The organism is Amycolatopsis sp. ATCC 39116 (assembly GCF_000231075.2).
Classification (GTDB): domain Bacteria; phylum Actinomycetota; class Actinomycetes; order Mycobacteriales; family Pseudonocardiaceae; genus Amycolatopsis_E; species Amycolatopsis_E tucumanensis.
The window spans coordinates 1-57,029 of sequence record NZ_AFWY03000030.1; the positions used below are offsets into that span (position 1 = coordinate 1).

Here is a 57,029-nt window from a genome sequence, read left to right on the forward strand (position 1 = left end):
GCAGCCTCACCAGACCACCCTCGCCCCGCCAGCACCCCACCGACGCCAACCGGCGCCATGACAGCAGGTCACCGAACCACCCCACCGGCTCGCCCAGCACCACCCGGCACCAAGACAGCCCTCACCGAACCACCTCGACCGGCTCCTCGGCCGCGGGCTCCTCGGCGCGCAGCTCCTCGCGCGTGGGCAGCCCCTCCCAGTCCCCCGGCACCCGGCACACCGCGGCCCCCGCCGCATTGCCCAGCCGCAGGCACCCGGGCACCGGCTCGCCGGCCACCAGTCCGCTCAGGTAACCCGCCACGAACGCGTCACCCGCGCCGACCGGGTCGACGACGGTCACCGGCACCGCCTCCGCCCGGTGCGCCGCGTCCCCGTCCACCGCGACCGCGCCCAGCGCGCCGAGCTTCACCACCGCCGTCGCCGGGCCGCGTCCCGCCAGCTCGCGCGCCAGTTCCTCGCCCAGTTCGAACGACACCTCGCCCGCCGGCAGGCCGAGCAGCAGCGCCGCCTCCTCCGGGCCGGCGAACACGAGGTCCGCGGCCGCCGCCAGCCGCGCCAGCACCGGCCCGGCCTCCTCGGGCGGCCACAGCGTCGCGCGGTAGTTGACGTCGAACGACACGAGCGTCCCGGCCTCCCGCGCCACCCCGATGACGTGGTCCAGCGTCTCCCGCGGACCGGGGCCGAGCGCCGCGGTGATCCCGGACACGTGCAACACGTCGGCGGCCGCCACGGCAGCGGCGTCGATGTCCGAAGGGGACAGTCGGGACGCGGCGCTGCCCCGCCGGTAGTACCGCACCCGCCACGGTTTCCCGCCGCGCATCTCCTTCAGCATCAGCCCGGTCGGCGCCTCCGGATCGCGCCCGGCGAGCACCCGCACGCCCTCGGCGCGGATCTCGCGGGTCACCAGCGCGCCGAACGCGTCGTCGCCGACCCGGCTGATCCACGCCGACGGCACACCCAGCCGAGCCAGCCCGATGGCCACATTGGACTCCGCTCCCCCGATGCCCACCGGCAACGCGGACCCGCCGGTCACCCGGCCCCAGTCCGGTGTGGACAGCAGCGCCATCGTCTCGCCCAGGGTCACCACGCTCATCGCCGCTCCCCCAGCCGCAGCAGCACCTTGCTGCTGCCGCTCGACCGGTCCGCGGCGACGGCCAGCGCCTCGCCCGCCCGCTCCAGGTCGAAGGTGTGCGTTATCAGCGGCGACACGTCGAGCCCGTCGCCGAGGGCGCGCACCGCGTCGGTGATCTCGTCGACGAACCGGTACGAGCCGATCCAGGTGATCTCTCGCGTGACCAGGTCGCCGAGCACCGCGGTGGCCGGCTCCCCCGGCAGGTTCCCGACCTGCACGAGCGTCCCGCCACGCGCGGTCGCCCGCAGCGCGCCACCGAGCGCACCGGGTGCGCCGGAGGCTTCGAAGACCAGCTCCACGTCCTCGGGCAGGGCGTCCCCGGCGGCGAGGTCGACCACCTCGTCCGCCCCGACCCGGCGCGCGATCACCAGCGCCGAGGGCGACAGGTCCGCCGCGATCACCGTCGCGGCGCCGCGGTGCTTCGCGGCCGCCGCGACCAGGCACCCGATCGGCCCAGCGCCGTTGACCAGCACCGTGCGCCCGGTGACGTCCCCGGCGCGGCCGACCGCGTGCAGCGCCACCGCCAGCGGTTCGGCCAGCGCGCCCTGCCGCGTGCTCACGCCCGCCGGCAGCGGCCGCAGCTGGTCCGCGCGCACCACCCGCAGCTCGCTGAAGCCGCCGTCGGTGTGCGGGTGGAACGCCGCCGAGCCGAAGTACCGCACGCGGGGCAGCAGGTTGGTGCGCCCGGCGATCCGGGCGGGCAGCGTGGTGTCCCCGACCGGCTCGGCCGGGTGGACGGTCACCGGCTGCCCCGGTTCGACACCGGTGACGCCGGGACCGAGCCCGGCGACGCGCCCGGCGACCTCGTGCCCGAGCACCAGCGGGTGCTTCAGCACGGCGGTGCCGGACGCGCCGTGGCGCCAGTAGGCGACGTCGGAGCCGCAGATGCCGCCCCACTCCATCGCGATCAGCACCTCGCCGGGGCCGGGCGCCGGGTCCGGCCGGGTGTCGATCCGGACGTCCCCCGGGCCGTGCACGACGGCTGCTCTCATGCGGCGTCCTCCAGACGGACCAGGTCACGCCCGCGGGTCTCCGGCGCGAGGTACGCCGAGACGAACGTGATGAGCGAGTAGGCGACGAGCATCGCCGCGATGGGCCACCAGTGACCGGTCAGCGCGGTCAGCGACGCGGCCAGCACCGGGCCGATCGCGGTGGCGAGGATGCCGCCGATCTCCTTGGCGACGGCCAGCTGGGTGAACCGGGTGCGCGAGCCGAACAGCTCGGCCATGGTCACGCTCTCCAGCGAGAACAGGCCCAGCACACCGACGTTGAGGCCGACGATCATCGCGACGGTCAGCGCCGCGGTGCCCCCGTTGGCGATCGTCAGCATCATCGGCGCGGCGATAACCACGGTCAGCAGTGACAGCCCCAGGTAGACCGGGCGGCGGCCGAACCGGTCGCCGAGCAGGCCGACGACGGGGATGGTGACGAACCCGAGCAGCGAGCCGTAGACGATCGCCGCGGTCGGCACCGACTTGTTCACGGCCAGCTCGGTGGCGATGTAGCCGACGAGGAACGTCTGCACCAGGCCGGAGTTGCCGGCCTGCCCGAACCGCAGGCCCAGCGCCAGCAGGAACGACTTGCCCTTGCGCTGCTTGAGGCCCGCCTCGATCGCGCTCTCGCCGGCTTCCTCGATCTCCTTGCGGCTCAGGGCGACGCCGTCGACGACGTCCGGCCGCTCCTCGAACACCGGGCTCTCCTTGAGGTTGGCCCGCATCCACACGCCGAGGACGAGCAGCACGAAGCTCAGCAGGAACGGCAGCCGCCAGCCCCAGCTCAGCAGCTGCTCGTCGGAGAGCACCGCGAGCAGCACGGCCCACAGCCCGGACGCGGCGAGCGTGCCGGAGTTGGTGCCCAGCGACACCAGCGACGCGATCAGGCCACGGCGCCTGGCCGGCGCGTACTCGGCGAGCATCACGGTCGCCCCGGCGATCTCCGCGCCCGCGCCGAAGCCCTGGACCAGCCGCAGCGCCACGAGCAGGATCGGCGCGGCGATGCCGATCATCGAGTACGGGGGCAGCACGCCGATCAGCGTCGTGGAAACGCCCATCAGCGCTATCGTGACGAACAGGACCTTCTTGCGTCCGATCCGGTCGCCCATCCGTCCGAAGTAGACCGCGCCGGCCAGGCGCGCGACGTAGCCGACGCCGTAGGTCGCCATCGCCGCGATCAGCCCGATCGCCGGGCTGACGTTCGGGAAGAAGATCTTGTTGAACACGATCGCGGCGGCCAGCGAGTACAGCTGGAAGTCCATGAACTCCATGGCGGTGCCGAGCCAGCCGGACATCGCGGCCCGGCTGAGGTCCCGGGTCGTGCGGGTCACCGCTCCCGGCGCCGTCTGGGTGCTGTCGGTCATCGTGCGCTCCTTTGCTTCACGGGTCTCGCGGTGGTCTACGGGTCGATCCGCCCGGCCTCGACCGCGGGGAGGCGCCGCGCGATCGCGGCCACCAGCGCCGGGTCGCCCGCCAGGTCGGCGCCGCCGATCGCGGTGAGCAGCCGGGCGACCACGGTCGCGGTGTCCGGCGCCCCGTCCCAGCACGCGGCGAGGGACTCCGCCAACGGATCGGTGATGCCGAACGGCTGCCGGGTGGCGTGCACCCACGCCGCCAGGGCCAGCGCCAGCACCGGGCCCGCGCCGCCCCGCTCCCGCAGCACGGGCAGCCAGCGTTCGGCGATCTTCAGCGAGCCGTCCGAACCGATCTGCCGCAGCCGGTGGCCGATCGCGGGATCGGCGAACCGCTCGACGAGTGCGTCGACGTAGGCGGGCACGTCCAGGTCCGAGGCAGGCAGGGTGGGCGCGACCTCCGCCGTGAAGCCGCGGACCATCCTCTCACCCCACCCGGTGGCGAGGACGTCGGCGACCGTCCGGCAGCCCGCCGCCAGACCGAGGTAGGCCAGCGCCGAGTGGGAGCCGTTGAGCAGCCGCAGCTTCATCAGCTGGTGGGGCGCGACATCGGCGACGAACAGGGCGCCGTCGGCCTCCCACGGCGGGCGCGGCGCGGCGAAGGAGTCCTCCAGCACCCACTGGCGGTAGGGCTCGGCCGCGACCGCCATCTCGTCGCGCACGCCGAGGGCGGCCGCCGCCGCGTCCGTGGTGGCGCCGGTCACGGCCGGGACGATGCGGTCGACCACCGTGGCCGGGAAGGCGACCACGGTGCGCAGCCAGTCCTGGACGGCCTCGCGGTCGGGCCAGCCGCTTGCCGAGACGAAACTCGTGATCACGTCGGCCAGCGCGCGGCCGTTGCCTGCGGCGTTGTCGCAGGACACGACGCTGATCGGGGCACCGCTGGCGCGGAAGCGGGCGGCCAGCAAAGTGGCCAGGCGGCCGATCACGGTGCGCGGCGGACGGCCCGCGAGATCGGCGGCGATCTCCGGGTTCGCGGTGTCCAGGCGCCCGGTGGCCGGGTCGCGGAAGTAGCCCTTCTCGGTGACGGTCAGGGTCACGACGGTCACCTCCGGCGAGGTGAGCAGCTCGTCGACCCGGCCGGCGTCGGGCACCATCCCGAGCGCCTCGACGACCGAGCCGACCACGCGCGTGCGCCGGTCGGTGACCGAGAACAGGCAGTCCTGGGTGCGCAGGCGCTCGACCGGCTCCGGCGACCGCGGGTTGACCGCGGCGATCCCCCACGGCTGCCCGGACGCGGCCGCGGCGGCCTCGGTGTAGACGGCCTGGTGGGCCCGGTGGAACGCGCCCAGTCCGAAGTGGACGACCCTGGGGGCGAGGTCGCGCGGGTCGGTTTCCGGCCGGTGCTCCGGCTTCAGGGAGTCCAGTGTGGACAGGCTGAGTGTCACCAGTCGTGCACCGAGCCGTCGAGGCGGCGCGCCACCGGCAGGTAACGCGGCTGGTAGGGGAACTTCGCGGCGGCCTTCTCGTCGTACTCGACGCCGAGGCCGGGCTGCTCGGACGGGTGCAGCATGCCGTCGGCGAAGGTGACCCCGCTGTGGAACACCTCGCCGGTCTCCGGCACGTGCGGCATGTACTCCTGGATGCCGAAGTTCGGCACCGCGATGTCGACGTGCACCGCGGCCGCGAGCGTGACCGGCGACAGGTCGGTGGCGCCGTGCGAGCCGGTGCGGACCTGGTAGAGCGCGGCGAGGTCGAAGATGCGGCGCAGGTGCGTGATCCCGCCGGCGTGCACGACCGTGGTGCGCACGTAGTCGATGAGCTGCTCGGTGATCAGGTGCTGGACGTCCCAGATGGACGTCAGGTTCTCCCCGACCGCGACCGGGGTGGTGGTGTGCTGCCGGATCAGGCGGAAGGCCTCCTGGTTCTCCGCCGGGGTCGGGTCCTCCATCCAGAACAGGCGGCAGTCCTCGACGCGCTTGCCGAACCGGGCCGCCTCGATCGGGGTGAGACGGTGGTGGACGTCGTGCAGCAGGTGGAAGCCGAAGCCGAACTCCGCGCGGACGGCCTCCAGGTACGTGGGCGCGAAGTCGAGGTAGGCCTCGGTGGACCAGGGCTGCTCGTCCGGCAGCGCGGTCGCGGCGGGCTCGTAGACCACGCCCTTGCGGACGCCGTAGCTGCCGCCGATGCCGGGCACCGCCGCCTGGGCGCGGATCGCCTGGTAGCCCTGGTCGCGGAAGCGGGCGACGTCGTCGAGCAGCTCGGCGACGTCCGAGCCGCTGGCGTGGGAGTAGACGAGCACGCCGTCGCGGGAGCGGCCGCCGAGGAGCTGGTACACCGGCAGGCCGGCGACCTTGCCCTTGATGTCCCACAGCGCGGTGTCCACGGCGGCGATCGCGGTCATCGTCACCGGGCCGCGGCGCCAGTACGCGCCGCGGTAGAGGTACTGCCACACGTCCTCGATGCGCGCCGGGTCGCGGCCGATGAGCAGCGGCGCGACGTGGTCGCGCAGGTAGCTCGCGACGGCCAGCTCGCGGCCGTTGAGGGTCGCGTCGCCCAGGCCGGTCACGCCGTCGGAGGTGGTCAGGCGCAGGGTGACGAAGTTGCGGCCCGGCGAGGCCACGAACACCTCGGCCCGCTCGATCGTGCTCACGTTCGCTCCTTCAGTGTGGCAGTACTTGTATACAAGCAGCTGTCGCGCAGAGCGTCAACTAGTTGGGCAGGGTTGTCGGCTAGTGTCGGCGTGGTGACCGAACGAGGGCGCACGAACCGCCGGCTCGTGTACGAGACGCTGCGGCGCAAGGTGCTGACGCTGGAGCTGGCGCCGGGCGCGGCGCTGTCGGAGAACGAGCTGGCGGCGGTGCTGGGGGTGAGCCGGACGCCGGTGCGGGAGAGCCTGATCCTGCTCGCGGAGGAGGGCCTGGTCCAGGTGTTCCCGCAGGTCGGGTCGTTCGTGTCGCGGGTGGACATGCGGCGGGTGGCGGACGCGCAGTTCCTGCGGGAGGCGGTCGAGCTGGCGGCCCTGGAGGACCTGCCGGAGACGCCCGACGCCGGGGTGGTGGCCGCGCTGGAGGCGAACCTGGCCCGGCAGCGGGAGGCGGACATCGACCTCGAGGAGTTCTTCGCGCTGGACGAGGAGTTCCACCGTGGCCTGCTGGAGCTGAGCGGGCACGAACGGGCGTGGCCGACGGTGGTGTCGGCGAAGGGACACCTCGACCGGGCCCGCCGGCTGGGTCTCTACGAAGCGAACACGCCCGAGGTGTTCGCCGGGCAGCACGAGGAGATCCTGCGGGCCGTCATCGCGAGGGACGTGCCCCTGGCCCGCGCCACGATGCGCACACACCTGCGGGAGGTCTTCGCGGACATCGAACGCATCCGGGCGCGCAAACCGGAACTGTTCGCGTCGAACACGAACTCGACGCCGGTGCGCCGGAACGTGGTGGTCTGGGAGTAGCCCGGGCGCCGGGCCGCTCCCGGCCGCGTGCCAACCGCCCCGCGGTGGGCGGTAAGCGACTCAGCTGAGCGAGTTCACCACCCATCGCCCGGCACGGAGCGCGACTGCCCGCTGCGCCGCGGACCGTGCGTCTGCCACCCAGGGCGCGGCCTGCGCTCGCCACCGCATCGCCATCCCGCCGCTTCCAGCCCACGCCCACGGCGCGACCGGGACCGTCAGCCCTCGATCCAGCTCAGCGGGTCCGCCACCACCCGGGCGATCACACTCCCCGCCGCGCCGCGCAGTGCCGCGTCCGCGCCCAGCTTCGCCGGGCGCAGGGTCAGCCCCGGCGCCAGCCGCTCCACCACGCGCTGCCGGAAGGGCTCCCCGAAGGCCGCGAGGCGGCCGCCCAGCACGATCGTCTCCGGGGCGAGCAGCGCGCGCACCCCGACGAGCGCGTCGGCCATCGCCTCGGCTGCCCGGTCCACCGCACGCAGCGCCGCGGCGTCTCCCGAACGGACCCGCGAAACCAGCGGCTCCTCCACCCCCAGCAGCCGGGCCACCCCCGCATCCGCCACGCCCGCGGACACCGCCATCCCGGCTCGGCCGGCATACAGCTCCAGGCACCCCCGCCCGCCACAGGCACACACCTCACCGCGGCGTCGCACCGGGACGTGCCCCAGGTCGCCGGCCAGCTCGGCCGCCGGGTTCAGCGGCGCGAGCCCGATCACCTCCTCGCCGCCGAGGTACCACCAGTCCCGCGCCGCCCCGGCCTGGTACTCCGCCAGCGCCGCGCACGCCACCTCGCCGGCCACCAGCACGTCCAACCCGTGCAGGTCCAGCGCCCGCAACTCCCCCGCCACCAGCGCCCGCACGTCGACCCCGCGCCAGCCCAGCGGCAACGCCGTCACCAGCCCGCGCGACACCAGCCCGCCGACCGCGACCCCGACCCCGGCGACCAGCCGCCCGGCCGTGGTCGCCTCGTCGAACAGCCGCCGCAGCACCGGCCGCGCCGCGCGCGCACCCTCCGCGGCACCGGCGCCGGCCACATCGAACCGCCGCAGCTCCCGCGCGAGCGGCCGCCCCGACAGGTCCAGGATCACCCCGGCGATGTGCCCGGACCCGAACTGCAGCCCCATCGCCACCGGCCCGTACGGGTCGAGGACCAGCCGCCCCGCCGGACGCCCCGGCGCGCGGCCCGGCTCCGGCCCCAGGTCCCGTACCAGCTCGGCCCCGGTCAGCTCCGTCACCAGGCTGGACACCGTGGCCTTCGTCAGCCCGGTCCGCTGCGCCAGCTCGACCCGCGACACCGGCGCGTCCCGCGCGATCAGCTCCATGACCAGCGCGACGTTGTGCCGCCGCATCGCCTGCGCGCCCATCGCCTCCACATTCGTCAGTTTAGTGAATTGACGAACTCTGGCCAGCACCGCGACCGTCCGGATAGACAGTCCGGGTACGACGACGTGACGCGAAGGGCGGTCCCCATGGCTGAGGTCAGCTACCGGCAGGCGTCGCGGCTCTACCCCGGCAACCCGCCGGTCCGGGCCGTGGACAGCCTCGATCTCGACATCGCCGACGGCGAGTTCCTGGTTCTGGTCGGCCCGTCGGGCTCGGGCAAGTCGACGGCCCTGCGGATGCTCGCCGGCCTGGAGGACGTCGACGAGGGCGCCATCCACATCGACGGCAAGGACGTCACCGCCGTCCCGCCGAAGGACCGCGACATCGCGATGGTGTTCCAGTCCTACGCGCTCTACCCGCACATGACGGTCGCCGAGAACATGGGCTTCGCGCTCAAGCTCAAGCGGGTCTCCAAGGCCAAGATCGCCGAGCGGGTGCGCGAGGCCGCCGCCCTGCTCGACCTGACCCCGTACCTGGACCGGAAGCCGAAAGCGCTTTCCGGTGGTCAGCGCCAGCGGGTCGCCATGGGCCGCGCGATCGTCCGCGAGCCCGCCGTGTTCCTGATGGACGAGCCGCTGTCCAACCTGGACGCGAAACTGCGCGTGGAGACCCGCGCGAACATCGCCGCGTTGCAGAAGCGCCTGGGCACCACCACCATCTACGTCACGCACGACCAGGTCGAGGCCATGACGATGGGCCACCGGGTCGCGGTGCTCAAGGACGGCAAGCTCCAGCAGTGCGACACCCCGCGCAACCTGTACGAGCGCCCGCGCAACGCCTTCGTCGCCGGCTTCATCGGCTCGCCCGCGATGAACCTCAAGACGGTCGCCCTGACCCCGGACGGCGCGCAGCTGGACGGGCTGACCGTGCCGCTCCCCCGCGCGACGCTCGCCGCGGCGCGCTCAGCCGGGGTGGAGTCGGTGACGCTGGGCCTGCGGCCGGAGTCGCTGCGCCTGGCCGGCGCCGGCGAGCAGGCGGCGAAGCTGACCGTCGAACTGGTCGAGGAGCTGGGCGCGGACGCCTACATCCACGGCGGCGTGAAGATCGGCGACCGCGTGGAGCGGTTCGTGGTCCGCGCCGACGGCCGCCGCCCGCCGCAGCTGGGCGAGACCGTCCAGATCGCGGTCGGCGATGCCGAGGAGGTGCACGCCTTCCACCCGGAGACGGGCGAGCGGCTGCCCTCCGCCGACTGAGGCGACGACATCACGAGGGGCCGGTGGCGGATCCGCCACCGGCCCCTTGACTGCCCGCGCTGGCGGCGAATAAGTTACTCCGGAAAACAAAACCCGGAGGAGCTGCGATGGTGCGCCAACCGACCCCTGAGGACAAGTTCTCGTTCGGCCTGTGGACCGTGGGCTGGACCGGCACGGACCCCTTCGGCGGCCCGAGCCGCCCGGCGCTGGACCCGTGGGAGTACTCCGACAAGCTCGCCGAGCTGGGCGCCTGGGGCATCACCTTCCACGACAACGACGTCTTCCCCTTCGACGCCGACCTCGCCACGAAGCAGCGCCTCACCGGGCGGCTCAAGGACGCCGCCGACAAGGCCGGCCTGGTGATCGAGATGGTCACCACCAACACCTTCAGCCACCCGGTGTTCAAGGACGGCGGCCTGACCTCCAACGACCGCGGCGTGCGCCGGTTCGGGCTGCGCAAGGTGCTGCAGGCCGTCGACATCGCCGCCGAGATGGGCGCGAGCACGTTCGTCATGTGGGGCGGCCGCGAAGGCTCCGAGTACGACGGCTCGAAGGACCTCTACGCGGCGTTCGAGCGCTACAAGGAGGGCCTGGACACCGTCGCCGGCTACATCAAGTCGCAGGGTTACGGCCTGCGGATCGGCCTGGAGCCCAAGCCGAACGAGCCGCGCGGCGACATCTTCCTGCCGACCGTGGGCCACGCGCTGGCGCTGATCGCGCAGCTGGAGCACGGCGACATCGTCGGCCTCAACCCGGAGACCGGCCACGAGCAGATGGCCAACCTCAACTACACGCACGCGCTGGGCCAGGCCCTGTGGAGCGGCAAGCTGTTCCACATCGACCTCAACGGCCAGCGCGGCCTCAAGTACGACCAGGACCTGGTGTTCGGCCACGGCGACCTGATCTCCGCGTTCTTCACCGTGGACCTGCTGGAGAACGGCTTCCCCGGCTCCCCGGACGCGCCCCGCTACACCGGCCCGCGGCACTTCGACTACAAGCCCTCGCGCACCGAGTACCTGGACGGCATCTGGGACTCGGCGCGGGCGTGCATGTCGACCTACCTGATGCTGGCCGAGAAGGCGAAGGCCTTCCGCGAGGACCCGCGCGTCCGCGAGGCGTGGGACCGGGCGGGGATCCTCGAACTGGCCGAGCCGACGCTGGGCGCGGGCGAGTCGGTGGCGGACTTCCTGGCCGCCGACGACGGCTTCGACCCGGAGAAGGCCGCCCAGCGCGACTACGGGTTCGTCCAGCTGCAGCAGCTCGCGCTCGAGCACCTGATCGGCTGATTTCGTCCATCCGCTGGACGAAATCAGTGCGTCGTTAGGATCGCCGCCGTGACCGCCCTCGATCAGCAGACGAGCGCCCGCCAGTCCAGCCTCCGAGCAAGCAACCTGGCGCTGGTGGCGCGCACCGTGTGCGCGTCCGCCCGGCCGTTGTCGCGGGCGGACGTGGCGGCGGCGACCTCGATGACCCGCACCACCGCCACGCGGCTGGCCGACGAGCTGGTCGCGGGCGGGGTGCTCGGCGAGATCGAGCCGGACGGCGGCGGCAGGCGCGGCCGTCCGGCCACTCCCCTGGTGCCCGGGTCCCGGCTGGCCGCGGTCGGGCTGCAGGTCAACGCCGGGTTCCTCGCCGTGCGGGTGGCCGACCTGCGCGGCCGCGTGGTCGCCGAGTCGCTGGAGTACGCCGACCTGGTGGAAAGCGATCCGGCGGCGACGCTGGACCGGCTGGGCGCGTTGTCCGCGCGGGTGCTGGCGGGTCTGCCCGAAGGCCTGCGGCTGGTCGGGGCGGGCCTGGCGCTGCCCGGCATCGTCGCGGCCGCCACCGGCACGCTGCTGCGCGCGCCGAACCTCGGCTGGTCCGGGGTGCGGCCCGCGGAGCTGCTCGACCCGGCCGCGGTGGCCGGGTTGCCGTTGCGGGTGGGCAACGAGGCCAGTCTCGCGGCCCGCACGGTCGCCGAGGTCGCCCCAGGACGGCCGGGGCCGTTCCCGGACTTCGTGTACCTGTCGGGCGAGATCGGCATCGGCGGTGCGGCCGTCGTCGGCGGCGAGGTGATGGCCGGGCGGCACGGGTGGGCGGGCGAGATCGGGCACGTGTGCGTCGACCCGGCAGGCCCGGCCTGCCGGTGCGGGTCGACGGGCTGCCTGGAGACCTACGCCGGCCGGGACGCACTGCTCGCCGCCGCCGGCCTGACGCCCGCGTCGACCCCGGCGCACCTGGCGGAGCTCGCCGCGTCGGGCGACGCGCGGGCACGGGAGGCGGTGACCGCGGCCGCACGGGCGCTCGGCGTGGCGCTGGCCGGGGTGATCAACGTGCTGGACATCCCGACGGTGGTGCTCGGCGGGCACCTGGCGCAGGTGGCGGACCTGCTGCGGCCGGAGCTGGAGAGCCGTCTGCGGGAACGCGTGCTGTCCGCGCGGTGGACGCCGCCCGCGATCCACGCGGCGAAGAACATCCCCGCCCCAGGCGCGACCGGCGCCGCGTACCGGGAACTGGCCGGGGTCCTCGCCGACCCGGCACGCTGGCTCCCCTGACCGGCGCTGGTCCCGGATCGACCGTCCGGCCGGACCCGGTTTACCCGCGACCGGTGCCGCCTGCCAGCAGCTGGCCGCGGTCCTCACCAACCCCGCCCGCTCGCTCCCCTGACCGGTGCTGGTCCAGCACCAACCCTCCACACCAGCACCGGCCGATCACCAAGCCCGGTCTTCCCGCGACCAGCACCGCACACCAGCAACTCCCCGCGGTCCTCACCAACCCTGCCCGCTCCCCTGACCGGCGCTGGTCCGGGATCGACCATCCGGCGCAGGTTGATCACCGGGCCCGGTTTGCCCCCGTCCGGCGCGCTGGGGGAAGCTGATGCCGAGGCATCTCACCCACGTTCGAAGGGAGCGGGCACGCCGGCGCCCACGTCTTGACTGAATCCGACCGTCTCGTCTCCGCCTCCCCCGCCGGGATCGACGCGGGCTGGGACGGTGCGCCGTACCCCGCCCTGCTGGCCGCCCCGGACGGCACCGTCCACGCGGCCAACGAAGCCGCCCGTCTGCTGTTCCCCGCGCTGCGTCCCGGGCGCGCGCTCGCCGACTGCGTCTCGGCCTGGCTGTGCGCCGCCCACACCGCCGGATCCGCTCTCGCGGCCGGCCGGGTCGACGACCGAACCTTCGACGCGCACCCGGTCCGGCAGCCGGAGGGACCGGTCATGTGGTGGCTCGTGGAGACCACCGAGCTCCACGCGGCCCGCGAGGCGCTGCGCCGGGAACAGGAACGCACCGCCTTCCTCAGCGCGGCCTCGAACGCGCTGCTCGGGTCGCTCAACGTGCCCCGCAGCATGGAGGTGGCCGCCGAACTGTCCGCGGGCCACCTCGCCGACGCGGCGTGGATCGTCGCGCCGGGCACGCGCGGCCGCTACTCCGCGGTCGTGTGCGTGCGCGGCGAGCGGCCCCGCCCGCTGACCCTGGAGATCGACCCGGACGCGCTGCCCGGGCTGGCCGAGGCGCTGCAGGGGTTCCCGCCGGTGCCGTCCCGCTGGATCGACCCGGCCCAGGCCCCGTCGTGGATCGTGCCGGAGGGGTTCGGCCAGGTCGGCTCGATCGTGGTGACCCCGCTGCCCGGCCACGGCGTGCCGGCGGGCGTGCTGATCCTGTTGCGGCGCACCGAACACCACGCCTTCACCGAGGACGAGGAGGTGTTCGCGCGCCTGTTCGCCGCCCGCTCCGGCGCGGCGATGTCCGCGGCGCGCCTGTTCGAACAGCAGAGCTCGATCACCGAGGTCCTCACCGAGGAGCTGCTGCCGCCCGTGCTGGAGCAGATCGGCGGGGTGGAGTTCGCCGGCGGCTACCGTCCGGCCCAGGACGCCGACCGGCTCGGCGGCGACTTCTACGACGTGCACCCGCTCGGGGAGGGCGAGTCGCTGGCCCTGCTCGGGGACGTGTGCGGCAAAGGGCTCGAAGCCGCCGTGCTCACCGGCAAGATCCGCAACACGCTGCAGGCCCTGCTGCCGATGGCGGACGACCACGGCCGCATGCTCCGGCTGCTGAACTCGTCGCTGCTCAGCTCGCACCACACGCGGTTCGCCACGCTGGCGCTGGCCTCGGCGTGCCGGCACGGTCAGGAGGTCCGGTTGCGGGTCACCAGCGCCGGGCACCTGCCGCCGCTGGTCGTCCGAGCCGACGGGGCGGTCGAGGAGGTCGCCTGCCGCGGCAGCCTGATCGGCGTGCTGCCGGAGATCGAGGTCTCCAGCGAGGACGTCGTGCTGGCCCCCGGCGAGACCTGCCTGCTCTACACCGACGGCATCACCGAGGCGCGGGGCGGACCGCTCGGCGGCGAGATGTTCGGCGAGGCCCGGCTGCGCCGCGCGCTCGGCGAATGCGCCGGGATGCCCGCCGAGGCGGTCGTCGAGCGCGTGCAGATGCTCGCGACCGAATGGGTCGGCGCCGGTCAGCACGACGACATGGCCCTGCTCGCCATCACCGCCCCGCGCGGGCGGCACCTGACCGCCGTGCGCGGTCCCGGATCCCCGTAGGTGGCAGCATGAACAAGATCGTGACACAGCCCGCGGACACCACGGACCACGCCGAGCGGCTGTGGGACGCCGTCCTCGACGGCGACGAGTACACCGCCACCGACACGGTGCTGGCCGCGCTGCACGACGGCATCGGGCCGGAGGCCGTGCTGCTGGACGTCATCGGCGCGGTGCAGCGCCGGGTCGGGCACGAGTGGGCGGCCAACCGGATCAGCGTCGCGCAGGAGCACGCGGCGACGGCGATCAACGAGCGGGCGATCGTCCACCTCGTCCGGGAGGCGCCACGACCCCGGGTGACCCGCGGGCGCCTCACGGTGTCCTGTGTGGACGGTGAGTGGCACGCGCTGCCGGCGCGGCTGCTGGCCGAAGTGCTGACGCTGCACGGGTTCCGGGTCGACTACCTGGGCGCTCAGGTGCCCACCCCGCACCTGATCACGCATCTGCACCGGACCGGGCCGGACGCGGTCGCGCTGTCCGGTTCGCTGCCCACCCGGCTGCCCGCCGCACACGCCACGATCAGCGCGTGCCAGGCCGCCGGGGTGCCGGTGATCGCCGGTGGCGCCGCGTTCGGCCCGGACGGCCGCTGGGCGCGGCTGCTGGGCGCGGAGGCGTGGGCGCCCGACGCGCGTGCCGCCGCGGACCGGCTCGCGGACGACCCGCTGCCCCGGCCGCACGCCCCGCACCAGCTGATCGACGACCTGCCGCACCTGGCCGACCAGGAGTACACGCTGGTCCGCCGCAGCTCGCCGCAGCTGGTGCGCGCGGTGTACGCGGGGCTCGAGCAGCACCTGCCCGCGATGCGCGGGTACACCGAGCTGCAGCGCCAGTACACCACTGAGGACCTGGCGCACATCGTCGATTTCCTGTCGACCGCGCTCTACACGGGCGACGCCTCGCTGTTCACCTCGTTCCTGACCTGGACCGCCGACATCCTGGCCGCGCGCGGGGTGCTGCCGGGGTCGCTGATCCCGGCGCTGGACCTGCTGACCGGGGAGCTGCGGGACTTCCCGCGGGCGACGGCGCTGCTGGCGCAGGCGCGGGAGGAGCTGGCCGGCCACCTCGGGACGGGCGGGCCGGGATGACCGAACCGCGGCCGCTGACGATGCGCTGGACGACCCCCGACGCCCGGACGCTGCACGGCGCCCTCGCCGGGAACCTGGACTACCACAGCGGCGACGGCCTGTTGAGCGAGGTGACCGCCCGGCTGGCCCCCGGCCTGCGCGACGTCCGGCTGGACTTCGGGTCGCTGGACTTCTGCGACTCCTACGGGCTGTCCACGCTGCTGATGATCGCGCGGCGGGTGCAGAGCGCCGGGGCGAACCTGCACCTGGACGACCGGCCGCCCGTGCTGGAGCGGCTGCTCGACATGACGCGCACGCTGGACTACCTGACGGCCCCGGCGCGAAAAACCAGCCAGGGCGAGGCCGATTAGCGTCGGGGCGCACCGCTTGGACCCGAAGTGCTTGCGCGAGCGAGCCGGCTGCCTCCCACCCGCACCGCCCGGCAAGCCAGCCGAACAGGCTCGCGCGGCGTGAGCAGCGCACCAGCCCCCACGGACCGCCGCCCCGCGCGCTACTCGGACCAGCCTCGCTGCGCGAGCACCGCACCGGCCGCCACGGTGCCACCCGCGAGCTACTCGGACCAGCCTCGCTGCGCGAGCCCCGGCCATAGGGGCCCGCTACTTACGATTTACTCGGACACGTCTCGCTGCGCGAACAGCGCACCAGCCACAACGGGCCGCCACCCGCGAGTTGCTCGGGCACGTCCTGCTTCGCGAGCAGCCGGGTGCGTGGCGGGCGGCCCGTCACTTCCGCGGCGACTTGCCGGGATTCACCTTCGGCTCGGGATGTTCCGGCTTGGGCGGCTTCGGCTCGGCTGCCTTCGTCGCGGCGGGCATGGCCTGGCCGGTCGCGCTCATCGCCGCACCATTGCCCTTGACCTCGCCATTGCCCTTGCCGCCAGCGCCGCCCTTGGCCGCGCCACTGCTCTTGGCTCCGGCGCTGCTCTTGGCCCCGGCATTGCCCTTCGCTCCGGCGTTGCCGTTGGCCTCAGCGTTGCCCTTGGCCCCGGCACTGCCGTTGGCCCCGCCATTGCCGTTGGATCCGGCATTGTCCTTGGCCTCAGCGTTGCCCTTCGCCCCGGCGCTCCCCTTGGCCCCGGCACTGCCCTTCGCTCCGGCGTTGCTCCTGGCTACCGCGCCGCCCTTGGGCTCGGCGTTGCCTTGGGCCCCGGCGTTGCCGTGCGCGGCTCCGTTGGCGTTCGGGGCGCCGTCCTTCGCCCGGCCGTTCTCGTTGGCCCCCGGCGCCGGCCTGGGGAGCCACAGCAGCAACACCCGGCACGGCAGGCCGCACCGGCGCCGCCGCGAAGGCCTCCGGCGCGGCCGCCCGGTCGGGTGCCACCACCGGCCCGGCGACCGCCGCGACCGCGGCCAGCGTCACGGCCGCGGCCATCTTCGAGATCGCCGCCACTCCGCCCCCGGCGGCCACCGACGCCGCGGGCGCCCCGCCGCCACCCAGCAGCCTCCCGAGCAGCGGCAACAGCGCCAGCGCGGGCAGCCCGCCGTTGACCGTCTCCAGCACCGCCGCCACCCGGTGGCACTTGGGGCAGCCGGCCAGGTGCGCCGACACCGCCCGCCCCTGCCGCGCGGTCACCTTCCCGCGCGTCCACGCGCCCAGCCGCCGCCGCACGCTGCGGCAGTCCTCGGCGCGCGCCGCGGGCACGTGGGCCTGCAGGAACGCCTGCCGCAGCCCCTCACGGGCGCGCACCGCGAGCGCAGCGACCCCGTTGGCCGTCATGCCCAGCTCGGCGGCCAGCGCCGCGGGCCGGGTGCCCAGCATCTCGGTGTGCCACAGCACGTACCGCCACCGCGGCGGCAGGGTTTCGAACGCCGAGAGCGCCACCTCGCCGGTGAGCCGGTCGATCACGATCTCCTCGACACCCGGCGTGCGCTCGTCGCGGCCGGCGGCCCACGGGTCGCACCGCTCGCGGCGGCGACCCCAGTCCATCGCCAGGTTACGCAGTGTCACGAGCAGGTAGGGCCGGAAGCGCTCGGCCGGGCCGGCGCCGTCCCGGATCGCGGCGAGCACCCGCAGGAACGATTCGGCCACCAGGTCGTCCACCTCGGACCGGTCCCGCCACATCATCGACGCCACCCGGCGCGCCGCGGGCAGGTGCCGCCGGAAGAGACGGTCGTAGGCGAGCAGGTCGCCCGCGCGGACCGCCTCGATCAGGTCGGCATCGACGTCCGTGTCCCCCGCCATGGTCCTCCTCGTCGCCCGGGCGCCCTTGCCCGAGGAGACTCCGCACTCGCGAGTTTCGTTACGGGGCAGCCTGCCACGCCGCGTGGATCACCGCACGGCATTGGTCAGAAATCGGCGGCTTTGCCGATGTAGATCTCGCTGAACGCGGCCGCGGCGGCGGGTGATCCGAGCAGGCGGCGCAGGCGGGCCTGTGCCAGCCGGGCGCGGAACGGGTCGGCGGGCGGGTCGACGGTGGAGCTGTGGAAGATGTCCGACAGCCACTGCGAGAACTCCTGGTACTGCCACACGCGGGCCAGGCAGGTGTCCGAGTAGCGGGCCAGCGGGCCGTCGTCGCCGCCGTAGTGGGCCTCGATCGCCTCAGCCAGGTGGAACGCGTCGTGCAGGGCGAGGTTGAGGCCCTTCGCCGCGATCGGCGCGACCAGGTGCGCCGACTCGCCCGCCAGGAACAGCCTGCCGCGGGACATCGGCTCGTGGACGTAGTTGTGCATGTCGAGGACGCGTTTCTCGATCAGCTCGCCCTCGACGAGCGGGCCGTCCGGCACCCCCAGCCGCTGGTGCAGCTCGGACCAGACGCGCTCGTGCGGCCAGTTGTCCTCCGAGTCGCCGGGCGGGCACTGCAGGTAGAAGCGCGTGACGGTGGGGGTGCGCGCCATGTGCGCGGCGAACCCGCGGGGGTGGATGCCGAACAGGACGCCGTCCGCGCTGGGCGGCGCCTCGGCGAGCAGCGCCAGCCAGCCGATGCCGTAGTCGTGGGTCAGCAGGTTGCCGGCGAGGTGACGCCGCGTGACGCCCTGGGCGCCGTCGCAGCCGGCGATGAAGTCGCAGCCGAGCCGGCGGGCGGTGCCGTCGGCGGCGGTGAAGGTGACCGACGGCGTGGCCGATTCGATGTCGTGCAGGGCCACGTCCCGGACCTCGAACTCGATGTCGCCGCCCTTGTCGGCGTAGTGCGCGACCAGGTCGGTGACGAGCAGCTGCTGCGGGTAGACGAAGTGGCGCTGGCCGGCCCACTGCTCGTAGGAGAACGGGTGGCGGCCGTTTTCGAACCGGAACTCGAAGCGGCCCTGGCTCGGCGCGGTGGACAGCAGCTTGTCGGCCAGTCCGCGCTCGTCGAGCGCGCGCACGGCCCACTCCTCGATGAACCCGGCGCGCGGGCGGGCCTCGATGAAGGCGCGGGTCTGCTCCTCGAGCACCACGCAGTCGATTCCCCTGTCCCGCAACACGTTGGCGAGGCCCAGCCCGGCGGGCCCGGCCCCCACGACGACGACCCCGGTACGCGCGACCACGATTCCTCCCCAGGTGGTGGCGATTGCGGCAGTGTGCCGGAAAGTGCCCGGCACTGCAACGGTTTCCGGCGCGCTCAGGCGCCGGTGACGGCCGCGGGGTGCCGTGCCGGGGGTGTCGCCTGGGTCAGGGGCCGGGGTGCGCATCGGAAAATGCCTCCCCGTGGCAGCGAGCCACGGTGCCGCGCCAGAAGATGCCCCCTTGGGTCAGCGGGCCGGGGGCCCTACCGGTAGATGCCACCCGGGCCAGCGAGCCGGGCTGCCGTACTGGGAGGTGCTGCCTAGGTCAGCGGGCCTGCGTGCCGAACCATATGGCGCCACCCCGCTCAGCGGGCCGCAGTGCCGAAGCAGAAAAGTGCCGCCAGGTCGGCGCGGCCGGGGTGTCGAACCGAACAGTGCCGCCCGCGTCAGCGGGCCGGGCCGCGGCGCGACTGCTCGACGGGCTGGCCGGGCCGCTGCGCAGGCCGGTCCTGGTACGGGATCGCGTAGGTGGCCAGGTGCTGGCGGACCGCGGCGCTGTCGGTGGTGCCCGCGGGCGCCGCGTCGGGGGCGCGGCCCTCGAAGACCTCGGCCACGAACCGGGCGACCTCGGCCGGTGGCGGCAGCAGCTCGGCGCCGTAGTAGCGGACCACGCTCAGCTCGTGCCCGGCCGTGGTCTCGATCGCCACCGCCCAGCCGTCGTGCTCGTTCCACACCAGGGCCGTGTCCTGGGCGGGGTGGTCGCGCAGCCGGTCGTCGAGCGCGAGGTAGGCGTACGCCGGCGGCGGGTCCAGGTGGGCGTAGTAGGCCTCGCCGCTGCAGCCCAGCTCCTCGGCGACGGTGTTGACGTATCGACGCAGCCCGGAGGCCGCCGCGTGCTCGTATTCCAGATGCATCTCACGCCCCGTTGAGTGAGTAGTCGGCCGTGTGGGCGGACTACCACCTGACCGGGTGACCAAAACCCCTCAACCGACCACGCCGAGTCCCGTCGCCGCGTGGACCTCCAGCCGGACGAACCGCTCCTGCGGAACCGCCTCGACGGCGAAGTAGTCCGGCCGATCGCTCTCCAGTGCTTCCGGCTCGAGCCAGGTGAACGCCCGCAGCGCGCGGGACGCCGCCACCACGGCGTCGTGGGAACTCATCGACGTCCCGCCCACCGACGCGGCGACTTCGACCGTCCCGCTCGGCCTCCGTCTGGGTTCACCCACCTCGACGTCGTCCTCGGCGGGGAAGACCTGCTGCCGCAGGGTGCGCGCGACCCGCCGGACCCGCTCCCGGGCCGCGATGGCATCCGGTTCCGAGAGCTCGGCGACCACCAGGACCTGCACGGTGGTCGCGGCCTTCAAGGCGTCCAGGAATTCACGGCTCTCCTCCTCGGTCAGCCCGAGGGGCTCGACGCCGTCGAGGTCCGCGCCCTCCATCCCGAACGGGTCCCGCCCCCGCCCCACGTACACCGACAGGTCAGCCCCGGCCGGTGCTTCGATCCGCGCGTCGGGCACACACGCGAGCGGCCTGCCACGGGACTCGGTGATTTCGAGCAGTTCCGGGGGCACCCCGATGACGGGGAGCTGCGACCTGGCAACGCGCTGGATCGCGTCGAGCGTGCTTTCATCGGCACTCGTCCGCGTGCGGACCGCCACCCGCGCGTAGTAGCTGCCCGGCTGATCCCCGTCGACCGGGCCGACCTCGATCCCCCAGGCCCCGAGGTCGGCGACCAGCCGCCGGCACCCGTCCATCGCGGCGGCCAGATCTCGCGCGCGGAACCACAGCTGCAGGTCGGTGACCACATCCGTGTCGCGGAGCTCCTCGGAGATCATCACTCCGCGGGATCGTAGTCCAGGTTGGGCCGCAACCACTTCTCGATTTCCGGCTGTGGCAGTCCGCGTCGCCGGGCGTAGTCGGTCACCTGGTCGCGTCCGAGGCGCCCCACGGTGAAGTAGCGGGACTCCGGGTGGGCGAAGATCAGCCCGCTCACGCTGGCCGCCGGGGTCATCGCGAACGACTCGGTGAGCCCGAGGCCCAGGTCCGAAGCCCGCAGCAGGTCGAACAGCTCCCGCTTCTGGCTGTGGTCCGGGCTCGCCGGGTAGCCGAGCGCGGGGCGTATCCCGCGGAACCGCTCGGCGTGCAGGTCCGCCAGCGACGGCTGCGCGTCCGGCTCGAACCACTCCCGCCGGGCCTCCAGGTGGATGTACTCCGCGAACGCCTCGGCCAAGCGGTCGGCCAGCGCCTTCACCATGATCGCGCGGTAGTCGTCGTTCTGGGACTCGTAGTGGCGCGCCAGCTCCTCGGCCCCGTGCACGGTCACCGCGAACCCGCCGAGGTGGTCCCCCGCCGGCGCCACGTAGTCGGACAGGCAGCGGTTCGCGCGTCCGTCCGGTTTGGACGTCTGCTGGCGCAGCATCGGGAACCGCACACCGTTTTCCAGCACGATGTCGTCGCCCTCGCTGTGCGCGGGCCAGAAGCCGTAGGCGCCGCGGGCCTCCAGTAGCTCCTGCGCGACGATCTCGTCGAGCAGCGTGTTCGCGTCGTCGAACAGCTCGCGCGCCACCGGCTGGTCCAGGATCGCCGGGTACTTGCCCTTGAGCTCCCACGCCAGGAACAGGAACTGCCAGTCGATCATCTCGCGCAGCGCGGGCAGCCCGGGCGAGACCGTGCGCACCCCGGTGAACGACGGCACCGGCAGGTCGTCGAAGGACACCCGCTCCGGATTGGCGCGCGCCTGCTCCAGCGTGAGCATCGGGCGGCGCTGCTTGCCTGCGTGCTGCTCGCGCAACCGTTCCTGCTCCGCGCGGTTCGCCGTGTCCAGCGCCGCCGCGCGGTCGGTGTCGAGCAGGTCCGACACGACCCCGACGACCCGCGACGCGTCCAGCACGTGCACCGTCGTGTGGTCGTAGGCCGGCGCGATCCGCACCGCGGTGTGCTGCCGGGACGTGGTCGCGCCCCCGATCAGCAGCGGGATCTTCAGCCCGCGCCGCTGCATCTCCGTCGCGACCGACACCATCTCGTCCAGCGACGGGGTGATCAGCCCGGACAGGCCGATCGCGTCGGCGTTCTCGGCGACCGCGGTGTCCAGGATCTTCGCCGCGGGCACCATCACGCCGAGGTCGATCACCTCGTAGTTGTTGCAGCCGAGCACGACGCCGACGATGTTCTTGCCGATGTCGTGCACGTCGCCCTTCACGGTGGCCAGCACGATCTTGCCCTGGCCGCGCTCGGTGCTCACCTGCCCGGACCGGCGCAGCTCCTCCTTCTCCGCCTCCATGAACGGCTCGAGGTAGGCCACCGACCGCTTCATCACGCGCGCGCTCTTGACCACCTGCGGCAGGAACATCTTGCCCGAGCCGAACAGGTCGCCGACGGTCTTCATGCCGTCCATCAGCGGGCCCTCGATGACCTCCAGCGGCCGCGCGAAGTTCTGCCGCGCCTCCTCGGTGTCGTCCTCGATGTAGTCGACGATGCCGTGCACCAGCGCGTGCCGCAGCCGCTCGGCCACCGGCGCCTCGCGCCACGACAGGTCCACCACCCGCTTGCGGCCCTGGCCGCGGACCGTCTCGGCGAACTCGACCAGCCGGTCGGTGGCGTCCTCGCGGCGGTCGAACAGCACGTCCTCGACCAGTTCCAGCAGGTCGGCGGGGATGTCCTCGTAGACGGTGAGCTGGCCGGCGTTGACGATGCCCATGTCCAGCCCGGCGCGCACCGCGTGGAACAGGAACGCCGAGTGCATCGCCTCGCGCACGACGTCGTTGCCGCGGAAGGAGAACGACAGGTTCGAGATGCCGCCGCTGGTGCGCGCGCCCGGGCAGCGCTGCTTGATCAGCGGCAGCGCCTCGATGAACGCCTTGGCGTAGCCGTTGTGCTCGGCGATGCCGGTCGCGACGGCCAGCACGTTGGGGTCGAACACGATGTCCTCGGGCGGGAACCCGGCCTCGCGCGTGAGCAGGTCGTAGGCGCGGGCGCAGATCTCCACCTTGCGCTCGGTGGTGTCGGCCTGGCCCTTCTCGTCGAAGGCCATCACGACGACACCGGCGCCGTAGTCGCGGATGCGGCGGGCCTGGCGCAGGAACTGCTCCTCGCCCTCCTTGAGGCTGATCGAGTTGACCACGCCCTTGCCCTGCACGCACTTGAGCCCGGCCTCCAGCACGCTCCACCGCGAGCTGTCGACCATGATCGGGATGCGGGCCACCTCCGGTTCGGTGGCGATCAGGTTGAGGAACGTCGTCATCGCGTGCTCGGAGTCGAGCAGGTCGGCGTCCATGTTGACGTCGAGCAGGTTGGCGCCGCCGCGGACCTGGTCCAGCGCGACGTCGACGGCGGCCTGGTAGTCGCCGGACTCGATCAGCCGCCGGAACTTGGCCGAGCCGGTGACGTTGGTGCGCTCGCCGATCATCACGAACCCGGTGTCGGCGCCGATCTCGAACGGCTCCAGCCCGCTGAACCGGGTGCTGGTGCGCGGCGGCGGCACCTCGCGCGGGGCCGCGCCGGACACCGCCTGGGCGATCTTGGCGATGTGCTCGGGGCCGGTGCCGCAGCAGCCGCCGACGATGTTGACCATGCCGCTGCCGGCGAACTCGCCCAGCATGCGGGCGGTCTCGTCCGGAGTCTGGTCGTAGCCGCCGAAGGCGTTGGGCAGGCCGGCGTTGGGGTGGCAGGCGACGTAGGTGCCCGCCAGGCGGGACAGCTGCTCGACGTGCGGGCGCATTTCCTCGGCGCCCAGCGAGCAGTTCACGCCCACGACCAGCGGGTGGGCGTGCTCGATCGCGCTCCAGAACGCCTCGACGGTCTGGCCGGACAGGGTGCGGCCGGACAGGTCGACGATCGTCACCGAGATCCACAGCGGCAGGTGCGGGGCGACGTCGCGGGCCGCGGCGATGGCGGCCTTCGCGTTGAGGGTGTCGAAGATCGTCTCGATGAGCAGCAGGTCGACGCCGCCCTCGGCCAGTGCGGCGATCTGCTCGGCGTAGGCGCCGCGGACCTCGTCGAAGGTGACCGCGCGGTAGGCGGGCTCGTCGACCTTCGGGGAGAGGGACAGGGTGACGTTCAGCGGCCCGATGGAGCCGGCCACGAACCTGCCGCCTGCTTCGTCGGCGGCCTGGCGGGCCAGCTGGGCGCCGCGCACGTTCATCTCGCGGACGAGGTGCTGCAGGCCGTAGTCGGCCTGGCCGATGCTCGTCGCGGTGAACGTGTTGGTCGTGGTGATGTCCGCGCCCGCGGCGAGGTACTGCCGGTGCACGTCGAGGATCAGGTCGGGGCGCGTGAGGTTGAGCAGGTCCGGGTCGCCGGTGACGTCCTGAGGGTGGTCGCCGATCACGTCGCCGCGGTAGTCGGCCGGGGTGAGGCCCGCGCCCTGCAGCATCGTGCCCCAGGCGCCGTCGAGGACGGCCACCCGGTCGCTCAGGATCTCCCGCAGAGCCTTCGTCGTGTCCACCGGCGCCCTCCCAACTGTCGGGAGGCGCCCTTGTTGCGGTTCACGGGGGCCGAGCGTGGCGGACCTGGGTCCGTTGCAGCGCCTCTCGGCCTGGCGAACACAGTACTGGACGCCCCTCCGCGGCACCAAAACCGTTCCCGCGATGTGGACCGTCAGCCGAGAGCGAAGCGCGTCAGGTTCGCCGCCACCGGTTCGGCTTCGCCGGTGTTCCGGCGCGCCGCCGCGGTGAGGACGTCCAGGTGCTGGTACCCGGGCGCCAGCACGGTCTCCCCCGTCGCAGGCTCGCCGCGGGGCGCGATCAGGCCGTCGCCGGCGAGGAGGTTGATCGTGGGGTGCGCCGTGATGCCCTCGGGGTGCCGCACGTGGGCGCGGATCTCCGCCGCGCCGGCCTGGCTGATGTCGGTCACCAGCTTCGACGGGAAGTACTGCTCGGTGAAGTCCAGCGGGTGCTCGGCGAGGCTGCGGGCCAGGTCGGCGATCGCGGTGACCTCCTTCGCCGGGGTGGTGAACGGCGCGCCATGGCGGTCGCGCGCCACGGTGGCGTCGATGTCGTCGTAGTCGCGCCACGTGTAATCCGCGGACGGGTCCACCGGCACGGCCAGCGGGTCGACGCCGAGCGCGCCGGTCGTCCCGGCCGGCTCGTGCGGCAGCGGGAAGTCCTTGTCCGCCACCGGACCGCCGCCAAAGAAGCCTGTGCTGGCCTGCAGGAACGCCAGCGGCTGCGAGTTGTCGTCGAGCAGCGCGCCCAGCGCGGTCGCGTTCGTGATGGCGAAGTCCCAGATCGACGGGATCCCGGTCGCGAACGCCACCGCGTCCCGCGAGAACAGCAGCCGGTCGGTGGTCTCCAGGTTCGCGTTCGACGGGAGGTAGGACGCCAGGTCCGACGGCCCGTCCGGGTCGACGTCGGCGGCCAGCCCGGCCACCCCGAGCAGGTTCATCGTCTCCGCGTTGATCAGCACCGGCAGGTTCAGCGCCCGCGGCAGCAGCCCGGACGCCAGCCCGGCGTGCGTCGCGGCGTAGCCGAGGTCGTCGGCGCCGATCGCGTCCGGCAACCCGCTGAGCGAGCCCAGCGACGTGGAGATCGCCGAGTCGAGCGCGAAGTAGCCGGCGCACTGCGTGTGACCGGGTGTGCCGTCGAAGTCCCACGACGCGAAGAACCCGGTGAGCGTCCCGCCCAGCGAGTGCCCGCCGCACAGCACCTTCGACGCCCGCACGGCCGGGTCGGGCAGCTCGCGGACCATCAGGTCGTACTGGTCGCGCAGCGTCTGCTCCAGCCCGAGGTGCGCGAGCCAGTCCAGGCGGTCGTTGCCGAGGTAGCCGGCGAACCGCCTGCCGTCGACCTCGGCGCCGCGGTAGTAGTAGTCGACGGCGACGTGCGGGTCGCGGGCGGCGAGCCCGGCCGCGAGCCCGGTGTGGTCCTCCAGGCAGTTCGACCGCCGGTCCAGGGCCCAGAACTCGATGTGCCGCCCTTGCCGCGCGGCGTTTCGCACGGTGTGGCGGGCCAGGTTGTCGAACGCCCCGGCGCCTTCGAGCACCCCGGGCTGGGCGATCAGGATCCGGTCCGCCCGCGCGGCGTCGGCGGGACCGGCGGCATCGCGGTACCGCAGGTAGGACAGCCAGTCGCACGCCTCCGGGTGCGGCCCGGCCGAATCCGGCAGCGGCACCCGCACCCGCACCACCGACTCGGCGACCGTGGTGACCGGCGAGCTCGTCACGACCGGTGCCTCGGTCCGGTCGACCGCCGCCGCGGCGGTGATTCCCGGCACGGACGAGATGAGCAGCGTCGCGGCCACAACCAGGGGAAATCGCACGAAACGCGAGGCTAGGAGCCCGGCGGCGGGCGCGGCAACGGCCGGCGCGGAACTTGTCACCGCGATGCGGAATCGACGCGTCGTGGTTGGCACCAGGCGGGAATCCCGGGCGAACGGGCGAGAAGACCGGATGCGGGTGACGGCGCGGCGGCCCCGGGGGTCACCGGGGCGCTCGCCGGGCAGATCACCAAGCACCGCGGCCGCCGGTCACAGCGCGGAACAAAGAACGGCGGGCCGGCTTCCCCAAGCCGGCCCGCCGTCGGAGACCGCCTGCCCTGTGGCCCCGACCGGCCGGGCATCGACCTCCCGCGGGCGCCATCCCCCGACGGAACCCGCTTTCCCCGCCGTGCGGTGCCCCGAGCACCCGCACGTGCTCCTCCAGTATGCGCCCGGGAAGACCGCTCCTGGCAAGGCGGAAGTCCTCAAAGTGAGGACTTTGTGCCCATTGCCGTCCACAGTGGATCTTCCCGGCTAGGCTCGGGGCCATGCGCGCGTTCGTGGTCACCGCTCCCGGCGAGGGCGGCGTGGTCGAGGTCGAGCCGCCGTCCGCCGCGCCGGGCGAGGTGGTCGTCGCCGTGGCGCGGGCCGGGATCTGCGGCACCGACGCGGAGTTCTTCGACGGCAGCATGCCCTACCTGCACGACGGGCACGCCCGGTATCCCATGCGGCTGGGGCACGAGTGGTGCGGCACGGTCGTGGAATCCGGCGACGGCGTCGACCCGGCCTGGATCGGCAGGCGGGTCACCGGGGACACGATGCTCGGCTGCCGCGCCTGCCGCCGGTGCCGCGGCGGCCGCCAGCACCTGTGCGAGACCCGCACCGAGATCGGGATCCGCGGCGGGCGGCCGGGCGCGCTGGCCGAACGCCTCGCCGTGCCGGTGACCGCGCTGCACCCGCTGCCGGACGCGGTCGGGGCGGCCGCGGGGGCGATGGTCGAGCCGGGCGGCAACGCCCTGCGTGCGGTGTGCGGCGGGGATCCGCGCCCCGGCGACCGGGTGCTCGTCCTCGGCCCGGGCACGATCGGCCTGCTGTGCGCGATGTTCGCCCGCGCGGCCGGCGCGGAGGTGCACCTGCTGGGCGCCACCGCCGCGTCACTGGAGTTCGCCCGCTCGCTCGGTTTCCGCGACGCCTGGTCCCCGGACCGCTTGCCGGAGCTGCCGTTCGACGCGGTGATCGACGCGTCCGGGGCGCCGGAGCTGCCTGCCAGGGCGGTGGAACTGGTCGAGCCGGGCGGCCGGGTCGTCTACATCGGCCTGGCCGGGCGGCCGAGCCTGCTCGACACGCGCCTGCTGGCGTTGAAGGACGTCACCGCGGTCGGCGTGCTCTCGGCCTCCCCCGGCCTGGCCGGGACGATCGAGCAGTACGCCAGCGGCGCGGTCGACCCGGTGCCGCTGGTCGCCGCGACCGTCGGGCTCGGCGAGGTGGCCGCGGTGCTCGCCGGTGAGCGGCCCGCGGGCGGCGCGCCGAAGATCCACGTCGATCCGCGCCGCTGACCTCAGGCGTGCGCGCCGACGGTGACCGGCCCGATGGTCAGCCGCGGCTCGCGGCCGAGGACCTCCCCCAGCCGGGTCACCTGTTCGTCCAGCTCGCGCCGGTGCGCGGCGCTCAGCGGCGCGAACGGTTCGACGGTGAGGTGGACCGCGCGGCCGGAGCGGCGCTGGTGCCACACCCCGCCTGCCACGCCGTCGACGAGCAGCACCGGGAAGTTGCCCGCCTGCCCGCGGGCGAGGCACCGGTGCGCGGCCGCGCCGGGGAAGAGCAGTTCCCGCGGGAAGCTGCCGACGACGTGGGCGTCGAAGAGTGGCAGCAGCCGCAGCGCGGGCGCCGTCCGCCTACCCGGCAGGGTGTCGTCGGCGTTCAGCCACATGCGCTCGCCGTCGAGGTCGACCGGGCGCAGGCCGGCGCGGGCGAACAACGCCGACGCCCACTCCACCGGAGCGGACAGCCATCGCGCGAAGTGCTGGGGCGTGGCCGGTCCGTAGGCGTGCAGGTAACGCGCGAGCACGCCGGTCAGCGCGGGTTCGGTCTCTTCCGGCCGGAACCCGGGCAGCCACCGGCGCGGGCTGGTGTAGGTGACCTGCCGCCCGCGGTCGCGGCCGAAGCACAGCGCGCCCCGGTGCGCGGCCGTCGCCAGTGCCTGGCGCCAGCGCGGCCAGAACCCCTGGAACGCCGGCATGACGAGGTCACCCGCCCACGGGCCGACACGGTCGACGACCGCGCCGGTGAGTTCGTCGGCGGTCAGTTCGGCGTCGGCGAGCGCGTCCGCGACGGCCTCGACGATGCGATCGGTCTGCTCGTCGGTGAGCCGCACCGCGGGCGGCATGGTCGAACGCTGCGGGACCGCGGGCAGCGCACCGGTCCACAGCGCCAGATCCCGCGCCGGCAGCAGGTGCACAGTGCCGCGCGGGCCGAACGTGCGGATCAGCGTGTGGTCGGCGACCGCATCGCGAACGTCGTCCGCGGTGCCGCTGGTGCGCAGGGCGACCGACACCTCCGCGGCGGTGCGGACCTGGGCGTGCGCGCCGCACATCGCGGCGACGGCGTTCGCCGGGCTCGCCGCGGGGCGGGACAGGAAGTGCCGGTCGAGGCGGCGGGCTTGGACGGCGGTCCACGAAACGCGGTCGGTCATGACGGGAACGCTAGGCGGCAAAGCGGTCAGATACCGTCCTCGATGGCGTCGACCAGGCCCCAGTCCAATGCCGTCACCGCGCTCAGCGGCCGCCCGGACAGCGCCGGCCACAGCGTGCGCCACCGGCCGATCCGGCGCGGCACGCTCACCGTGCCGCCCGCGCCGGGGATCAGGCCCATCGCGACCTCCGGCAGCCGGAACACGGTGTTCGCGTGCGCCACCACGCGGCCGGCGAACGCCGCCAGCTCGATGCCCGCGCCGACGCACGCCCCGTGCACGCGCACCTCCGCGCGCCCGGCGATCGCGTGCAGTGCCCGCGCGGCTCCGGCCCTCGTGCGGACGAAGTGCGCGGTGACCAGGTCCGGGGTGGTGCCGAACTCGTCGAGATCGCCGCCCGAGCAGAACGCGGGACCGGCTCCGTCCAGCACGACCCGGCAGTCCTCCACCGCAGCGGCCCGCAAGGCGTCGACGAGCGCGTCCCGCAGCTCGCGGCCGTAGGCGTTGCGGCGGTCGGGCCGGTTGAGCGTCACGCGCAGCAGGTTGCCGTCGCGAGCCAGGAGCACCGGCGGTTCGGTGGCGGGCGGCGGCAGTGGCCGGTTCCCGCGCCCGCTCAGCCAGCGCGCGAACTCCGGCCCGCCGAGCAGCGTCGAGTAGGCGAACGACTCGACGTCCAGCGCGGCGGCGACGTCCAGGCGGCCGCTTGCCCGCAGCACCTGACTCAGCACCAGCGCCGCCTGCGGGTTCGCCTCGGCCGCCTGCCGCAGCACCTCCGCGTCGCCCGCCGGGTCGTCGCTCGCCGCGAACTGGGGGCCGCTGCCGCAGCTGTCGGCCGCGAACGTCAGGTCGAGGGCGTCGGCCAGCGCCCAGCGCTCGTCGTCGACCGGGCGGCAGGCGACACCGACCAGGATCCGTTCGCACGTCCGCGCCGCCCGCGCGGCGGCTTCGACGACGTCGGCGGGCACGGGCTCGTCGAGGTCGACCACGACCAGCGGCAGCCGCACCTGACCCGCGTCGTCCAGGAACGGGTCGTGCGCGGCGCCGTCGGCGAGAGCGGCGATCCCCACGGTCATGCCGAGCGGGCCCTCCGCCGCGCCCGTGCCGCGGGCCGCTTGTGCACGCCGACCGTCATCAGCGCGATGTCGACGTAGCGCTCGGCCAGCTCGTCCGGCGACAGCGGGCCGCCGTCCGGGTGGTACCACCGGCCGATCGACTGGAGCATGCCCAGCAGCGCCCGCGCGGTCTCCGCGGGCCGCTGCGCGACGAACAGCCCCTCGGCCACCCCGTCGGAGACGATCCGCGTGACCAGGACCTCGATCTCCTTGCGCCGCGCGGCGTACCGCTTGCGGTTGGCCGGGGACAGGTGCCGCAGCTCGAAGTCCAGCGCGGCGAGCCGGGTGCGGTGCGCCATGTGCAGCACGATCGCCTCGACGGCGTTGACCAGCCGCAGGTCCGGCCGCTCGCCTGCCTCCTCGACGGCCTGCCGCACCCGCCAGTCGAGGTCGCTCGTGGCCTCCTCGACGAGCGCGGTGAACACGCCCTCCTTGTTCTCGTGGTGGTAGTACAGCGCGGGCACCGTCTGGCCGACCCGCCGCGCGATGTCCCGCACGGGGGTGCCGTGGAAGCCCTGCTCGTAGAAGGCTTCCAGCGCGGCCGCCAGGATCGGGGTCAGTTCGAGCGGTCCGTACTCCCGCCACGCGCCCGCGGGTCGCGTCATGTCCAGCCCATCGAAGAGGTCACCGGAAAACGATAACGGGACGCGGCGGCGGGCCGGGGCGCCGCCGCCGCGTGCCGGGTCAGCGCGGGGCCATGCGGATGGCGCCGTCGAGGCGGATCGTCTCGCCGTTGAGCATCGGGTTCTCCACGATGTGCCGGGCCAGCGCCGCGAACTCGGCAGGGTCGCCCAGCCGCGAGGGGTGCGGCACCTGAGCGCCCAGCGACGCGATCGCCTCCTCCGGCAGGGTCGCGAACAGCGGCGTGTGGAACAACCCCGGCGCGATCGTCACCACGCGGATCTTCAGGCTCGCCAGGTCCCGCGCGATCGGCAGGGTCATCCCGACGATGCCGCCCTTGGACGCCGAGTAGGCGGCCTGCCCGATTTGCCCGTCGAACGCCGCCACGGAGGCGGTGTTGACGATGACGCCGCGCTCCTCGCCCACCGGCTCGGTCTTGGCGATCCGCTCCGCGGCCAGCCGGATCACGTTGAACGTGCCGACCAGGTTGACGTTGATCACCTTGGTGAACCCGTCCAGCGGAAAGGGCCCCTGCTTGCCCACGGTCTTGTGCGCGTTGCCGATGCCCGCGCAGTTGACCGCGATCCGCAGCGTACCCAGCGCCTCCGCCGCGTCCAGCGCGGCGGAAACCTGGGCCTCGTCGGTCACGTCGGCCGCGGCGAACACCACCCCGTCGCCCAGTTCCTTGGCCACCGCCTCGCCCTGCGACGAGGGCAGGTCCACGATGACGACCTTCGCGCCCTTGCCGTGCAGCTCCTTGACCGTCGCCAGCCCGAGCCCCGACGCGCCACCGGTCACCAGCGCGACCGCGTTGCCGACCTCCATGTCGCAACACCCCTTCCGTTCGCCCGTCCCGGCCGCCGCCGGAACCTTGCTTAGCGCACGTTAAGGGAGATCGACCGCGCGGGGAAGGCCCGCGGGGCGGATGTCTTCAGCCGCGGGACTCCACGGCGAGCGCGATCAGGTCCGGCATCCAGTCCGCGCTCGCGCCGAGCAGCGCCTGCGCCTCGGCGACCGCGGCGAGGCGGACCTCCACCACCTGCTCGCCGTCGTCGGGATTGCCCGGCTCGCCGACGATCTCCACCTCGGCCGCGCACCACAGCCATGCCTTCTCCGGGTGCGGTTGGTGCGGGCGGTAGGGCTCGGGCCGGTCGCTGACGCAGTGGTGGGCGCCGATCCACCGCAGCTCGCCGGTCAGGCGGGCGCCGGCCTCCTCGGCCAGTTCGCGGGCGACGCACTCGCCGATGCTCTCCCCCGCCTCCCGCGTGCCGCCGGGCAGGAACCAGCCGTACCGCTCGTCGCGGCACACGACGATCCGGTCGCCGACGAAACCGGCGACGTGGATGTTGGTGACCAGCTCGTCGGCGGGCGCCGCGGTGGAGAACACCGCGTCCAGACCGCCCCACTCCCAGCGTTGCGGCGCGAACAGCAGCGGGCGGTCGATCTTCATGGACCGGATCGTACTGGCCCGCCGCAGCCGGTCAGGCCAGGTTCTGCCGCTCGCCGCCGGCGAGGGGTGTCCAGTGCGATCCGCGCGACCGGGGTGGCCGGGCCGGTGAGCTTCGCCGCCGAGCAGCGATCGACCGACTTCTGCCCGGGCTCGGAGGAGATCGTGGGCCGCCGCGACGACCTCGTGCTCGCCATCAAGGCGGGCCCGCTGGAGCAGGTGGTAGCCCTCGCGCCGGGCGGCAGGCGCGACAACCCCCGCGCGGATGGTGAGGCCGTTGTTGATGACCGCGCGGATCGTCCTGGCCCGCCGCGCCCGGTCAGGCCAGGTTCTGCCCGGCCCACTGGCTGCGGATGCGCCGCCAGGCCAGCGCGTAGGGCTCGGCCGGATCACCCGGCCGGACGATGCCGTTCGCGACGTCGGAGCGGGAGCGCGCGAGCTCCCGCTCGGCGAGCGAACGCGGTACGTGGAGCACTTCGACGATCTGCCAGAAGAGCTCGCCCGGCCCGGCTTCGGTCCCGTCCGCCATGCTCGCAGAATGGCGGCTCGCGCCTGCCTCCGCCACCGCAACGCCGGATTCCACGCGATCGGAACCCGGCCGGGTCACGAGACGGCCTCCTCCACGACCCCCTCGGATGCCGACGTCACCTCGTCGGCCTGCAGTTCGGACCAGTCGAGCCCGATCGCGGCGACCACGTCGTCGAAAATGGGTGTCCGGTCGCTCATCGGGCGCCCGGAACAGGCTTGGCACACATACGTTCCCCTCCAGCGTCGTGCACAGCCACGGCGAGGTCGGAAATTAACACGCGGCCAGCAGTGGCCGCCACGCGGAATCCCATGAACGGGGGACACCTTTCCGGGGGTGGGGACGGAGTTTGCCGTTGGCCCGCAGAGGGAATCCCCGCCGCGTGGATCATGCGCAGGCGCCGGTGATCGAAGCCATCCAGCGGTACCGCGAGCGCGGTCACCTGGGGTTCATCCCGCCCGGGCACAAACAGGGGCGCGGCATCGACCCGCGGCTGGCCGAGGTCGTGGGCCGGGACGTGTTCGCCTCGGACATCATCCTCATGAACGGCCTCGACGACCGCCGCATGTCCCAGGGCGTGCTGGCCAAAGCCGAGGAGCTGATGGCCGACGCGGTGGACGCCGAGGAAGCCTACTTCTCCACCTGCGGCAGCTCGCTGTCGGTGAAGAGCGCGATGCTCGCCGTCGCCGGGCCGGGCGACGAGCTGCTGGTGTCCCGCAACGCGCACAAGTCCGTGGTGGCCGGGCTGATCATCAGCGGCGTGCGCCCGGTGTGGGTGCACCCGCGGTGGGACGGGCGGTTCCACCTCGCGCACCCGCCGGCGCCGGAGGACGTGCGGGACGCCTTCGCCGCGCACCCCGGCGCGAAGGGGATGTTGCTGATCACGCCTACCGACTACGGCGGGTGCGCCGCGATCCGGGAAACCGCGCGGGTGTGCCACGACCACGACGTGCCGCTCATCGTGGACGAGGCGTGGGGCGCGCACTTCCCGTTCCACCCGGACCTGCCGTCGTGGGCGATGGACGCCGACGCCGACATGTGCGTCACCAGCGTGCACAAGATGGGCTGCGGCCTGGAGCAGGGCTCGGTGTTCCACCTGCGGGGCGACCGGATCGACCCGCAGGCGCTGGCGTCACGGGCGGACCTGCTCGGCACGACGAGCCCGAGCGCGCTGATCTTCGCCGGGCTCGACGGCTGGCGGCGGCAGATGGTGCAGCACGGTGAGGAGCTGCTGGGGCGCGCGCTCGAACTGGCCGCATCGGTGCGGGCGGAACTGGCCGCGATCCCCGGGATCCGCGTGATGGAGCGGGACGACCTGGTCGGGCCGCGGCTGGCCGACGACCACGACCCGCTCAAGATCGTGCTGGACCTCGTGGAGCTGGACCGGTCCGGCTACGACGCGAGCGAATGGCTGCGTGAGCACCACCGGCTCGACATGGGACTGTCCGACCACCGGCGGATGGCCGCGCAGATCACGATCGCCGACGACGAGGAGACCACCGGACGGCTGCTCACCGCGATCCGCGACCTGGCGGAGCGCGCCGGCGAAATCCGACCCGCCAAACCGGTCGACCTGCCCGAGCCGGGCGAACTGGAGCTGGAGCAGGCGATGCTGCCGCGCGACGCGTTCTTCGGCCCCACCGAGGACGTGCCGCCGGAGGAGGCGATCGGGCGGGTGTGCGCGGAGGTGATCAGCCCGTACCCGCCGGGGGTGCCCGCGGTGGCGCCGGGCGAGGTCATCACCCGGCCCGTGGTGGACTACCTGCTGAGCGGCCTCGACGCCGGCATGTACCTGCCCGATCCGGCTGACCCGCAGCTGAAGACGTTCCGGGTCGTCCAACGCTGAGGCGCCTCAACAGAAACCGGCGTCGTGCGCCATGAGCGCGATCTGGGTCCGGTTGCCCGCGTCCAATTTGGACAGAACCCGGGTGATGTGCGCTTTGACGGTCGCCACGCTGAGGAACAGCTCGGCGGCGATCTCGGCGTTCGTCAGTCCACGACCGACGCCGAGGGCGACCTCGTGCTCGCGTGGGCTGAGCGCGGCGAAGGCGGCGCGGGCGCGTTCGTAGGACCCGGCCTCGACCGCGGCCCGGTCCATGAGCCGTCGCGTGATGCGCGGGGACAGGATCGGATCTCCCGCAGCAACGCGGCGCACGGCGTCGGCGATCTCCCCGGGCGGCGCGTCCTTGAGCAGGAACCCGCTCGCCCCGGCGCGGAGGGCGCGCAGCACGTTCTCGTCGGTGTCGAACGTGGTCAGCACGACGACTTCGGGCGGGTTCGGCCGCGCGCGCGTCCGGTGCGTGGCGAGGATCCCGTTCAGGCGCGGCATCCGGATGTCCATCAGCACGACGTCGGCGGGGTGCGCGTCAAGCGCGGCCGGCACTTCGTCGCCGTCGCCGGCCTGCCCGACCACGGCGATGCCCGGCGCGCCGTCGAGCATCATCGTCAGGCCGGACCGCACCAGGGCGTCATCGTCGACGATCAGCACGCGGGTCACGCCGGCCACGGCAACTCCGCCGCCACAGCGCCGTGAGCCAGCCGCCCACCGGCCCGCTCGATCCGGCCGCCCGGGACGGGCGCCGCCTGCAGAAATCTCACGCCGCCCACAGCAACTCCCCCGCCACCGTCCCGTAGCTCCACCGGGCATCCGCCCCCAGGGTCACGCCGGCCACGGCAACTCCGCCGCCAGCCGGAACTCCCCCGCCACCGCACCGTGGTCCAGCCGCCCGCCGGCCAGCCGCACCCGCTCGGTCAGCCCCACCAGCCCGATCCCGCCGCCCGGCCCGGGCGCGGCGCCGGACACCGGGTTGGACACCACGATCCGCAGCCGCGCGCCGGGCGCGCCGCCGAGCTCGACGCGGACCGGGCTGCCGGGGGCGTGCTTGCGCGCGTTGGTCAGCGCCTCCTGCAGCACGCGGTAGGCCGTGCGGCCGGTCGTGCCAGGCACCGCGGCCGTGTCGAGCGTGTCCCGCACCTCGACCGGCGTGCCGACCGCGCGTGACTCCTCGACCAGCTCGGACAGCCCGGCCAGCGTCGGCAGCGGGCCGTCCGGGTCCTCGTCGGTGTCCCGCAGCAGCGCGATCACGTCCCGCAGCTCGTTCAGCGCCTGGTGCACCGTGGCCCGGATGACGCCGGCCGCCTGCGCGATCCGTTCCGGCGAGCTGTCCGGCCGGTACTCCAGCGCCCCGGCGTAGGTCGCCAGCAGCGACAGCCGGTGCGCGAGCACGTCGTGCATCTCGCGGGCGATGCGGGTGCGCTCGGCCGCGCGGGCCTCGGCGATGCGGCGGCCCTGCTCGGCCTCGGCGCGGCGGGCGCGTTCGGTGAGCGACAGGATGAGCTGGCGGCGGGCTTCGGCGAGCGCGCCGCCGCCGACGAGCGCGGCGTGCCCGAGGACCACGAGCACGACCCACCACTCGTAGGGCAGGCCGGGCGTCGGCCGCCACAGTCCGCGCACGAGGTGGCCGGCGACACCGGCCGTGGCGACCCCCACCGCCACGGCCAGCGGACCGCGCCGCGCGATCTGCACGACGCCGATGCTCGCCGGCGGCGTCGCGGTCGGGACGAACGCGGTCAGCACCATGAGCACCACCGCGGAGGGCACCGGCCACCGGAACAGCAGCGGCACCAGCGCGCAGCCGAGGACGCCGGCGACGAGGTCCGCGACGAGCGGCGCGCCCCGGACACCCGAGACGATCTCCCCCGCCGCCGTCGCCGCGAATCCCGCCGCGGCGGCGACGGTCAGCGCCGTCCTCCCCCGCTCGCAGAGCAACTCGCCGTGCACGTGGAGGAGCGTACGGGTGCGGGAGCCGGGACGACCAGCGACCAAAGTCGACATCGGTCGACACCGTCGGCCGACGCGCGGCTGGTGGATCTCCGCCAGACTGGCGGCCATGATGGCTTCCAGCACGATCGAGATCCCCGCCGCGGGCGCCTACCGCATCGACGCCACCGGCTCACGACTGTCCTTCACCACGCGGCACTTCTTCGGCCTCGGCCCGGTGCGCGGGACGTTCCGGCTGCGCGAGGGGCGGGTGACGGTCGCCGATCCGGTGACCGAGTCCGGGGTGGTGGCCACCATCGACGCGGCGAGCATCGACACCGGCAACGCCACCCGCGACCGCACGGTGCGGTCCGGGCAGTACCTGGAGACCGACCGGCACCCGGACATCGTGTTCGCGTCGACGGCGGTCGAGCGGGAGGGCGCGGGCTGGGTCCTGCGCGGCACGCTGACGGTGCGTGGCACGAGCGGCCCACTGGACGTGCACGTCGACTCGGCGGTCACCGAGGGCCCGCGGCTGCGGGTGCGGGCGCACAGCCGGGTGGATCGCTACGCGTTCGGCGTGACCGCGATGAAGGGCATGACCGGTCGCCACCTCGACCTGGAGCTGGAACTGGTCACCGAGCGGGCTTGATCCGCACCCGAGCGTCAACCACCTGGCGCCGCGCTGGCCGAGCCGAGCGATTTCTCCGACAGCGGCAGCCATTCCGGCATCCGCAGCGGCGCGGGCTGCTCCGTGCACACCATCACCGGCCCGCGCCGCGACTCCACCTCCAGCGTCCCGTCCGACCGCAGCCGCACCGTCACCACGGCGGCCTCCGGCTCGCCGGGGCCGCCCGTGTGCCGCGAGTGGTCCTTGGTCCGCAGGTAGAACGCGCCCAGCCCGAACGCGGCGAACACGAGCAGCCACAGCGGCCCGAGCATCAGGTACCCGAACGACGCCGAGTCGGTGAACGTGGCCGCGACCCCGCTCTGCATCGGCCCGTACGTGGGCAGGAACCGCAGCACCGCCTGGTCCTTGCCCGGGTTGATCACCGGGTTCTGCACCATCACGTCGACCAGGCTGACCATGATGATCACGAACATCCCGGCCAGCTCGGTCGGCACCGCCACCCCGAGCGCCACCCCGAGCCCGCCGTAGGTGAGCCCCGCCGACAGCAGGCTCAGGAACAGCATCCCGCCGGATCGCGGATCGCAGTAGAACCCCATCACGATGCTCGCGTAACCGGACACCACGGTCGCGACCAGCACCAGCCCCGCCAGTTTCGCCAGCAGCAGCACCGGCCGCGGGAACCCGGCCAGCACCAGCCGCTGGTCGAACTCCCGCGCCCGCCGCACCGACGCGAACAACATGAACCCGATGATCAGCGTGAGCGCGTTCAGTGCGCCGGAGATCAGGGCGAGCTCGCTCGCGTCGACCGTGATCGGCGCGGGCGCGATCCGCGACTGGTACTCGATCGGCCGCGACGGGATCACCGTGCGCACGATCGCCAGCCAGCACGGGATGAAGAACACCACCAGCAGCAGCGCCAGCCGGTTCCGCGCGTGCTGCGCGACCTCGAACGCGATCGCCTTGAGCAGTGCGGCGTGCCAGGTCGTCGAGTCCGCGATCCCGGCCTGCCAGCGCCGTGCCCGGTCCACCAGCTCACCGACGGTCATGACGCGGCCTCGAGTTCGGCGCCGGCCATCGCGTCGGTGGGCTCGACCTGGCCGCGGGTCAGCCGCAGCAGCCGGTCGAACCGTTCGGTGTCGTGCGCTAGGTGCGAAATGACGAGCACCGACCGGCCCTGTGCGCGCAGCTGGTCGGTCAGCGTCCAGAACGTCAGGTAGTTCTCCCAGTCGAACCCCTGGTACGGCTCGTCCATCAGCACCACGTCCGGGTCGTGCATCAGCGCCAGCGTCAGGTTGAGCTTCTGCCGCGTGCCACCGGAGAGCACCCCGGCGCGGACGTGCCGGAACGGGGTGAGCCCGAGCCGTTCGGCGACCGACTCGGCCACCGTCAGGTCCTCCAGGTGGTAGGCGCTCTGGAAGTACCGCAGGTGCTGGCCCACGGTCAGCTCGTCGTTCACGACGATCCGCTGCGGGCAGTAGCCGAGCCTGCCGCGGTGCACCACTTCGCCGCGGTCGGCGCGCAGCACCCCGGCGAGGATGCGCAGCAGGGTGGACTTGCCCGCCCCGTTCTCGCCGAGGACGCCGAGCAGCTCGCCGGGCCGCAGCCCGAACTCGACGCCCCGCAGCACGTGGCGCGCCCCGAAAGACTTGTGCAGGTTCACCGCCTGCAACACGTAGTCCGATTTGGACACCGGATCTCCCTTCCCGGTCAGCGGGTGCGGCGGGTGGCCTGGCGCACGAGCTCCGCGCAGGCGCGGCGGGCCGTCGCGGGCAGGTCCGCCGCCTCCAGCGCGGCGAGCGCCTCGCGCGCCCTGGCCTCGATCAGCTCGCCGACCGCGTCCTCGGCACCGGTGTCGGAGATGACGGCCCGCAGCCGCGCCGCGCCGTCGGCGTCCAGTTCCGGATCGCCGTGCAGCCGCCGGATCACCTCGCGCTGCCCCGGCCGGGCGCGCCGCCAGGTCAGCGCCATCAGCACGGTCTGCTTGCCCTCGCGCAGGTCGTCGAGCACGGACTTGCCGGTGGTGCCGGGTTCGCCGAACACCCCGAGCAGGTCGTCGCGCAGCTGGAACGCCTCGCCGAGCGGGCGGCCGTAGGCGGTGCACCAGCGCAGCAGATCGGGGCCGCCCCCGGCGAGCGCGGCCCCGATCTGCAACGGCCGTTCCACGGTGTATCCGGCGGTTTTCAGGCGCAGCGCGCGCCAGGCGCGGTCGAGCACGTCCTCGGTCCACTCGCCACCGAGGTCGAGGTACTGGCCGACCATGACCTCGCTGCGCATCGCGTGCAGCACCGGCGCGGCCCGCCGCAGGTCGTCCTCGTCCAGACCCGCGGTCAGCAGCATTTCGTCGGCCCAGGCCAGGCACAGGTCGCCGAGCAGGATCGCGGCGTTCACCCCGAAGCGCGCGGCCGCATCGGGGTCGTCGCCGTGGTACCGCGCGGCCAGCCGGCGGTGCATCGAGGGGCGGCCGCGACGCAGGTCGGAGCCGTCCATGACGTCGTCGTGGATGAGCGCGAAGGAGTGGAACAGCTCCAGCGCCGCGCCGACCCGCGCGACCGCTGCGCCGGCCGGGTCACCGCCCGCGGCGAGCCATCCGCAGTGGCAGAACAGGGGGCGCAGCCGCTTGCCGTCGCGGACGAACTCGCGCAGCAGGTCGACCAGCGGCGGCAGGCAGCGGTCGGCCGGATCGCGGGACTGCGCGTCGAGGAACTCGCCGAGGACGGCGTCGACCTCCTCCCGAGCCCGGCCGAAGTCCGGTTCCGCCGGGGCGCGCGGTCGCGGGGGTGCGGTCACATCGGCGAGCCGAGTCGACATGAATTCTCCTCGATTGCTGGGGAAAGACGCGGTCGGAGAAGTAGCACCGGAGCGGACGGGTGAAACGGCGAATTCGCCGCACCACACTTCCGGGAGCCGGGGCCGACCTTGTGAGCGAGCATTCGGGTTTCCTCATCGCGGACGGTGAACAACCCAGCGGCGCAATGAACCCGTTGCGGCGCAACGGAAACAAAAACTCGTTCGAATGAAGCTGCTCCACGGGCTTGAAACCGGACCCGCGCTTCGGGCACCGTTGAGTTGTCCGGCGATCACCGGAAACCCGAAATCCCTTGTCTGCCAGCGTTTTCCGCTGCGCTCGCACCGCCGCCCGAAATGGGCGGAACAGGAGGAACCGCATGACCGTCCCCATCCGCACCGGGAAAGTGGTGCCGCTGTTCGCCGCGCCCGGCGCCGATGTGCTGGTACCACACGAGATCCGCTGGCGTGACGGCACCGAACCGTGCCCGGCCGCTCCCCTGCTCGCCGGGGGACTGCGCCGCCGCGGGCTGCGGGTCGCCGACGGGGTCGTCCTCGCCGGATCGGGCCCGCCACCGGGGATCCCGCCCGGCGGGCGAGCGGCCTTGGCCCCGGACTGGGCAGGCGCGCCTGCCGGTCCGCCGGGGCCTGCCCTCGGAGTGGGACACCTCAACACCGGGAACCTCCGCCCGGGACACGGCGAGGCCATCCGTGCGGAGCTCGCCGCGGCGGCCCAGGCGATGCGGCCGCGCGTGGTGCTGCTGGCCGCGCCGCGCTCGTTCTGCGCGGGTGTCGAACGGGCGATCCGCACCGTGGAGCGGGCGCTGGCCGAGCACGGCCCGCCGGTCTACGTGCGCAAGCAGATCGTGCACAACACCCACGTGATCGACGACCTGGCCGCGCGCGGCGCGGTGTTCGTCGACGAACTGGACGAGGTGCCACGCGGGCAGCTGGTGATCTTCTCCGCGCACGGGGTGCCGCCGTCGGTGCGCGCGCACGCCCGGGAGCGAGCGCTGCGGGTCGTCGACGCGACCTGCCCGCTGGTGTCGAAAGTGCACGCCGAGGCGCGGCGCTTCGCGGGGCGCGGTGACACGGTGGTGCTGATCGGGCGCCACGACCACGAGGAGGTCGTCGGCACCGCGGGCGAGGCGCGGGAGTCGACGGTGGTCGTGGAGACCGCGGGCGACGTGGCGGGGCTGCGGGTGCCGGATCCGTCGCGGGTGTCCTACCTGACGCAGACGACGCTGGCGGTCGACGAGACGGCCGAGGTGGTCGACACGCTGCGGGAGCGGTTCCCGGCGCTGCGCGGGCCGCGGTCGGACGACATCTGCTACGCCGCGACCAACCGTCAGGCCGCGGTGCGAGCGGTGCTGGACGAGGCGGACCTGCTGCTGGTCGCGGGCTCGGCGAACTCGGCCAACTCGCGGCACCTGGTGGAACTGGCCCACCGCCACGGAAAGCCGGCGCACCTGGTCGACCGGTGCGAGGACATCCGGTTCGCCTGGCTGCGCACCGCCGCCACGGTCGCGGTGACGGCGGGCGCCTCGGCGCCGCCCGAGCTGGTGGACCGGCTGGTCGCGGCGCTGGGCGGCCTCGGCCCGGTGACGGTCGAGGAGCGGGTCACGGCGGTGGAGACCGTCCGGTTCGGCGAACCGGCGGTCCCGTCGTGACCACCGTCGAGCTGCGGCCGTTCTACTGCCCGGTCGAGTCGCGGATCCACCCCGACGTCGAGCTGATCGAGGAACGCGCCATCGCCTGGCTGGACCGGGTCCGCTTCTACCGCGACGAGACCGAGCGGATGCGCGTGGTGGGCACGAACAGCGCCGAGTTCTACGCCCGCTTCGCCCCGGACGGGATCATGGAGAACGTGGAGGCCGCGGCGCGCTGGGTGTACTGGGGTTTCGCGTTCGACGACGCCCGGTGCGACTCGGGTGAGTACGCGCACTCGCCGCACGAGTTCCTGGTGATGGCCGGGCAGGTGCAGCGCGCGCTGGAGAACCCGTGGCACCCGCCACCGGACGGCGATCCGCTGGTCCTGGCGCTGCAGGACATCGGGCGCACGTTCGCGGCGTGCGCGACGCCCGTGCAGGTGCGCCGCTTCGCCGACGCCCACCGCGCCTGGCTGTTCGGGGTGGCGTGGCAGATCGCCTGCCAGGGCCGCGGGCGCATGCCGGACCTGGCCGAGTACACCGCGATCCGGCTGAACAGCGCGGGCGGGCCGCCGACGCTGGCGATGCTCGAAATCGCCGCGGGGCAGGAGGTTCCGGCCGCGGAAATGGATTCACCGGCGGTGCGGGCGCTCACCGAGATGACGATCCTCGTCGCCTCGTGGGACAACGACCTGCACTCCTACCGGAAGGAGGAAGAGGAGGACCAGACCGGCATCAACCTGATCAACGTGCTGCGCGCGCGGCACGGGCTCGGCGCGGAGGAGGCCGTGGCGCGGGCCTACGCGCTGCGGGACCGCGTGATGAGCCGGTTCCTGCTGCTGCGGTCGGAGGTCGCGGCCCGGCCGGTCAGTGGTGCGCTGCGGACCTACCTGGACGGGCTGGGCCACGCGATCCGCGGCAACACCGACTGGGCGCTGCGGGTGCCGCGCTACCACGGTTACACCGGCCCGGGCGAGGACCCGCGCTGGGCCGACGCGCCGTCGGACCCGTGTCCCGACCCGGTGCCCATCCCTGCCATCGCCTGGTGGTGGGACTCGCTGTGAACACACTCGTGGAGGAGTCATGAAGCGAAACGTCATCCGGAGCCTGATCGCCGTCGCCACCCTCGGCTCGGCGCTGGCGCTCACGCAGGCGCCCGCGTCCGCCCAGGAGACCGACTCGGCGCCGGCACCCATGCAGGCGCCCGCATCCGCCCAGGAGACCGACTCGGCGCCGGCACCCATGCAGGCGCCCGCATCCGCCCAGGAGACCGACTCGGCGCCGGCACCCATGCAGGCGCCCGCATCCGCCCTGGAGGCCGGCTGGGCGCCGGTGCAGGACCTGGGCAGCGCCTACTTCTGCCAGGCCGCGGGCATCGCCGGGCAGACCTTCGGCCGCTGGCAACCCGGCGACTGGCGGTGCGTCGGCCCGGTCCTGTGGGTCCGCAACGACCCCCTCCTCGCCGGCGGCGCCCCAGCGTGAGCCCTTGCCCCGTCGGGGCTGGTGAGGTGGGCTCGGTCGGCGGCCGGACCTGATCGCGCGAGGCCGGGCCTGATCAGGGTCACGCCCCATGCCAAACCGGGCCAAGCCAAGCCAAGCCAAGCCAAGCCAAGCCAAGCCAAGCCAAGCCAAGCCAAGGAGGATCCCACCCGACCAATCCGGACAAACCCCTTGCGGCCCGCCGCCCTGCGGCTCCGCCGCACGACGGGACGCCACCTCGGCGGCTCCGCCCAACGACCGGCCTCCGCCTTCGGCGGGTCCACCCCACGACGGGCCACCACTTCGGCGGGTCCCCGCTGTGGGGACCACCCTCGGCGGCTCCGCCCCACGACGGGCCTCCGCCGTCGACGGGCCCACCCCACCACGGGCCTCCGCCTTCGGCGGGGTCCGCGCCACGACCGGCCGCCACCCGCGGTAGGTCACGCGGTGGAGGCCACCCTCTGTGAGTCCGCGCCACGACGGGCGGCCACCCGCGGTGGGTCCGCCCCATGACGGTCCGGTTCCGGGCCGCGACAAGGCCGGTGGGCGCCGCGTCCCCATCTGCGGCGTCCACCGGCCCGGTGTCAGCGCGGCTCGACCGCGAAGATCTCCAGGTCCCGGGGCGTGCCCTTCGCGCGGAACCAGCGTTTGCGGCGCACCTCGAAGCGCTCCGGGTCGAGCGCCTCCCGCACCGGGGCCGAGATCAGGACCTGCCCGCCGCCCGCGGCGTCGGCCACCCGGGCGGCCACGTTGACGTCCACGCCCAGGTAGTCGTGCCCCAGCTTGCGCGGCGTTCCGGCGTGCAGGCCCGCCCGCAGGCTCGGCCGGTGCCCGGAGATCTCCAGCTCGGCCACCCGCGCGCACGCCTCGACCGCTGCCTCGACCCCGGCTTCCGGCTCGGCGAAGACCGCCATCAGGCCGTCGCCGAGGCGTTTCACCACGCGGCCGCCGCGGCGGGTGATCTCGGGCTCGCTCACGCGCCCGACCTCGCGCAGCAGGCGGAGCGCGGCGTCGTCCCCGGCTTCGAGCGCCCACGTCGAGAAGCCCACGAGGTCGGTGAACAGGATCGTGATATCCGCGGTCTCGGTGGCGCGCCGGGAGTCGGTGAACGCCTGCCACACCTGGACCGCGGTCAGGCCCAGCTCGCGGAGCACGCTCGGCTCCGGGTTGTCGGCCAGGGCGCGCGCCAGCCGGTGCGATGGGAGCCGACCGGCGGTGGACAGCGGGTCGCCCATCTCGCTGTCGCCGGGCGCGAGCCGCCGCACGAACCGCGCGGTGCGGAGCAGGCTCTCCCGCCGGTCGACCTCGCGCAACGCCTGGCCCAGCCTGCTGCGGCGGCCACCGGGGGCCTCGTCGGTCACCGGCCCAGAATAGAGCCCGGCGATCATCCCCCGCGACGCGTCAGCCATCACCCCACCACCTGCTACGGCCAGCCACCACGGCCTCGCCGGTGACCAGGCGGCCAGGACAGCGACCCGCGGCCCCACCAATCACCCAGCCGCCTGCGACCATCCCCCGCAACGCGTCAGCAATCACCCCCAACCACCTGCTACGGCGAACCACCACGGCCTCGCCCGTGACCAGGCGACCAGGACAGCGACCCGCGATCCCACCGGTCACCCAGCGGCCCACGACCATCCCCGTGACGCGTCAGCGGTCACCCTCGCCGCGGGCGGCGAGCGCCTCTCCCAGCTCGTCGGCGTGCCGCAGCGTCCGGACGAGGAACGGGACGGTCAACGCGACCACCGAGCGGTCCGCGCCGCGCGCCTTGGCCGCCTCCCGGACCTCGCCGGCGATGCCGGTCAGCGTCGCCACGGCCTGCAGCGTCAACCCGACCAGCAGCCCGAGCCGGTCCGGCCGCACCCCGAACCGCCGCAGCGGGCCCAGCCCGCGCTCGATCGCGGTCACCAGGTCGTCGACGCGGGTCGTGACCGTCACCAGGTTCGCGGCGGCCAGCGCGGCGACGATCCGCAGGCACACCACGACCGCGGGCTCCAGCCCGAGCAGCCACCACTGCAACGCGAACACCACCGCGACGAGCAGCCCCAGCGACCGCAACAACCCCCAGCACCGCCGCCAGGACACCCGCGCCACGGCGTAACCGGCCACCGCGACCGCGCACAGCACCCCGAGCCACACCGGCGACCGCAACACGAAGATCACCACGGCGAGCGCCAGCAACACCAGGAACTTCACCCCCGCCGGGGTGCGGTGCAGGACGCTCGTGCCCGGCTCGTACCAGGCGTTCACGCGGTCAGCTTCCGGTACCAGGCCAGTGCCGGCCCGGGCGCGTCGTCCGCCACGACCCGGCCCGCGTCCAGCACCACGACCCGGTCGAAACCACCGAGCAGCTCCAGGTCGTGCGTCACTAGGACCACCTGCTGCGACAGCCCGGCCAGGGTCTCGGCGAACCGGCGCTTGTTGCGCAGGTCCAGCAGCGTCGTCGGCTCGTCGCAGACCAGGATGTCCGGCTCGAGCACCAGCATCGCGCACAGCGCCAGCAACTGCTTCTGCCCGCCGGACAGCTGGTGCGCCGGGTGGTCCACGTAGTCGCCGAGACCGTAGCGCGCCAGGACCTCCGCGGCCCGCGCCGCGCGCTCCGGTTTGGACAGCCCACTGCGGCGCAGCGAGAACGCGACGTCCTCACCGGCGGTGGGCATCACGATCTGGCTGTCCGGGTTGGTGAACAAGAACCCGACCCGCTTGCGCACCGCCCGGCCCTCGCGCACCGGGTCCAGCCCGTCGACCAGCACGCGGCCTTCCGTGGGGGCCACCAGTCCGTTGATCGTGCGCGCCAGCGTGGACTTGCCGGAACCGTTGGCGCCCACGAAAGCCACCCGCCGCTCCGGGATGCGCAAGTCCACATCGGACAGCACGACCCGCGAGCCGTACGCGTGCCCGACGCCCTCGAACTCGATCATCCCGTCTCCCACCTCGTCGCCACACCCACACCGCCGCCGGCGGACAGCGCGGCCAGACCGCACGACCCGGTCCGCCGCCGCACCAGTGTGCCGAACAGCCGCACGACCAGCACGGCGCCCGACGCTCCCCACGGGTGACCCAGCGCGATGGCCCCGCCGTCCGGGCTCACGACCTCCTCGTCGATCCCCGCCGCGTCCAGGCACGCCAGTGCCTGCCCGGCGAACGCCTCGTTGAACTCGACCACGTCCGGCCGCCGGTCCAGCACGCGCCGCATGGCGGGCACCGCGCCGAGGCCGAGCCGGTTCGGGTCCACCGCCGAGGTCGCCGACGCGGCCAGCCGCAGCCCCGGCACCCCCAGCCGCCGCTGCACCCGCTCGCTCACGATCAGCACCGCCGCCGCGCCGTCGTTGATCCCGCACGAGTTCGCCGCCGTCGCGGTGCCGTCCGGAGTGAACGCGGGCCGGAACCGGGCCAGCCGCGCCTCGGTGAAGCCGTCGCGCGGCCGCTCGTCACGCACCACCCCGGCCACCGGCACGATCTCGGCGTCGAACCGGCCCGCCCGCTGCGCCGCGACCGCGCGGGCGTGGCTGCGGGCGGCGAAAGCGTCCTGCCGCTGCCGCGAGATTCCGGCCTCCGCGGCGACCAGGTCGGCCGCCGGACCCATGTCCGGATCGCCGATCTCCGCCGGCGCGAACGGCGCCCGCGTGTAGAACTCGCCCGGCTCGCTGCTGCCGTCCACCCGCCAGGCGCGGAACGGCGCGGTCGACGCGCTCTCCACCCCGCCCGCGAGGAACACTTCCCCCTCGCCGGCGCGGATCATCGCCGCCGCGAGCGTGATGGCGGCCAGACCGCTCGCGCACTGCCGGTCGACGGTCACCCCGGGCACCGCGAGGCCCGCACGCAACGCGGCGACCCGCGCGGGGTTCCCGCCCGGCCCGAACACGTTCCCCAGCACCACGTCATCCACAGTGGACAGACCGGCGTCGTCGAGGGCGGCCCGCAGCACGGGCGCGGCGAGCTGGTCCACCGGCACCCCGCGCAGGGCGCCGAAGGCGTTGCCGATGGCAGTCCGCCGCGCGGCGATCACGACGGGGGTGGTCACGGCAGCTCCACGGACAGAGTCCCGAGCCGCGCGGCGGCGAGCGCACAGGCACGGCACGCGGCGATCACGACGGGGGTGGTCACGGCAGCTCCACGGACAGAGTCCCGAACTGCGCGGCGGCGAGCGCACCAGCACGGCACGCGGCGACGACAGACATGGTCATGCCAGTGGCTCCGTGGCAAGGCCCCGCTCGCGACCCGCGGCGAGGGGCACGCCGGCGTGGCGCGCGGCAATTGGGCCGGGGGTGGTCCGGCAGCTGACCGTGAGCACGGCGCCGCCAACGACCCGCGCGGCAACGAGCACACCAGCACGGCCCGCAACCATCAGAACAGTCACCTCAACGGCTCCACGGGCAGCGTCCCATCCGCCAGCCGCGCGGCGACCGACGCTCGGGCCGGCTTGCCGGACGGCGTGCGGGGCAGCGATTCGACCATCAGCCACCGCCGCGGGCGGTTCGCGGGTGACAGCCGGTTCCGGGCGACCGCCCGCAGCTCGCGCAGCCGGGGCGAGCCCTCAACCACCGCGGTCACCAGTTCGCCCAGGCGAGGGTGCGGGGTGCCGGTGACCAGCACGTCCACCACCCCGGGCACGGTCCGCAGCACGGCCTCGACCTCCTCGGCCGGCACGAGCCGTCCGCCGCTGGACACCGTGGCTCCCGATCGGCCCCGCACGATCAGCGCGCCGGACGCGTCGAACTGAACCAGGTCGCCCACCGTCGTCCAGTCGCCCGCCGCACGCAGGTCGCCGTCGCGGAGCTGGCCGGCGCAGGCCAGCCGCGACCGCACCCACAGCACCCCGTCGCGCACGTCCAGCTCCACCCCGGGCACCGGCCGCAGTCCCCCGGCGCCGCGCCGGATCGCGATCAGCGAGTGCTCCGCCGAGCCGTAGTACTCGATCAGCTCGGCCTCGGGCAGCACCCGCGCGAAGCGGTCACGCAGCTCGTCGCCGACGTGCGCCCCGCCGCACACCACCGTCCGCAACGCGCAGCGCCCGCCGCGCCGCTCCAGCACCGCGAGCAGCGCGGACAGCATCGCCGGCACCAGGTGCACGGTGGCGGCCTCCGTCCGGGCCGCGGCCTCGGCGTCCCAGCGCGGCAGGGTGACCACCGGCCGCCCGCACCACCGCGCGTGCAGCGCGCCGAACAGGAACAACGACGAGCTCAGCGGCCCCGGGATCAGCACCGGCCCGGGCAGCGGGCCGAGCGCGGCGAAGCTGCGCAGCCACGAATCACGGCTGCGCACCAGGACCTTCGGGCTGCCGCTGCTGCCCGAGGTCGTCGGCAGGTAGAAGAACGTCTCCCCATCACCCGCCTGCTCGACCGGTCCGGCAGGCGGCGGAGCCGGTGCGGTGACCACCAGGTCCGGGCGAGCGTCGGCGAGCACGGCGGCCCGCTCGTCCGGGGTCCAGGCCGGCTCGATCACCAGGGACGCGGCACCCAGCAGGTCCGCGCCGAGGAACCACGGGAGCACGTCGGGCACGTCGAGCGCGACCCGCGAGCCTTCGCCGATCCCACGCCCGGCGAGCCACCGGGCCGCGCCGTACGCCCGGCCGTCCGGGTCCATCACTCGCTCCGCGACGCCGATCCCACGAGCTTGCCGGGCAGCGCGCGGTGCACGACGGCGCCGATCAGGGCGACCGCGACGACCTTGGCCGCGTCGCCGGGCAGGAACACCAGCGACTGCACGGCGGCGGCGCCCAGGTCGCCGGTGTAGATGCCGAGGTAGGTGATGCCGAAGACGTAGTCGATGACCACACCGGCCGCGGCGGCGAGCAGCAGCACCGGCACGTTGGGGCGCTTCAGCCGCGCCACGATCAGGCCCACCACCAGCGCCGAGAAGATCCAGCCGATCAGGAACCCGCCGCTGGGCCCGATGAACGGCGCGATCCCGCCGCGGCCGCCGGACAGCAGCGGCAGGCCGATCGCGGTGAGCGCCAGGAACAACACGACCGACGCGGTGCCGCGGCGCGCCCCCAGCACGCAGCCGGCCAGCAGCGGGCCGGCGTTCTGGAGCACGATCGGCACGCCGGAGCCGCCGATGTAGAGGCCGGGGAAGAGCCCGAGCACGGCGATGAACGCGGCGAAGACGACGGTGCGGGCGAGGTCACCTGCGGGAAGGGCGGGGCGGGACACGCGGGAACGGTAACCCGTGCCCCGCCGCGGCGGGAAAGACGCAGGTCACATTCAGCTGTGATCCATGCGGTGGAACACGATCTCCCGCACGAACAACAGCACCGCGGCGGCCACCGGGATGGCGACCAGCGCGCCGACGATGCCGAGCAGCACCCCGCCCAGCACCACCGCGACGACCGTGACCAGCGCGGGCACGTCGACGAACCGGCCGATGATCTTCGGGGTCAGCAGGTAGTCCTCGACGAACCGGTAGACGATGAAGAACCCGACGGTGGCCAGGCACACCGGCCAGGACACGGTCAGCGCGGCCAGGCTCACCACGACCCCGGCGATGATCGCGCCGATCACCGGGATCAGGTCGAGCACCGCGAGCAGCAGCGCCAGCAGCACCGGGTACGGGATGCCGAAGATCGTGAACCAGATGAACCCCAGCACCCCGGCGATGATCGAGATGACCACGTTGCCCAGCACGTAGGAGCCGACCTTGGCGAAGATCTCGTCGCCGATGAGGATCGCGCGCGGACGCCGGGTGTGCGGGACGAAGCGGTAGATCGTGGCGCGCAGCCGCGGGAAGTCGGCGAGGAAGTAGATCGTCAGGACCAGCACGATCAGCGTGTCGGTGAGCGTGCCCAGCACCGCGCGGCCGCTGCCGAGCAGCCCGTTGACCAGGGCCGGGTTCGGGTCGCTGAACGTGCTCTGCAGTCGTTGTTGCAGGTCGAACCGCGCGCTGACCTGGCCGAGCCACGAGCTGCGGTCGCCCAGCCGCGCCAGGTACTCCGGCGCCTGGTCGATGAACCGGACGGCCTGGTCGACCAGCGGCGGGATGAGCGCGGCGAAGAACCCGGCGGCCAGGCCCAGCCCGCCGACCACGATCACCGTGACCGCCAGCGCCCGCGGCAGGCCGCGCCGGACCAGCCAGGACGCGAGCGGTTCCAGGCCGATCGCGGCGAACAGGGCCACACCGATGAGCACGAGCGTGCCGCTGGCGATGAACAGGAACCAGACGGCGCCCGCCGTGACGGCCGCTCCGGCCGCCGCGGCCATGCCCATGAAGAACGGCGAGCGCTTGTTCATCGGTTTGCCGGGCGGGCCCAGCGGGCGGTCCTCGCTGCTGATGCGCTCGGCCACGGCTTCGGCGTCGGCGACCGGGCCGGTGATGGCGTCACGAGGCTGGCCGACCAGTTCGTCTGGCCCCTCCGCATCCGCAGGTGACGCCGCCACGCTGGGCGAGTAACCCGGGACGGGGGTGGTGAAACAGGGCTGGTTTCGGGGGCGATTGACATCTAACATGTCAGTTGTGGAACGAGTGCGGCGGACGTTGCTGCGGGAAACCGCGCACCAGGTCATCCGGGACGCGATCGTGCGTGGCGATCTCGCGCCGGGCAGCGTGGTGCGCGACGCCGACCTGGCCGAGGAGCTGGGCCTGTCCCGGGCGCCGGTGCGTGACGCGCTGGCCCGGCTGGCCGACGAGGGCCTGATCGAGACCAAGCCGCAGAGCCACACGCGGGTCACGCCCCTGCTGTCGCGGGACGTCCGCGACGCGGCGGCGGTGGTGCGGGCGATGCACGAGCTGGCCGCGCGCACGGCGGTCCCACGGCTGAGCGACGCGGACTGCGACGCGATGGCGGCGGCCAACGACCGCTTCGCCGCCGCGGCCCGCGCCGGGGACGTCGACGGGGCCCTGCGCGCGGACGACGAACTGCACGACGTGCTGGTCCGCGCCTGCGGCAACCGGGCCGTCGCCGCGACGATCGACCGCTACACGCCGCTGATCCGCCGCCTGGAGCGAATCCGGTTCGGCGAGGGCGCCGGGCACCAGTCCGCGGAGCTGCACGAGCGGCTCATCGAGGCCTGCCGGGCCCGCGACGCCGCCCCGGCCACCGCGGTGACCACCGAGATCTGGCGGGAACTGGAGGACCTCGCCGACTGACCACCCGGCCGACGGCGCGAGCGCCGAACATCCCCGAACACGGCACGAACCGCACTCCCCCGCCGCCCGGAGCCATCCGCGAGCCCGCTCGGCACCGCCGAGGCCAACCCTGATTGGAGCCCCCATGTCCCTGGACGACTTCGAGCGCTATCCGCTGCTCTTCGGCCCCTCGCCGGTGCACCGGCTGGACCGGCTGACCGCCCACCTCGGCGGGGCCGAGGTGTGGGCCAAGCGCGAGGACTGCAACTCCGGCATCGCGTTCGGCGGGAACAAGACCCGCAAGCTGGAATACCTCGTCGCGGACGCGATCGCCCAGGGGTGCGACACCTTGGTGTCCATCGGCGGCGTCCAGTCCAACCACACCCGCCAGGTCGCGGCCGTCGCGGCGCGGGCCGGGCTCAAGTGCGTCCTGGTGCAGGAGAGCTGGGTCGACTGGCCGGACGCCGTCTACGACAAGGTCGGCAACATCCTGATCAGCCGCCTGGCCGGCGCCGAGGTGCGGCTGGTCAAGGCGGGCTTCGGCATCGGGTTCAAGGAGAGCTGGGAGCAGGCCCTCGACGAGATCCGTGAGCGCGGCGGCAAGCCGTACGCGATCCCGGCCGGCGCGTCCGACCATCGCCTGGGCGGGCTCGGCTTCGCCCGGTGGGCCGCCGAGGTCGCCGAGCAGGAGCGCGAGCTGGGCGTGCACTTCGACACGATCATCGTGTGCTCGGTCACCGGCTCCACGGAGGCCGGGATGATCGCCGGGTTCGCCGCGCTGGACGAGGACCGGCCGCGCCGCGTCCTCGGTATCGACGGCTCCGCCAAGCCGAAGGAGACCCGCGACCAGATCGCGCGCATCGCGCGGAACACCGCGTCGCTGCTCGGCGTCGAGCGGGAGCTGGACGTCGAGCTGGACGAGCGCTACCACGCCGGCATCTACGGCATCCCCGACGAGCAGACCCTGGATGCGATGAAGGTCGCCGCCCGCACCGAGGGCATGGTCACCGACCCGGTGTACGAGGGCAAGTCGATGGCCGGGCTGATCGACCTGGTGTCGCGCAAGGAGATCCCGGCCGGTTCGACCGTGCTGTACGCGCACCTCGGCGGCCAGCCCGCGCTCAACGGCTACAGCGCGCTGTTCAGCTGACGGCGAGGGCGCCCGGCCACGCGGCCGGGCGCCCTCCCCTCACTTCTCGCTGCTGAAGGCGGCGTCGAAGGCCGCCGACGGCTTGTCCCACAGCAGGTTGCGGATGAAGCCGACCGCTTCCTCCGCCCCGCGCAGGCGGTCCATGCCGGCGTCCTCCCACTCCACCGAGATCGGCCCGCGGTAGCCGATCGCGTTGAGGGCGCGGAAGCACTCCTCCCACGGCACGTCGCCGTGGCCGGTGGACACGAAGTCCCAGCCGCGGCGCGCGTCGGCCCACGCCAGGTGCGAACCGAGCCGCCCGTTGCGGCCGTCGAACCGCTTCTTCGTGTCCTTGCAGTCGACGTGGTAGATCCGGTCGGCGAAGTCCAGGATGAACCCGACCGGGTCCAGGTCCTGCCACACGAAGTGCGACGGGTCCCAGTTCAGCCCGAACGCCGCCCGGTTGCCCACGGCCTCCAGGGCGCGGCGAGTGGTCCAGTAGTCGTAGGCGATCTCCGACGGGTGCACCTCGTGCGCGAACCGCACGCCGACCTCGTCGAACACGTCGAGGATCGGGTTCCAGCGGGCGGCGAAGTCGGCGTACCCGTCGTCGATGACCTCCTGCGACACCGGCGGGAACATCGCCACGTACTTCCAGATCTTCGACCCGGTGAAGCCGATGACGGTGTCCACGCCGAGCTTCGCCGCGGCGCGGGCGGTGTCGGCCATCTCCGCGGCGGCCCGCTGCCGCACGCCTTCGGGCTCGCCGTCGCCCCAGACGCGGGCGGGCAGGATGTTGCGGTGCCGCTCGTCGATCGGGTCGTCGCACACCGCCTGCCCGACCAGGTGGTTCGAGATCGCCCACACCTTGAGGCCGTAGGACTCCAGGATCTTGTGCCGACCCGCCACGTAGTCGTCCTCCGCGAGCGCGCGGTCGACCTCGAAGTGGTCGCCGCTGCACGCGATCTCCAGCCCGTCGTAGCCCCACTGCGACGCGAGCCGGCACACCTCCTCGAACGGCAGATCGGCCCACTGGCCGGTGAACAACGTGACCGGACGGCTCATCGCCGGCTCCCTTCGCTCGCCTTCAGTCCTTGCACACTCAGCAGCAGGTCCCGGACGTCGGTGGCGGCCAGCCGCTCCCGCTCCGGCACACCCGCGTCCCCGCACAGCAGCACCGGCCCGTCGTCCGGCGAGTCCGGCAGCCGCCCGTGCGAGCCGCGCACCGGCGCCGGGTCCAGCGGCGTGGTCTTCATCGCGTACCGCAGGCCGGCCTTCTTGCGCACCAGGTTCAGCCCGGCCTTGGCCTTGGCCAGCGGATCGGCCGGGTCGAAGAACAGCTCGGCCGGGTCGTACCCGGGCTTGCGGTGGATCTCCACGCCACGCGCGAAGTCCGGCGCGCGGTCGTCGTCGAGCCAGTAGTAGTAGGTGAACCACGCGTCCGGCTCCGCGGTCACCACGAACTCGCCCGCCCGCGGGTGGTCGATGTCGTAGCGCGCCTGGGCCTGCCGGTCCAGCACTTCGTCCACACCGGACAGTCGCGTGAGCAGGTCCCGCACCCGCGGCAGGTCCGCCTCGTCGGCCACGTAGACGTGCGCGACCTGGTGGTCGGCAACGGCGAAGGCCCGCGAGGTCCACGGGTCGAGGTACTCCATGCCGTCCTGCGTGTAGACCTCCAGCAGGCCCTCGCGGCGCAGCAGCCGGTTGACGTCGACCGGCCGGTGCGCGTTGGTGATGCCATACTCGCTCAGCGCCACGACCCCGACGCCGTCCGCCCTGGCCTGGTCGAGCAGCGGCGCGACGGACGCGTCCACCGCGCGGGCGGCCGCGATGGCCTGCGGCGAGTCGGGGCCGAACCGCTGCAGGTCGTAGTCCAGGTGCGGCAGGTACGCCAGCGTCAGGTCGGGCCGGTCCTCGCTCAGGATCGCCGAGGTGGCCCCGACGATCCAGTCGGTGGAGGCGATCGACGCGGTCGGGCCCCAGTACTGGAACAGCGGGAACTCGCCCAGCCGCGAGGTGAGCCGGTCGTGCAGCTGCGGCGGGCGGGTGTAGCAGTCCGGGGCCTTCTTGCCGTCGGCGTAGTAGATCGGCCGGGGCGTGACGGTGAAGTCGGTGGTCGCGCCCATCGCGTACCACCAGCACACGTTGGCCGCGCGGTACCCGGGGTGCTCCGCCCGCGCGGTCTCCCACAGCTTCTCGCCCTCGACCAGCTTGTTGTGCTGGCGCCACAGGAAGACCTCGCCGAGCTCGCGGAAGTACCAGCCGTTGCCGACGATGCCGTGCTCGCTGGGCATCCGCCCGGTCAGGAACGTGGACTGAACGCTGCAGGTCACCGCGGGCAGCACGGTGTCCAGCTGCGCCTGCCAGCCCTGCTGCCCCAGCTTCGCCACGTTCGGCATGTGCTTGAGCAGCCGCGGGGTCATCCCCACGACGTCGAGCACCAGGAGCGGTTTCACTTCGATGCCACCAATCCCGCGGCGAAGGACAGTTCCGCCGCGATCCCGCCGATGAGGTCCTGGCGGTGCGCCTCGGGCAGCACCGTCCAGGTGTAGGTTTCCACTTCCAGGTGCGCCGGCTTCGGCGGCAGCGCGGCGAGGGCCTGCGACAGCACCTCGGTGGTCGAGGACAGCGGCGCCGCCGGGGTCGCGTGCAGCGGCACGTGGAAGTGCACGCGCCACGGCCCCTCCCCCGGCAGGTCGGCGAACGCCTCGCCCAGGTCGTCGGCCTTGCGGACGTCGCCGCCGGACGATTCGCGGGTCTGGTGCAGGTACCGCGGCTCGTCGAACGCGGCCAGCGCCTCCCGGGCCGCCGGGTCGCGCGGGTCCGGCACGTGCAGGGCCGCCGACATCTGGACCTTGACCACGTCGAGCCCGGCCGCGGTGATCTCGGCGACCGCGCCGGCCGGGTCGGCGAAGGACACCGCCAGGTGACAGGTGTCCAGGCACAGCCCGACGTGCGCGGGGTCGACGCGCCCGGCGAGCCAGGACACGGCGTCGTGCACGGTGTCCAGGACGCAGCCGGGTTCCGGCTCGACGGCGAGCCGGATCGTGCGGTCCTGGGCGCGCAGCGCGGCGGTCACCTCGTCGAGCAACCGCTGGGCCGCCGCGTCGTCCTCCGGCGTCCACGGCTCGCGCCAGCCCAGCGGCAGCGTGGAGATGCTGCCGAACGCGGCGTCGTCGGGCAGCAGCCCGGACAGCACGGTCGCGCAGTTCAGCGTGTACTCCGCGCGTGCCCGGTCGGTCCACCGTGGACGGTAGACCTTCTGCTTGACCACCGGGTCGTGGAACCCGCCGTACGGGAACGCGTTGAGCGTCACCACTTCCAGCCCGCGGGCGTCCAGCTCGGCACGCAACCGCTTGCGCTCGCCCGGATCGGCGGCCAGCGCCGACGCCACGTCGGCGGCCAGCCACAGTCCGAGCCCGAGCCGGTCGGCGCCGAGCCGCTCCCGCACCGGCAGGGCGTAGGAGTCGAGCTGGCCGAGGACCCCCGCGAGGTCCTCGGCCGGATGGACGTTGGTGCAGTAGGACAGGGGCGTCACGCGACCGCCTCGTCCCGCCCGCCGCGCAGCACGGAGTTGCCCTCGAAGGTCTCCTTGGCCGCGCTGAAACCGGGCAGCTCGTCGAGGACCAGCCGCCCGCTCTGGCCGTAGAAGGCGACCGGGTTGTCCCACAGCACGGTGTCCACATCGGACTCGGTGAACCCGCCGTCGAGCATCGCCAGGCCGGTCTTGTGGACCTTCAGCGGGTCCGACCGGCCCCAGTCGGCGGCGGAGTTGACCAGCATCTTCTCCGTGCCGTGCTCGCGCAGGATCGCGACCATGCGCTGCTCGTCCATCTTGGTGTCCGGGTAGATGGAAAAGCCCATCCAGGCGCCGGACTCCTTGACCAGGCCGACGGTGACCTCGTTGAGGTGGTCGACCACGACCCGTTCCGGCGCGATGCCGGACTCGGCCACCACGGCGAGGGTGCGCTTGGTGCCTTCCAGCTTGTCCCGGTGCGGGGTGTGCACGAGCACCGGCAGGTCGTGCTCCTTCGCCATCTCCAGCTGGCGGGCGAAGGCGTCGTCCTCGGCCGGGGTCATCGAGTCGTAACCGACCTCGCCGACCGCGACCACCCCGTCCTTGGCGAGGTAGCGCGGCAGCACGTCGAGCACCGGCGTGCAGCGCGGGTCGTTGGCCTCCTTGGGGTTCAGCGCGATGGTGCAGTGGTGGCGGATGCCGAACTGCGCGGCGCGGAAGCGTTCCCAGCCGATCAGCCCGTCGAAGTAGTCGGTGAACGACGACACGCCGGTGCGCGGCTGGCCGAGCCAGAACGCGGGCTCGACCAGTGCCCGCACGCCGGCGGCGTACATGGCCTCGTAGTCGTCGGTGGTGCGGGAGGTCATGTGGATGTGCGGATCGAACAGGCGCATCAGGGTGTCTCTTCCAGGAAGCGGAGTGCGTCGGCGGGGACGGCGCGGCCGGCGGCCCTGCGCTCCCCCGCGTAGTCGGTGATCATGCGGCGCAGCTCGTCGTCGGCCCGCCGGTCCAGCTCGGCGACCGCGGCCAGCGGGATGCCGGTGAACAGGCACTTCAGCACGCCGTGGCGCCAGCCGTGCTGGTCGAGGTGGCGGGCGGCGAACGGGCCGAGCGCGGCGGCGATCAGGCCGGTGTCGTTGCTGCGCAGGGCGTCGCGGACGAGTTCGAGACCGGTGGCGACGGCCTTGTCGCCGACCGCGGACAGCGCCCGCAGCACGCCCCGCCGCTCGGCGCCGTCGCCGTAGCGGTAGAGGTCGGCCAGCTCGGTCGCGAACTCCCCGGCGGGCAGCGCCGCGGCGAGCGTGGTCAGCAGCCGGGTCCGGGCCAGGTCGTCGGCGGTGCCGTGGACCAGGCCGTCCGGATCGGAGCCCGGGTGCAGCGGCCCCCGGCCGACGTGCCGTCCGGCCGCCGGGAACAGGGTCCGCACTGCCGTCGGTTCACCGGTGATGCGCCGTTGCGCCTCGCCCAGCCAGGACTGGTCGAGCCGCGCGGCCCGCAACGCGGTCAGCGCGGCGCGGGCGACCTGCGGCGCGGCGTGGCTGTGCCGGGGCAGCTCGACCGCGGCCACCCCGGTGTAGCCGATCTCGTCCAGCGCGGCGAGCGTGGCGGGCAGGTCCAGCTGCCCGTCGCCGAACTCGAGGTGCTCGTGCACCCCCGGCCGCATGTCGTCCAGCTGCACGTTGACCAGCAGCCCCTTGGCCTGCCGGATGCAGGCGGCCGCGTCCTGCGGCTCCACGGCGACGCAGTGCCCGACATCGAGGGTGATCCCGAGCCCATCCGGATCACCCAGTTCGGCGCGCAGCCGCAGCGCGTCGGACAGCGTTTCCACGAGCATCCCGGGTTCCGGTTCGAGGCCGAGGCGGACACCGCGCCGGTCCGCCTCGGCCAGCACCGCGGGCATCCGCGACCGC

Annotated in this window: 51 protein-coding genes and 1 riboswitch (1 of these 52 running past the window's edge); of the genes, 15 read left to right on the top strand and 36 right to left on the bottom strand. The window is 73.7% G+C overall.

From position 1 onward, the window contains the following. Nucleotides 1-121: 121 nt before the first annotated feature. The 5 genes from AMY39116_RS0325835 to manD are packed head-to-tail and all read right to left on the bottom strand — an operon-like array spanning nt 122 to nt 6,129. Nucleotides 122-1,093: a sugar kinase gene (locus AMY39116_RS0325835; protein ID WP_020420511.1), complete on the bottom strand. Its 972-nt coding sequence runs from the start codon at nt 1,091-1,093 to the stop codon at nt 122-124. After that, nucleotides 1,090-2,124: an L-idonate 5-dehydrogenase gene (locus AMY39116_RS0325840; RefSeq protein ID WP_027936228.1), complete on the bottom strand. Its 1,035-nt coding sequence runs from the start codon at nt 2,122-2,124 to the stop codon at nt 1,090-1,092. Before AMY39116_RS0325840 ends, AMY39116_RS0325835 begins: the two co-directional genes overlap by 4 nt. Then, the gene (locus tag AMY39116_RS0325845) at nt 2,121-3,488 is read right to left on the bottom strand and encodes an MFS transporter (RefSeq protein ID WP_020420513.1); all 1,368 of its coding nucleotides are present in this window, start codon (nt 3,486-3,488) and stop codon (nt 2,121-2,123) included. Before AMY39116_RS0325845 ends, AMY39116_RS0325840 begins: the two co-directional genes overlap by 4 nt. Before the next feature lie 35 nt (nt 3,489-3,523). Further along, complete coding sequence (locus tag AMY39116_RS0325850; protein WP_020420514.1) at nt 3,524-4,924, bottom strand: mannitol dehydrogenase family protein; 1,401 nt, start codon at nt 4,922-4,924, stop codon at nt 3,524-3,526. After that, a complete protein-coding gene (gene manD / locus AMY39116_RS0325855) occupies nt 4,921-6,129 on the bottom strand; it encodes a D-mannonate dehydratase ManD (RefSeq protein ID WP_020420515.1) in 1,209 nt (402 codons plus the stop codon). Before manD ends, AMY39116_RS0325850 begins: the two co-directional genes overlap by 4 nt. A 93-nt stretch (nt 6,130-6,222) precedes the next feature. Here manD and AMY39116_RS0325860 point away from each other — a divergent pair, with 93 nt between their 5' ends. Further along, nucleotides 6,223-6,930 (top strand): GntR family transcriptional regulator, encoded by a 708-nt coding sequence (locus AMY39116_RS0325860; protein ID WP_027936229.1) that lies wholly within the window; start codon nt 6,223-6,225, stop codon nt 6,928-6,930. A 215-nt stretch (nt 6,931-7,145) separates the two neighbouring features. Here the strand turns inward: AMY39116_RS0325860 and AMY39116_RS0325865 are convergent, their stop codons facing one another. Then, nucleotides 7,146-8,288, bottom strand: coding sequence for an ROK family transcriptional regulator (locus AMY39116_RS0325865; protein ID WP_020420517.1), 1,143 nt, complete (start codon nt 8,286-8,288; stop codon nt 7,146-7,148). Nucleotides 8,289-8,393: 105 nt separating this feature from the next. On the opposite strand from AMY39116_RS0325865, the gene AMY39116_RS0325870 reads away from it, so the two are divergent. The 6 genes from AMY39116_RS0325870 (at nt 8,394) to AMY39116_RS0325895 (ending at nt 15,451) form a co-directional block, all read left to right on the top strand. Then, a complete protein-coding gene (locus tag AMY39116_RS0325870) occupies nt 8,394-9,500 on the top strand; it encodes an ABC transporter ATP-binding protein (RefSeq protein WP_017987899.1) in 1,107 nt (368 codons plus the stop codon). Nucleotides 9,501-9,607: 107 nt separating this feature from the next. Further along, complete coding sequence (gene xylA / locus AMY39116_RS0325875) at nt 9,608-10,786, top strand: xylose isomerase (RefSeq protein ID WP_020420518.1); 1,179 nt, start codon at nt 9,608-9,610, stop codon at nt 10,784-10,786. A 48-nt stretch (nt 10,787-10,834) separates the two neighbouring features. Beyond that, nucleotides 10,835-12,034, top strand: a complete 1,200-nt coding sequence (locus tag AMY39116_RS0325880; RefSeq protein WP_020420519.1) for an ROK family protein — start codon at nt 10,835-10,837, stop codon at nt 12,032-12,034. A gap of 377 nt (nt 12,035-12,411) precedes the next feature. Further along, entirely contained in the window at nt 12,412-14,019 is a 1,608-nt protein-coding gene (locus tag AMY39116_RS0325885; protein ID WP_020420520.1) for a PP2C family protein-serine/threonine phosphatase, read from the top strand. Between the two features lie 8 nt (nt 14,020-14,027). Next, entirely contained in the window at nt 14,028-15,101 is a 1,074-nt protein-coding gene (locus AMY39116_RS0325890) for a B12-binding domain-containing protein (protein WP_020420521.1), read from the top strand. Further along, nucleotides 15,098-15,451: an STAS domain-containing protein gene (locus tag AMY39116_RS0325895; RefSeq protein ID WP_020420522.1), complete on the top strand. Its 354-nt coding sequence runs from the start codon at nt 15,098-15,100 to the stop codon at nt 15,449-15,451. Before AMY39116_RS0325890 ends, AMY39116_RS0325895 begins: the two co-directional genes overlap by 4 nt. Nucleotides 15,452-16,139: 688 nt before the next feature. Here AMY39116_RS0325895 and AMY39116_RS46315 read toward each other — a convergent pair. The 6 genes from AMY39116_RS46315 to AMY39116_RS0325930 all read right to left on the bottom strand — a co-directional run bounded on the left by AMY39116_RS46315 (nt 16,140) and on the right by AMY39116_RS0325930 (nt 25,774). Continuing rightward, a complete protein-coding gene (locus AMY39116_RS46315) occupies nt 16,140-17,279 on the bottom strand; it encodes a sigma-70 family RNA polymerase sigma factor (RefSeq protein ID WP_051123600.1) in 1,140 nt (379 codons plus the stop codon). Between the two features lie 104 nt (nt 17,280-17,383). Next, complete coding sequence (locus AMY39116_RS0325910) at nt 17,384-18,562, bottom strand: 4-hydroxybenzoate 3-monooxygenase (RefSeq protein WP_020420524.1); 1,179 nt, start codon at nt 18,560-18,562, stop codon at nt 17,384-17,386. Between the two features lie 404 nt (nt 18,563-18,966). Continuing rightward, entirely contained in the window at nt 18,967-19,434 is a 468-nt protein-coding gene (locus AMY39116_RS0325915; RefSeq protein WP_020420525.1) for a DUF6292 family protein, read from the bottom strand. A gap of 69 nt (nt 19,435-19,503) precedes the next feature. Beyond that, entirely contained in the window at nt 19,504-20,358 is an 855-nt protein-coding gene (locus AMY39116_RS0325920) for a hypothetical protein (protein ID WP_157358693.1), read from the bottom strand. Continuing rightward, the gene (gene metH / locus AMY39116_RS0325925; RefSeq protein WP_020420527.1) at nt 20,355-23,963 is read right to left on the bottom strand and encodes a methionine synthase; all 3,609 of its coding nucleotides are present in this window, start codon (nt 23,961-23,963) and stop codon (nt 20,355-20,357) included. Before metH ends, AMY39116_RS0325920 begins: the two co-directional genes overlap by 4 nt. A gap of 15 nt (nt 23,964-23,978) precedes the next feature. Further along, a riboswitch (S-adenosyl-L-homocysteine riboswitch) is annotated at nt 23,979-24,056 on the bottom strand. A gap of 59 nt (nt 24,057-24,115) precedes the next feature. Then, the gene (locus tag AMY39116_RS0325930; protein WP_202961461.1) at nt 24,116-25,774 is read right to left on the bottom strand and encodes a hypothetical protein; all 1,659 of its coding nucleotides are present in this window, start codon (nt 25,772-25,774) and stop codon (nt 24,116-24,118) included. 485 nt (nt 25,775-26,259) lie between these two features. Between AMY39116_RS0325930 and AMY39116_RS0325935 the strand changes: the two genes are divergently transcribed. Then, nucleotides 26,260-27,267: a zinc-binding dehydrogenase gene (locus tag AMY39116_RS0325935; RefSeq protein ID WP_020420529.1), complete on the top strand. Its 1,008-nt coding sequence runs from the start codon at nt 26,260-26,262 to the stop codon at nt 27,265-27,267. Between the two features lie 2 nt (nt 27,268-27,269). On the opposite strand, the gene AMY39116_RS0325940 is transcribed toward AMY39116_RS0325935, so the two are convergent. From AMY39116_RS0325940 to AMY39116_RS47910, 7 genes are all read right to left on the bottom strand, one after another. Continuing rightward, the gene (locus AMY39116_RS0325940) at nt 27,270-28,403 is read right to left on the bottom strand and encodes a winged helix DNA-binding domain-containing protein (protein WP_020420530.1); all 1,134 of its coding nucleotides are present in this window, start codon (nt 28,401-28,403) and stop codon (nt 27,270-27,272) included. A 26-nt stretch (nt 28,404-28,429) separates the two neighbouring features. Continuing rightward, a complete protein-coding gene (locus AMY39116_RS0325945; protein WP_020420531.1) occupies nt 28,430-29,473 on the bottom strand; it encodes an enoyl-CoA hydratase/isomerase family protein in 1,044 nt (347 codons plus the stop codon). Beyond that, nucleotides 29,470-30,117 (bottom strand): TetR/AcrR family transcriptional regulator, encoded by a 648-nt coding sequence (locus AMY39116_RS0325950; protein ID WP_020420532.1) that lies wholly within the window; start codon nt 30,115-30,117, stop codon nt 29,470-29,472. The genes AMY39116_RS0325945 and AMY39116_RS0325950 overlap by 4 nt, the downstream gene beginning before the upstream one ends. 79 nt (nt 30,118-30,196) lie before the next feature. Next, nucleotides 30,197-30,958: a 3-hydroxyacyl-CoA dehydrogenase gene (locus AMY39116_RS0325955; protein ID WP_020420533.1), complete on the bottom strand. Its 762-nt coding sequence runs from the start codon at nt 30,956-30,958 to the stop codon at nt 30,197-30,199. 106 nt (nt 30,959-31,064) lie between these two features. Beyond that, nucleotides 31,065-31,583, bottom strand: a complete 519-nt coding sequence (locus AMY39116_RS0325960; protein WP_020420534.1) for an NUDIX domain-containing protein — start codon at nt 31,581-31,583, stop codon at nt 31,065-31,067. Between the two features lie 316 nt (nt 31,584-31,899). After that, the gene (locus AMY39116_RS0325965; protein WP_020420535.1) at nt 31,900-32,109 is read right to left on the bottom strand and encodes a hypothetical protein; all 210 of its coding nucleotides are present in this window, start codon (nt 32,107-32,109) and stop codon (nt 31,900-31,902) included. A 74-nt stretch (nt 32,110-32,183) separates the two neighbouring features. Further along, nucleotides 32,184-32,306, bottom strand: a complete 123-nt coding sequence (locus tag AMY39116_RS47910) for a hypothetical protein (protein WP_020420536.1) — start codon at nt 32,304-32,306, stop codon at nt 32,184-32,186. 182 nt (nt 32,307-32,488) lie between these two features. On the opposite strand from AMY39116_RS47910, the gene AMY39116_RS0325975 reads away from it, so the two are divergent. Beyond that, complete coding sequence (locus AMY39116_RS0325975; RefSeq protein ID WP_027936231.1) at nt 32,489-33,952, top strand: aminotransferase class I/II-fold pyridoxal phosphate-dependent enzyme; 1,464 nt, start codon at nt 32,489-32,491, stop codon at nt 33,950-33,952. A 6-nt stretch (nt 33,953-33,958) separates the two neighbouring features. Here the strand turns inward: AMY39116_RS0325975 and AMY39116_RS0325980 are convergent, their stop codons facing one another. Beyond that, on the bottom strand, nt 33,959-34,612 hold the full coding sequence (locus tag AMY39116_RS0325980) for a response regulator transcription factor (protein ID WP_020420538.1): 654 nt from the start codon (nt 34,610-34,612) through the stop codon (nt 33,959-33,961). Nucleotides 34,613-34,765: 153 nt separating this feature from the next. After that, nucleotides 34,766-35,887: a sensor histidine kinase gene (locus AMY39116_RS0325985; RefSeq protein WP_020420539.1), complete on the bottom strand. Its 1,122-nt coding sequence runs from the start codon at nt 35,885-35,887 to the stop codon at nt 34,766-34,768. 109 nt (nt 35,888-35,996) lie between these two features. On the opposite strand from AMY39116_RS0325985, the gene AMY39116_RS0325990 reads away from it, so the two are divergent. Further along, nucleotides 35,997-36,518 (top strand): YceI family protein, encoded by a 522-nt coding sequence (locus tag AMY39116_RS0325990; RefSeq protein ID WP_020420540.1) that lies wholly within the window; start codon nt 35,997-35,999, stop codon nt 36,516-36,518. A gap of 14 nt (nt 36,519-36,532) precedes the next feature. Here the strand turns inward: AMY39116_RS0325990 and AMY39116_RS43580 are convergent, their stop codons facing one another. The 3 genes from AMY39116_RS43580 to AMY39116_RS0326005 are packed head-to-tail and all read right to left on the bottom strand — an operon-like array spanning nt 36,533 to nt 39,305. Further along, a complete protein-coding gene (locus AMY39116_RS43580) occupies nt 36,533-37,543 on the bottom strand; it encodes an ABC transporter permease (RefSeq protein ID WP_020420541.1) in 1,011 nt (336 codons plus the stop codon). After that, on the bottom strand, nt 37,540-38,187 hold the full coding sequence (locus AMY39116_RS0326000) for an ABC transporter ATP-binding protein (protein WP_020420542.1): 648 nt from the start codon (nt 38,185-38,187) through the stop codon (nt 37,540-37,542). Before AMY39116_RS0326000 ends, AMY39116_RS43580 begins: the two co-directional genes overlap by 4 nt. Nucleotides 38,188-38,204: 17 nt before the next feature. After that, nucleotides 38,205-39,305, bottom strand: a complete 1,101-nt coding sequence (locus tag AMY39116_RS0326005; RefSeq protein ID WP_020420543.1) for a polyprenyl synthetase family protein — start codon at nt 39,303-39,305, stop codon at nt 38,205-38,207. 356 nt (nt 39,306-39,661) lie between these two features. On the opposite strand from AMY39116_RS0326005, the gene ispH reads away from it, so the two are divergent. From ispH to AMY39116_RS46320, 3 genes are read left to right on the top strand one after another with little or no spacing between them, the layout of a single operon-like run. Continuing rightward, entirely contained in the window at nt 39,662-40,951 is a 1,290-nt protein-coding gene (gene ispH / locus AMY39116_RS0326010) for a 4-hydroxy-3-methylbut-2-enyl diphosphate reductase (protein WP_020420544.1), read from the top strand. Further along, a complete protein-coding gene (locus AMY39116_RS0326015; RefSeq protein WP_020420545.1) occupies nt 40,948-41,994 on the top strand; it encodes a hypothetical protein in 1,047 nt (348 codons plus the stop codon). Before ispH ends, AMY39116_RS0326015 begins: the two co-directional genes overlap by 4 nt. A gap of 19 nt (nt 41,995-42,013) precedes the next feature. After that, on the top strand, nt 42,014-42,412 hold the full coding sequence (locus tag AMY39116_RS46320; protein ID WP_027936233.1) for a hypothetical protein: 399 nt from the start codon (nt 42,014-42,016) through the stop codon (nt 42,410-42,412). A gap of 581 nt (nt 42,413-42,993) precedes the next feature. Here the strand turns inward: AMY39116_RS46320 and AMY39116_RS0326025 are convergent. The 7 genes from AMY39116_RS0326025 to AMY39116_RS0326065 form a co-directional block, all read right to left on the bottom strand. Continuing rightward, nucleotides 42,994-43,818 carry an adenylate/guanylate cyclase domain-containing protein gene (locus tag AMY39116_RS0326025; RefSeq protein WP_235716224.1) on the bottom strand — a complete coding sequence of 275 codons (825 nt, stop codon included), beginning with the start codon at nt 43,816-43,818 and terminating at the stop codon, nt 42,994-42,996. 241 nt (nt 43,819-44,059) lie between these two features. Further along, nucleotides 44,060-44,659, bottom strand: a complete 600-nt coding sequence (locus AMY39116_RS0326030; protein ID WP_020420547.1) for an energy-coupling factor transporter transmembrane protein EcfT — start codon at nt 44,657-44,659, stop codon at nt 44,060-44,062. Then, complete coding sequence (locus AMY39116_RS0326035; RefSeq protein ID WP_020420548.1) at nt 44,656-45,330, bottom strand: energy-coupling factor ABC transporter ATP-binding protein; 675 nt, start codon at nt 45,328-45,330, stop codon at nt 44,656-44,658. The genes AMY39116_RS0326030 and AMY39116_RS0326035 overlap by 4 nt, the downstream gene beginning before the upstream one ends. Next, entirely contained in the window at nt 45,327-46,433 is a 1,107-nt protein-coding gene (locus AMY39116_RS0326040; RefSeq protein ID WP_020420549.1) for a thiolase family protein, read from the bottom strand. The genes AMY39116_RS0326035 and AMY39116_RS0326040 overlap by 4 nt, the downstream gene beginning before the upstream one ends. A 332-nt stretch (nt 46,434-46,765) precedes the next feature. Next, nucleotides 46,766-47,995, bottom strand: coding sequence for a class I adenylate-forming enzyme family protein (locus AMY39116_RS0326055; protein ID WP_020420550.1), 1,230 nt, complete (start codon nt 47,993-47,995; stop codon nt 46,766-46,768). Beyond that, nucleotides 47,995-48,564, bottom strand: coding sequence for a biotin transporter BioY (locus tag AMY39116_RS0326060; RefSeq protein WP_020420551.1), 570 nt, complete (start codon nt 48,562-48,564; stop codon nt 47,995-47,997). Before AMY39116_RS0326060 ends, AMY39116_RS0326055 begins: the two co-directional genes overlap by 1 nt. A gap of 51 nt (nt 48,565-48,615) precedes the next feature. Beyond that, nucleotides 48,616-49,785 carry an AI-2E family transporter gene (locus tag AMY39116_RS0326065; protein WP_020420552.1) on the bottom strand — a complete coding sequence of 390 codons (1,170 nt, stop codon included), beginning with the start codon at nt 49,783-49,785 and terminating at the stop codon, nt 48,616-48,618. A gap of 85 nt (nt 49,786-49,870) precedes the next feature. Between AMY39116_RS0326065 and AMY39116_RS0326070 the strand changes: the two genes are divergently transcribed. Then, on the top strand, nt 49,871-50,494 hold the full coding sequence (locus tag AMY39116_RS0326070) for an FCD domain-containing protein (protein ID WP_020420553.1): 624 nt from the start codon (nt 49,871-49,873) through the stop codon (nt 50,492-50,494). 124 nt (nt 50,495-50,618) lie between these two features. Beyond that, nucleotides 50,619-51,623 carry a 1-aminocyclopropane-1-carboxylate deaminase gene (locus AMY39116_RS0326075; RefSeq protein WP_020420554.1) on the top strand — a complete coding sequence of 335 codons (1,005 nt, stop codon included), beginning with the start codon at nt 50,619-50,621 and terminating at the stop codon, nt 51,621-51,623. 39 nt (nt 51,624-51,662) lie between these two features. Here AMY39116_RS0326075 and AMY39116_RS0326080 read toward each other — a convergent pair whose 3' ends face one another. The 5 genes in view from AMY39116_RS0326080 to AMY39116_RS0326100 are tightly spaced (each overlapping or abutting the next) and all read right to left on the bottom strand, a layout consistent with a single transcriptional unit that may run on beyond the window. Further along, on the bottom strand, nt 51,663-52,667 hold the full coding sequence (locus AMY39116_RS0326080; protein WP_020420555.1) for a sugar phosphate isomerase/epimerase: 1,005 nt from the start codon (nt 52,665-52,667) through the stop codon (nt 51,663-51,665). Further along, nucleotides 52,664-54,058, bottom strand: a complete 1,395-nt coding sequence (locus AMY39116_RS0326085; protein ID WP_020420556.1) for an alkaline phosphatase family protein — start codon at nt 54,056-54,058, stop codon at nt 52,664-52,666. Before AMY39116_RS0326085 ends, AMY39116_RS0326080 begins: the two co-directional genes overlap by 4 nt. Continuing rightward, the gene (gene eboE, locus AMY39116_RS0326090) at nt 54,055-55,140 is read right to left on the bottom strand and encodes a metabolite traffic protein EboE (protein ID WP_020420557.1); all 1,086 of its coding nucleotides are present in this window, start codon (nt 55,138-55,140) and stop codon (nt 54,055-54,057) included. Before eboE ends, AMY39116_RS0326085 begins: the two co-directional genes overlap by 4 nt. Beyond that, a complete protein-coding gene (locus AMY39116_RS0326095) occupies nt 55,137-56,012 on the bottom strand; it encodes a TatD family hydrolase (RefSeq protein WP_020420558.1) in 876 nt (291 codons plus the stop codon). The genes eboE and AMY39116_RS0326095 overlap by 4 nt, the downstream gene beginning before the upstream one ends. Next, nucleotides 56,012-57,029, bottom strand: partial view of an EboA domain-containing protein gene (locus AMY39116_RS0326100; RefSeq protein ID WP_020420559.1) — the 3' portion only. It continues 395 nt past the right edge of the window; only the last 1,018 of its 1,413 coding nucleotides appear in the window; the start codon falls outside the window, past its right edge; its stop codon occupies nt 56,012-56,014. The genes AMY39116_RS0326095 and AMY39116_RS0326100 overlap by 1 nt, the downstream gene beginning before the upstream one ends.

Coding starts and splice junctions, on each gene's coding strand:
- AMY39116_RS0325935 (WP_020420529.1), top strand. CDS start 26,260: ATGCGCGCGTTCGTGGTCACCGCTCCCGGCGAGGGCGGCGTGGTCGAG.
- AMY39116_RS0325845 (WP_020420513.1), bottom strand. CDS start 3,488: ATGACCGACAGCACCCAGACGGCGCCGGGAGCGGTGACCCGCACGACC.
- xylA (WP_020420518.1), top strand. CDS start 9,608: ATGGTGCGCCAACCGACCCCTGAGGACAAGTTCTCGTTCGGCCTGTGG.
- AMY39116_RS0326035 (WP_020420548.1), bottom strand. CDS start 45,330: ATGATCGAGTTCGAGGGCGTCGGGCACGCGTACGGCTCGCGGGTCGTG.
- AMY39116_RS0326075 (WP_020420554.1), top strand. CDS start 50,619: ATGTCCCTGGACGACTTCGAGCGCTATCCGCTGCTCTTCGGCCCCTCG.
- AMY39116_RS47910 (WP_020420536.1), bottom strand. CDS start 32,306: ATGAGCGACCGGACACCCATTTTCGACGACGTGGTCGCCGCGATCGGG.
- AMY39116_RS0325865 (WP_020420517.1), bottom strand. CDS start 8,288: ATGGGCGCGCAGGCGATGCGGCGGCACAACGTCGCGCTGGTCATGGAG.
- AMY39116_RS0325915 (WP_020420525.1), bottom strand. CDS start 19,434: ATGCATCTGGAATACGAGCACGCGGCGGCCTCCGGGCTGCGTCGATAC.
- AMY39116_RS0325945 (WP_020420531.1), bottom strand. CDS start 29,473: ATGACCGTGGGGATCGCCGCTCTCGCCGACGGCGCCGCGCACGACCCG.
- AMY39116_RS0326080 (WP_020420555.1), bottom strand. CDS start 52,667: ATGAGCCGTCCGGTCACGTTGTTCACCGGCCAGTGGGCCGATCTGCCG.
- AMY39116_RS0326025 (WP_235716224.1), bottom strand. CDS start 43,818: ATGGCTGACGCGTCGCGGGGGATGATCGCCGGGCTCTATTCTGGGCCG.
- AMY39116_RS46320 (WP_027936233.1), top strand. CDS start 42,014: ATGAAGCGAAACGTCATCCGGAGCCTGATCGCCGTCGCCACCCTCGGC.
- AMY39116_RS0326005 (WP_020420543.1), bottom strand. CDS start 39,305: ATGTCGACTCGGCTCGCCGATGTGACCGCACCCCCGCGACCGCGCGCC.
- AMY39116_RS0325840 (WP_027936228.1), bottom strand. CDS start 2,124: ATGAGAGCAGCCGTCGTGCACGGCCCGGGGGACGTCCGGATCGACACC.
- AMY39116_RS0325895 (WP_020420522.1), top strand. CDS start 15,098: ATGACCGAACCGCGGCCGCTGACGATGCGCTGGACGACCCCCGACGCC.
- AMY39116_RS0325965 (WP_020420535.1), bottom strand. CDS start 32,109: ATGGCGGACGGGACCGAAGCCGGGCCGGGCGAGCTCTTCTGGCAGATC.
- AMY39116_RS0325890 (WP_020420521.1), top strand. CDS start 14,028: ATGAACAAGATCGTGACACAGCCCGCGGACACCACGGACCACGCCGAG.
- AMY39116_RS0325955 (WP_020420533.1), bottom strand. CDS start 30,958: ATGGAGGTCGGCAACGCGGTCGCGCTGGTGACCGGTGGCGCGTCGGGG.
- AMY39116_RS43580 (WP_020420541.1), bottom strand. CDS start 37,543: ATGACCGTCGGTGAGCTGGTGGACCGGGCACGGCGCTGGCAGGCCGGG.
- AMY39116_RS0325960 (WP_020420534.1), bottom strand. CDS start 31,583: ATGAAGATCGACCGCCCGCTGCTGTTCGCGCCGCAACGCTGGGAGTGG.
- AMY39116_RS0325940 (WP_020420530.1), bottom strand. CDS start 28,403: ATGACCGACCGCGTTTCGTGGACCGCCGTCCAAGCCCGCCGCCTCGAC.
- AMY39116_RS0325990 (WP_020420540.1), top strand. CDS start 35,997: ATGATGGCTTCCAGCACGATCGAGATCCCCGCCGCGGGCGCCTACCGC.
- AMY39116_RS0326095 (WP_020420558.1), bottom strand. CDS start 56,012: ATGCGCCTGTTCGATCCGCACATCCACATGACCTCCCGCACCACCGAC.
- AMY39116_RS0325835 (WP_020420511.1), bottom strand. CDS start 1,093: ATGAGCGTGGTGACCCTGGGCGAGACGATGGCGCTGCTGTCCACACCG.
- AMY39116_RS0326055 (WP_020420550.1), bottom strand. CDS start 47,995: ATGGACCCGGACGGCCGGGCGTACGGCGCGGCCCGGTGGCTCGCCGGG.
- ispH (WP_020420544.1), top strand. CDS start 39,662: ATGACCGTCCCCATCCGCACCGGGAAAGTGGTGCCGCTGTTCGCCGCG.
- AMY39116_RS46315 (WP_051123600.1), bottom strand. CDS start 17,279: ATGGCGGGGGACACGGACGTCGATGCCGACCTGATCGAGGCGGTCCGC.
- AMY39116_RS0325950 (WP_020420532.1), bottom strand. CDS start 30,117: ATGACGCGACCCGCGGGCGCGTGGCGGGAGTACGGACCGCTCGAACTG.
- AMY39116_RS0325870 (WP_017987899.1), top strand. CDS start 8,394: ATGGCTGAGGTCAGCTACCGGCAGGCGTCGCGGCTCTACCCCGGCAAC.